A 57671-nucleotide genomic window follows, 5' to 3' on the forward strand; every position below is an offset into this window, starting at 1 on the left:
GGCGGCCGCCGCCACACCCGCGAGCTGCTGGACTTCTGCGCCGACCACGCCATCACGGCCGACGTCGAGGTGCTGCCCTCGGCGCGCGTTCAGGAAGCACTCGACCGTCTCGGCCGCGGCGACGTCCGCTACCGCTTCGTGCTCGACCTGTCCGACCTCGACCAGCCCGTCCACCCGTGAACCGCGGCCGTCGTCGGCTGCGACCGTGGCCGCCGCCTTCCCCTTCGTGGACACTGGGAACGCGGTAAGGAGGAGCGGGCGATGGCGGCGCGGACACGGCGGACGGCGGACGCGGACGAGCGCGACGAGCCGTGCTTCCTGCATCGGCGTCCGGCTCCCGCGCTGTGTCCGCTGATCGCGTGGTACAGCGGCTACCGCGAGGCCGGAGTCCCCCCAGCCACGCACCGCGGTATGCCGTCGCCGTCCCTGACGATGGTCGTCACTCTCGACGACCCGCTCGTCCCGGCCGGCGTTGTAGCGCAGGAGGTATGCCCACCCCGGCTCTCCCCCAGGACTGCGGACTGGCGCCCGGGCCAGCAGCGTCGCGAACCGCATGACGCCGTCGTCGCACAAAACCTCAGCACACAGGCGAATGCTCTCCTGCACCTCGCCCAGGAGCAGAACAGCAGGCGGAAGCGCAGGTCGCGGAATCGGCGGCCGCGGCCCGCTCCCCCACGGCGGGACCTCCCCCAGGGCCTCCCAGATGCTCGGGCAGGTGCACAACCTCGCTATTCATACACCTGTTCTACTACCCCGGAAGTCTGCTCATGGGGGCAGAGGTGGTCGCGTCGACCGCACAGTAAGCAACGTGCCCAAAGCAGCGGCGCCGGTCAGCTCATGGTGGCCATCGGCGCTGCGGCGACTGCCTTCGCAGCTCCACGACCTCCACCAGGTCCGCCAGATCAACGTACCGGGAAACCTCGGTGGCAGCGCGGCACTAGTCGACCAAGTAGCCACGATGCTGTACTCGTAGCAGAGGCCTGCCCTCCAAGACGATCGCGCGTACCTCCCATCCGTCAACGCCCACCCACTTGGACATACGCGCAGGATAAGCGCGTCCTTGTTCTCTGCAGCCCACACCGGCTTGGCTCGAGGTCAGCATGGTCTACCGCCAGTCGCCTGCCTGTCGCGCAGGGGCTGTCGCTATCGGAAGGTGATCATTGCTCCCGGCACTAGTTCTTGCCCGGAGGTGACCGCGTACGCCGATGGGTGGTGCCGGACGGAGCGGTGCGAGGGGTTCACCCAGCCGGACGCCCCGGAGGGGTGGTCGGGGACCGCGAAGCACGGCATCGCGGGCACGGGGGCGCTGGAGGTGTTGCCGCTGGCGTCGGTGCCGCTGGAGCCGCCGGACACTTTCACGATCTCGGTGACCCGGGCGGCGATCCAGCGGTTCCAGTCGGTGCACGGTGGCCGGCCGAACGAGGCGGAGGCGCAGATCCGGTCGCTGCTGGAGGATCTGCTGCTCGGGGTGCCGGGGACGCGGGTGACGCGGTCGCAGAAGGGCGGGTGGTCGCTGCGGTCCACGAGCCCGAAGGGGTATGCGGTGATCGTGTCGTCGGACGCGGAGGCGGTGGTGGCGTACGCGACGGTGCACCGGGAGCGGACGTACGCGCAGGCGCGGGCCGGGGTGGCGTCGCGGACCGAGGGCACGGGGAAGCGGTCAGAAGGTCAGTGATGAGCGACCCCCGTTCTGAGGTACGCGCCGACCTCGCGTGGGTCGCCGAGTACTGGCCCGACCTCCTCGACGCGCGTCTCCCCGGCACCGCCCGGCCGTGGCGGTACGAGCCGCTCACGGCCGAGCAGCGCGCCGCCCGGGACGAGCAGGCCCGTATCGAGCGTCAGGAGCGCTCTCCGCTCGCGCTCGGCGAGTCCCCCACCCCCTCGACGTCGACGTGCTCAGCACCGCATTGGATGTCCTCGTGCGCGCCGATGACGGTGCAGCGGGCGCTGGGGATCCACGCGCACCTGGCACTGCGGGCGGCGCCGCCGGAGTGGGTGCCGTGCTGCCGGTGCCGGCTGGCCATCCCGTTGCGGTGCGGGATGCCCGGGTGTGTGGGGTGTGGGATCGGGGGAGCTGGTGGTGGTGTGGGCGTGTGTGCGGTGCGGGCCGCTGGGCGTGCGGGCCGGGCTGACGTGGATGGAGCCCGCGGGGGCGTGCCCGAAAGGCTGATCGGCATGACCGAGGACGGGCGTGCGGGTGAGCAGGTACAGCGGCTTCGCGCCGAGCTTCCAACCCATCGTTAGGTGGCAGACAAGTCCATCCCAAGAGGGTCGTTCCACCATGGTCCCGGTAGGAAAAAGCAGCCTTTTCCACCTAGGGATCTTCAGGTGAACTCCGGTGTCGTTCCTTTTCGAAGGGAATCGCCGCCGCCGGTGCCCCTCGTGAAAGGAAACGGAATCGACGTGAGCAGTCATGCGTTTGAAGCGTTGTGCCAGGCGGTGGAGGAGACGCACGCAGGCCGAGCCGACACCGCCCGGCGCTGGCTGGACAAGTTACGAGGGCTGATCGACCCGGAGAACGCGCGCGACGACTTCCTCTACCTGCTCTACCACGACGCGTTGACCAAGCGGCTGGGAGCCGATCAGGACGGGGGGGACAACCTCTACCTGCGCCGACTGGGACGGCCGCAGATCGAATTGTTCGATCTGGTGGCTGAACACCTGCCGGTGGTGAAATTCGCCGGCCGTATCGGCGGCGCCCTGCTCGCCCGGCATCTCGCCGGGCGGCACACGGCCACCCTGCTGTCGATCGGCATCGGCTCGGGTGTCCAGGAGGCGGCGCTCCTGACCGCGCTCGCGAATCAGGGCACGGCGCCCGGACGGCTGACTGTCATCGGGGTGGACCCCGCGGTGGCAAGCCTTCAACAGGCCGAACGATCCCTCCGAGACACCGGCGTAACGCTGGATTTCCACGGCGTCGCCCGCTTCGCCGAGCACATGACCGACGATGACTGGGACCTGGTGCGCCGAGCGCCTCGCCCCCTGGTCATGAACGCCGCGTTCGCGCTCCACCACCTGCGCGACACCTCGTCCGGCGCTGACGAAAGGAGCACGTTCTTCGCCAGGCTGCGAGAGGCGGAGCCGGAGGCCGTGGTGCTGTGCGAGCCGGACTCCGATCACCATCGGGTCTCGCTGCCCGAGCGCTTCAACAACTCCTGGCGGCACTTTCACCACGTCTTCCGGCTGATCGACGCGCTGGACGTCTCGGCGGCCGACCGTAACGCGATGAAGCTGTTCTTCCGGCGTGAAGTGGCCGACATCGTCGGCACCGCCGACGACGAGGAGCGCTACGAACGGCACGAGCCGACAGCGCGGTGGCTGGACCGGTTGCGCCAGGCGGGGTTCCGGCCGGCGCCCGCTCCCGCCGGCACGCTGCCTGAAACGGCGCATCCCGCCTTCGTCCGCCGAGATCCCGACAGCGTCCGCATCGGATTCGACGGCGAATCGCTCGTGGCCGTCATCCACGCGACGCCGGCGCAGGCGTAGGCGGTGCCGACCGGCTATCCGGCCTGTTCACCGGCGCGCAGCCCTGTCGACGGTCGGCACGTCCCGCGCAACCGCCGGATCCCGCGAAACCCAGTCTGGAACCTTCCACGGGCGAGTGAGCAGGGCGGTGACCCGCTGGAAAGGCACCGTCAACCCCCTGCCCGTCACCAGCGCCAAGATCTCCCTCGTCCTCGACTTCCTGAACGCCCAGGAGGACCGCGAGGCGGCCGCCCAGTTCGTGGCGGACATGTGCGAGACCGAGGAGCGCTTCGCGGCCTTCCCCGGCGCCCTGGAACAGCAGGCGCGGGCCACAGCCCTCGCCGGACTGGCCACCGGCCTGCGGGCGCTGGCCGAGCGCAAGGCGGCGTAGCCGGCGAGTGAGGGCCGGGCGGTCACCTGCCCGGCCCTCACGCTGTCCGCCGAGAGGAGAGGCCCGATGGGGTGCCGGAATATGGCCGAAGGGGACCGAGGCCCGCGCGCTCGCGGCCGTGCGGGACTGAATCGGCGTGCGAACCGATGTCGGCTCACCGACCCGAGGTGAGGCAGCTTGAGAGACCGGGCGGAACTGCGCATCTGTCCGGTCAGTCTCGTGTGACTTTGTCTCCCAACCGGCTTGGGCTCGGGCGCCGGATATGGTCGACTTTTTCGGTGAACGCTGTCCTTGGAAGCCTGATCGCCGTCCTGGGGACCCTGCTGGGGTCCTTCAGCACCTACCTGTTCCAGCAGCGGACCGCCTTGCGGGCTGAGGCGGTCGCGCGCGAGGAGCGGCTGCGCCAGGAACGTCTGGCTGCCTACAGCGAGTTCGCCGCCGCGGTGACTGAGCTTAAGCGCGCTGTTGTCGCCGTGTGGCTCCGGCAGTCGGATGCTGTCGACGTCAGCCATGCGCTCGCCGAGGCCGACCGCCTGGGCGCCTTGGCCGAGACCGCGCGCTTTCGGCTGCAGCTGGTGTCAGGCCGGCCCGAGCCGCTCGCCGACGCCGCGTTCGCACACATGGAGGCGCTGCGCGGCGCGGCCGACCATGTCGAGCTCAAGATCCGTGAGGCTGAGTTCGAAGCCGCGGTGTCGGCGTTCATCACGGCCGCAGCGGAGCGCCTCGTCGCCACTCGGCGCACCGCGCCGTAGCCCCACCACCGCAGTGAGACACCTGGGCCTGGACTTTTGAGGTGCCACCGAATCCGGCAGAATCGGGCCACGCAGGAGACTGACCGGACATTGGTCCCAGTGATCGCACAGTGGCCCACGGCAGAGACCCGCCTGCCTACTGCCGCAGGCGCGCGTGCGCCCCGGCCCCCTTCGGCCGTATTCCGGCCGCACCCCCCGGTGGGGGATGGAGAGTTGGTCATCGCGGGCCGCGCCCTCGCCGAGGCCGACCCGCTGACGTACCTTGCAACGGCTCGAGGTGCCGGTATTCGGCCACCAGCAATCAGGTATCCCCGCTCGGCTTTCCCTCCGCGCTATCGGGAGCCAGCTGACCCTCGCCTTCGGGGCTCACTTCCAAATGCCATCCGTCCGGCCAGGCATGGTCCCTCGCAAGCGCAGCCGTCGCCCCGCTGAACGTGGTGTCTCCATTGAAGGTCGCCCTGTCGAACATGGCGCTTGCGTTGAAGACTGCCTTGTCGAACCTGGCGGCCTTGGCGAAGGCTGCGTCGGCGAACATGGCGCGCCCGAGGAACATCACGTCCCCGAACACGGCGTCTCGGAGAAGATCGCCCCCATGAACTCGGCGTACCTGTCGAAGGTCGCCCTGTCAAACCTGGCGACCGCGGTGAAGGCCGCCCCGGCGAACTCGGCGCGCCTGTCGAAGGTCGCCCCCCGAAGTGGGCGTACCCGGTGAAGGTCGCATCGCCGAACCTGGCGTCCTCGCAGAAGTGGGCATCGGTGAGGTCGAAATCAACGAGCGTGGCCCCGGTCAGGGTGCTTTGAGCGGCGCGCTGTCCTGCCTGGCCGGGGTCCATCTCGGGTTGTCGTACAGCAGCCGGCCGAGACGTACGGCCGTCTGGTCCAGGTGCTGTTCGCGCACGGATGCCGACAGCGGGCCCGCCGCGACCTGTCCGTGCCAGGCCTGGCGCACCCCCTTCCATTCCGCGTTGGCCCGCTGGACGACGTCGGTCGCCTGCTGCAGCGCCTTGCCGAGCGCCTGCTGCCGATCGGGGTCGAGTTCGTAGCAGCGGCGGGTGAGCTGGGTGAGCGACTTCGCTGCAATGTCGGTGATGACCGACGCGGCCAGCGCCGTACGCTGCCACTGCCGTGGGCTGAACTCCTGGGGGCGATGGCACAACCCGCGCAGTGCGTCGCTGCCTGCGATGATGCCGGCGGACAGCTCGTGCGGGGTCTGGGCCTCCTGCGGGACCGGCTGCGGCGGCCACGGAGGCTCGTTGAGCGGGACCGCGCGCAAGGACGGCGCGTCTCCCGATCGGGAGGCGCAGCGCAGCAGTGAGCAGGCGGTTTGCGTGTCCAGGTCTCGGGTCAGGCCCGAGCGGTCCATGACGGCCACCAGGGCGAGCGTGTGGTCGGCGACCTCGTTCAGCAGGCCATTACGAACCTGCTCGTCGCTGAGGACGGCGGCCCAGTCGGACCGGGGAGCGTCCCCGCGCCGGGTGACGTGCGTGGCCAGCATGTCGCCAGCGGCACCCCAGCTCGTCGACGCCGCGCGCAGGTGCAGTGCGAGCGGATGCGCGGCAGCCACCGCTGAGGTGGGCCCCCCGAGGCGGGTCAGCAGCCGGGACGCCTCATGAAGGGGCTGCGCTATGTCATCCGCGCGGGCGAAGTCCCTGGCGCACCGCGCGAGCCTGGCGGTCAGCGAACGGCGTCCATGGCCGCCGCGGTGATGTCGCCGCCCAACTGCGGGTGGGCGTGCATGGTGGCGCCACCCAGGTGCGTCCAGGCGCCGTCCAGGAGGTCTCCAAAGGTGGCGTTCATCAGGCGAGCAGGTCCCGGATCCGTCCGGCGTGGGCGGCGGCGTTGAGCACGGCGAGCCGCCGGCTCGGGTCGGAGCTGTTTTCCGCCTGCTGCACGAGCACCTCGCACAGCAGGCCGCCGAGCCTGCCGGCTTCGTCCAGGTCGGGTACGGCCGTGGAGGCGTCGGTGTCGCCGAGCTGGGCGCCGAGCGCGGCCATGCCCTCGAGTGCCTCCTGCTCGGCGATCGCGAAGGTGGCGTACAGCTCAAGCGGGCCCTGGTGTTCCCCGGCGCTCATGCCGAGGGCGATCGCGGTGAACGCGTCGACCGCCGCTGCGGTCGACGTGTCGTGGTCGGCGTCGCGCCGCTCGCGCAGGACGCGATAGGCGTCGGTGACGGAGGTCAAAACGCTCCTTCCCTTTTCGAGACGTGATCGATGGTCACCCTGCGCACCGTTGTGGGTGGGACCGAACGGCGTTTTGTGGACAAGGGGGAGACGTCCACATCAGGCGCCGAGGAAGGCGCCGGCCTCGGCCGGGGCTGCGAGTCCGGTCCACCACCAGGACGGCGCCGGTACGGCTCGGGCCTGGTGGGGTTCGAGATGCTCGGTCTCGGTGCACTGGTAGAACGGGCCGCGCGCGCCGAGCAGGATCGGCAGATGGTGGTCGAGGTGGCCGTACCACTCGGCCATCCCAGTGCCGGGCTTGAGCCGCAGCGTCTCCCACAGGTGCCACAGCGTGGTCAGCCGCGAGATCGCCTCCGCGTGGCGCCACCACTCGGCGCACCAGCGGAACTCCCCGCCCAGCGTGCGCCGGTACATCGGGAGGAACCTGCCGCTGACCAGTCCTCCAGCGTGGCGAACACCGGCTGCGGCACCTCGTCGGCCGGCCCTACGCGACGCGGAACGGCTCGGCCGCGCCGGCGCGCAGCGTCAGGCCGTGGCCCGGCGCGTCCGGCGGGCGGACGACGCCGCCCGCCGGGTCGGCCGCGCCGTCGAACAGGTCGCCCTCGATGCGCACGTGGTCGTGGAACCACTCCATGTGGCGCAGGTTCGGGGTCGCCGCGGCGACCGGCGCGTGCAGGTTGGGCGCGCAGTGCGCCGACACCTCCAGCCCGTGCCCGGCCGCGATCGCCGCCGCGCCGGACCAGCCCGTGTAGCCGCCGCAACGGGTCGCGTCGATCTGCAGGCAGTCGACCGCGCCCGCCGCGCACATGCGGGTGAAGTAGGTGAGGTCGCCGCCGTACTCACCGGCCGCGACGTCGGCGTCGGCCCGCTCCCGCACCATACGCAGCCCGGCCAGGTCGTCGGAGGACACCGGCTCCTCGAACCACCGCACGTCGTGGTCGCGCATGCGGCGTTCCATCCGCACGGCCTGCTTCGCGCTGTAGCCGCCGTTGGCGTCCACGTACAGCTCGGCGGCGTCCCCGACGACGCGGCGGGCGAGCGCGACGCGGTGCAGGTCGCGGACGGGCGCGGCGCCCGCCGACTCCCCGATCTTGATCTTGACGCGGGGAATTCCCTGCTCATGGGCCCAGTGCGCGAGCTGCGCCGACGTGACGTCGTCGTCGTACGTGGTGAACCCGCCCGAGCCGTACACGGGCACGGACTGCCTGGCGAGGCCGAACAGGCGGGCGAGCGGCACGCCGAGCAGCCGGGCCTTGAGGTCCCAGAGCGCGACGTCGACCGCGGAGATCGCATACCCCGCGACGCCCGTGCGGCCCGCGTTGCGCACCCGGCGGACCATCGCGGTCCACAGGCCCGGCACGTCCATCGGGTCGCCCCCGCGCACCACGGGCGCGAGCAGTTCCGTGACCACCCCCGCTGCGGCGGCGGGCGCGTAGGTCCAGCCGAGCCCTGTCGCCTCGCCCGCGTCCGCGCCGACCACCACCATCGTGGTCGCGTCCCAGCTCAACGTGCCGTCGGCCTCCGGACGGTCGGTCGGCACGCGGTAGGCCGACACCTGGAGGTCTCTGATCACGGGCGTCCCCCTACCCGGGCGCTCCCCCGCGACTCTGGATCGAAGGAAAGATTTTCCATGCGGTGAGTGTTCGCCTTCCCATTCCAGGGGCAGCGCGGCACGTATGACGGAAATCGCCTCCGAAGTACTCATCAGACGGCTCGCCGACTGGGGTGTCGACACCGTCTTCGGGCTTCCCGGTGACGGCATCAACGGCATCATGGAAGGGCTGCGCCGCCACTCCGATCGTGTCCGGTTCGTGCTGGTGCATCACGAGGAGGCGGCCGCGTTCATGGCGGCCGCGCACGCGAAGGCCACCGGCCGCGTCGGCGTGTGCCTGGCCACCTCGGGCCCCGGCGGGATCCACCTGCTCAACGGCCTGTACGACGCCAAGCTCGACCACCAGCCGGTTCTGGCCATCACGGGCATGCAGGAGACCAGCGTGCTGGGCACCGGCTACCAGCAGGAGGTCCACCTCGACCGGGTGTTCGAGGACGTGGCCGAGTACAACCTCGTGGTCGACAACCCGGCCCAGCTGCCCGGGGTGGTGGACATCGCGATCCGCACGGCGTACGCGCGGCGCGGGGTGGCCCACCTGTGCCTGCCCAACGACGTCCAGGTGGCCCCCGCCGACGCCGACCCCTACCAGCACGTCGCCCCCGCGCGGCCCCCCGCGACCGCCCCCGTCTACCTGTCCCCGCCCGGCGTGCCGCGTCAGGAGGACCTGAGGGCCGCCGCCGAGGTGCTGAACGCGGCCCGGCGCCCCGCGATCCTGGCCGGGGCCGGCGCCCTGCACGCCCGCGCGGAGGTGCTGGCCGTCGCCGAGGCGCTGGGCGCCCCCGTGATCAAGACGCTGCCCGGCAAGGCGGTCATCCCCGACGACTCGCCGTACGCGGTGGGCGGGATCGGCCTGCTCGGCACCAAGCCCGGCGAGGAGCTGGTCGAGGACTGCGACACCCTGCTGATGGTCGGCACCAACTTCCCCTACACCAAGCACCTGCCCGAGCCCGGCAACGTCCGCGTCGTGCAGATCGACGCCGACCCCGCCCGCGCGGGCGTCCGCATGCCGACCGAGGTGCCGATGGTCGGGGACGCCAAGGAGGGGCTGGCCGCGCTGCTGCCGCTGCTGCGCCGCGGCGACGACCGGGCGCACCTGGAGAAGTATCAGAAGGCCATGGCGGGCTGGCGGGAGACCATGGCCGCCCTGGAGAACCCGGAGCGCGCCCCGATCGCCCCGCAGTACCTGATCGGCTGCGTGGACCGGGCGGCCTCCGACGACGCCATCCTCACCTGCGACTCCGGCACGATCGCGACCTGGGCGGCCCGGCACTGGACGATCCGCGGCGACCGGGAGTTCTACCTGTCGGGCAACCTCGCCTCGATGGCCCCCGGCCTGCCGTACGCGATCGCGGCGCAGCTCGCCCATCCCGACCGGCAGGTGATCGCGTTCATCGGCGACGGCGGCTTCGCGATGCTCATGGCCGAGTTCCTCACCGCGGCCCGTCTTGGCCTGCCGATCACGGTGGTGGTGAACAACAACGGCTCGCTCGGCCAGATCCTGTGGGAGCAGATGGTGCTGGGGTTCCCCGAGCACGGGGTCAGGTTCGGCGCGCCGTCCTCCGACTTCTCCGCGTGGGCCCGCTCCTGCGGCGGGTACGGCCGCAAGGTCACCGACCCCGCCGAGGTGGACGAGGCCGTACGGCAGGCCCTCGCCCATCCGGGGCCCGCTCTGGTGGACGTGGACGTCGACCCGAACGAGCCGCCCATGCCGGGCAAGATCGCCCGCGACCAGGCGGTCAAGTTCGCCGAGGCGTTCCTGAAGGGACAGCCGCACAAGGCGGCCATCGCGACGACGCTGTTCAAGGACAAGATCTCTCAACTGGGGCGGTGACGCCATGACGGACCAGGTGCTCGTTCCCCCGCCCGTGACGACCCGGCCGCGACGCCCGTACCTGCGGGTGCGCGACCTGGAGCGGGACCTCGCCGCCCGGGTGGACGGCGAGGTCAGGTTCGACCCGGGCAGCCGGGGCGCGTACTCCACCGACGGATCGAACTACCGGCAGGTGCCGCTCGGGGTGGTGGTGCCGCGCACGGTGGAGGCGGCGGCCGAGGCGATCGCGGTCTGCCGCGAGCACGGCGCGCCCGTCACCTCGCGGGGCGGAGGGACGAGCCTGGCCGGGCAGACCTGCAACACCGCCGTGGTGATCGACTGGTCGAAGTACTGCCACCGGCTGGTGTCGGTGGACGCCGCGGCGCGCACCTGCGTCGTCGAGCCCGGCATCGTGCTCGACGTGCTGAACCGGCTGCTGGCGGGCACCGGCCTGATGTTCGGGCCGCGCCCGTCCACCCACTCCCAGTGCACGCTCGGCGGCATGATCGGCAACAACTCCTGCGGCTCGACCGCCCAGGCGTACGGCAAGACCGCCGACAACATCGCGCGGCTGGAGATCCTCACCTACGACGGCCAGCGGATGTGGGTGGGGCCGACGAGCCAGGAGGAGTTCGACCGCATCGTCGCCGAGGGCGGGCCGAGGGCGCGGATCTACCGCGAGCTGCGCGCGATCGTGGACGAGCACGCCGACGAGATCCGCCGCCGCTTCCCCGACATCCCCCGCCGGGTGTCGGGCTACAACCTCGACCAGCTCCTGCCCGAGGCCGGATTCGACCTGGCCAGGGCGCTGGTCGGGTCGGAGGGCACGCTGGTCACCGTGCTGCGGGCCGAGCTGCGCCTGGTGCCGGCGCCCAAGGCCGAATGCCTCGTCCTGCTCGGTTACCATGACATCGGCGTGGCGGCCGACGCCGTGCCGCGCATCGCCCGCTACGGACCGCTCCAGCTCGAAGGAGTGGACGACAAGCTCGTGGACTTCGAGCGGCGCAAGCACATGCATCCCGACGCGCTCACGCGGCTGCCGGAGGGCGGCGGCTGGCTCATGGTCTCCTTCGGCGCCGGCTCGCAGAAGGAGGCGGACGCCAAGGCCCGCGACATGCTGAAGGAGCTCAAGGGCAGCGAGCACGCACCGCACATCTCCTTCATCGACGACGCGAAGATCGAGAAGGAGCTGTGGGAGGTGCGCGAGTCCGGGCTCGGCGCCACCGCCCGCGTGCCCGGCATGCGCGAGACGTGGGAAGGCTTCGAGGACTCGGCCGTCCCGCCGGACAGCCTCGCCGCCTACCTGCGCGACCTGCGCCGCCTGTTCGAGGAGTTCGGCTACGACGACGCCTCCCTGTACGGGCACTTCGGGCAGGGCTGCGTGCACACCCGCATCCCGTTCGACATGGTGACGGCCGACGGGGTGGCGGCCTTCCGGGCCTTCCTCGAACGGGCCGCCGACCTCGTCGTCTCCTACGGCGGCTCGCTGTCGGGCGAGCACGGCGACGGGCAGGCCAGGGGCGAGCTGCTGCCCAAGATGTTCGGCCCCAGGGTCATGACCGCCTTCGAGCAGGTCAAGGCCGTCTTCGATCCCGGCGACCGGATGAACCCGGGCGAGGTCGTCGCGCCGTACGGGCTGGACGAGAACCTGCGGCTCGGCCCCGAATGGACGCCCGCCGACCCGCCCGTGCACTTCGGCTATCCCGACGACGAGGGCAGCTTCCAGCGCGCCGTCATGCGCTGCGTGGGCGTCGGCCGATGCCGCGAGCACGCCGGCGGGGTGATGTGCCCGTCCTACCGGGCCACGGGTGAGGAGGAGCACTCCACCCGCGGGCGCTCCCGGTTGCTGTTCGAGATGCTGAACGGCCACGCCGACTCCACGGTGAAGGACGGCTGGCGCTCCACCGCCGTGCACGACGCCCTCGACCTGTGCCTGGCCTGCAAGGGCTGCAGGCACGACTGCCCGATGCAGGTCGACATGGCGACGTACAAGGCCGAGTTCCTCGCCCACCACTACGCCCGCAGGGTGAGGCCGATGGACCACTACGCGATGGGGTGGCTGCCGGTGTGGGCCCGCGTGGCCGCGCTCGCCCCGGGCGTGGTCAACGCGCTGGCGCACGCGCCCGTGGTGTCCGGGCTCGCCAAGCGCCTGGCGGGGCTCGAACCGGCCCGGCCGGTGCCGGACTTCGCGCGGGTCCGCTTCAGCGACTGGTATCGGCGGCGCGGGCCGCGCGGCGGGGGCGAACGGGGATCCGTGGTGCTGTGGCCCGACACCTTCACCGACAACTTCCACCCCCACATCGGCCGAGCCGCCGTGGAGGTGCTGGAGTCGGCCGGCTACCGCGTGCTGATCCCGCCGCGCACGCTGTGCTGCGGCCTGACGTGGATCTCGACCGGCCAGTTGGGCGTGGCGCGGCGGGTCCTGCGCCGCACCGTGCGGACCCTCGCCCCGGCGCTGCGCCGCGGCATCCCGATCGTCGGGCTGGAGCCGAGCTGCACGGCGGTGTTCCGCGCCGACGCGCCCGAGATGTTCGCGCACGACCGGGACTTCGCCCGGCTGCGCGAGCAGACCAGGACCCTCGCCGAGCTGTTGACGGCGACCGACGGCTGGGATCCACCCCGGATCGACCGGGACGCCGTCGCCCAGCCGCACTGCCACCACCACTCGGTGCTCGGCTTCGAGACCGACCAGGCCCTGCTGTCCCGGGCCGGCGTGCGGGTGGAGGCGGTGGGCGGCTGCTGCGGCCTGGCCGGGAACTTCGGCTTCACCGCCGGCCATCTGGAGGTGTCGATGACCTGCGCGGAGCACGAGATCCTGCCGGCGATCCGCGCCGCCGACGCCCGCACGGTCGTCCTCGCCGACGGCTTCAGTTGCCGTACGCAGATCGAGCAGGCGGGGGTGGGACGCCAGGCGATCCACCTCGCGGAGTTGCTGGCGGCCGGGGTGCGGGGCACGCCGCTGGGCGACCACCCCGAGTGGCGCGCCTCGCGCAGGCCCGGCCCGGCGCGGGTGCTGGGGACGCGATGAGCGCCGGAGCCCTGGAATTCGAAGCCCTGCGTTCCGGAGAAGCCCTGCGTTCCGGAGAGGCCCTGCGTTCAGGAGCCGAGGAGGAGACGGACCCCGCGCTCGAGGAGGACGCGTGGTCGGTCGAGGACGCCTCGCTGGCCCTGGTGGAGATGACGCTCAACGCGGTGGTCCGCGGCTCCGACCTGTCGGTCACCCAGTTGCGGGTGCTGCTCGCGGTCGACCGGCACGGCCCGCTCAACCTGAGCGGGCTCGCCGCCCAGCTGGGCATGTCGGTCTCGGCCACGGGCCGCCTGGTGGCCCGCCTGCACACCGCCGGGCTGCTGACGCGCCTGCTGTCGCCGCACAGCCGCCGTGAGGTCAGCATCGACGTCACCGAGACCGGCAGGAGGTCGCTCGAACGGATCCGCGCGGCCCGCCGCGTGGACATCGCCGCCGCGTTGCGCCATCTGCCTCCGGACAGTCGCCGTACGCTCGCGCGGACGCTACGCGAGCTCACGGCGGCGGCCGGGGCTGCCGGGGCGGACGCTTCCTAGCGGTCGCGGTCGGCGGCCAGGCGGGCCAGAGCCTCAAGGCCCGCCGCCGGCCCCGGCGCCAGCTCCGCCGACCGCAGCGCCTCCAGCGCCTCGGACAGCAGATCGTCCACCCTGGCGAGACTCCACGCCCGTCCGCCCGCCTCGTCCACCAGCCGCGCCGCACGTGCGAGGTCGGCCTGCGCGAGCGGGCGGCGGTACAGCGCGGCGAGCGCGCCGCCGGCCGGCGTGCCCGACGTCAGCGCGGCGACGACCGGCAGGGACTTCTTCCGGTTGCGCAGGTCGGAGTGGACCGGTTTGCCGGTGACGGCCGGGTCGCCCCAGATGCCCAGCAGGTCATCGACGATCTGGAACGCCAGCCCCACGCGCTCGCCGAACACCCGCAGGAAGGCCACCTGCTCGGTGGTGGCGCCCCCAGGAAGACCGGCAGCCTGCAGGGCGCCGAGGGCGCAGGCGCAGCCGAACAGCGCGCCCGTCTTGCCCTCCGCCATGCGCACGCACTCCCCCAGGCTCACGTCCGCGCGCTCCTCGAAGCCGAGGTCGGCGCTCTGGCCGTCCAGCAGCGACTGGACGCACCGGGCCAGCGTGCGCGCGCTGTCGGCGGGCCGGGCGCCCCCGGCGAGCACGGCGAATGCCAGCGCCAGCAGGGAGTCGCCGGCCAGGATCGCCTCGGAGCGCCCGAAGACGTTCCACACCGTGGGCCGGTGGCGCCGGACCGCGTCGCCGTCCATCACGTCGTCGTGGACGAGGGAGAAGTTGTGCACGAGCTCGACCGCGACGGCGGCCGGCAGCGCCGCCTCCACGTCTCCCCCGGCGCCCTCGGCCGTCAGGAGCGTGAACGCGGGCCGCAGGGCCTTGCCCCCGCCCGCCCGCACCGGCCGCTCCCGCGCGTCCCACCATCCGAAGTGGTATCCCGCCATCCGTCGCGTCGACGCAGGCAGGGTGTCGATCGCGCGGCGCAGGGCGGGCTCCACCAGGTCGCGCGTCAGGGCGAGCACGTCCGCCGAGGTCCGCACTCCCTCTGCAACCGGTTCCGTCACGCTCCCACCACCTCGGGCTCGAGTGGACCCACAGGCCGGCTGGACTTGTCGGCATACCCCGGCCGCCTCCACACGACACGTGCCCCCGCTCACCATCGGGCCGCGGCCCGCGATCCCCGCCCGCTATTGGGTGACGGTGAAGGCGCACCAGGGAGACCACGCGGAGACGAGGCCGCCGTCTTCGGCGCGGACGCGGAACTGGTAGGGGCCGGGAGTGAGCGTCCCCGGCGCGACGCCGGCGCTGAACACCGTGCCGCTGGGCCAGACGGGTGTCGTCTTCCGGATCAACGGCTCCTGTCCCGGGTGGCCGATCTCAAAGGTCGCGCTCAGGTTCGGATAGGTGACGCCGATGATCGCGGGGGTCGGGGAGGCGGCGAAGCTCAGCATGTCAACGGTTCGCGCGACGGGAGCGCCGCTCACGGCGCCGCAGGCCTGGAATCCGGAGTAGGGGCCGGTGGAGATGCGCAGCGAGCCGGGGACGCCCGGGGCGGACACCGTGCCGGAGGTGTCGACGGTGAACGCACACCAGGGCAGCCACTCCGACACCGCCGCCCCGTCCTCGGCCCGCGCCCGCACCCGATAGGCGCCGTCGGTCAGCACTCCGTCCGGCGCTTGGAAGGTCGCGCCCGAGCCGGCGAAGGCCACGCTCTGGGTGAGGACCGTCTCACCGCTCGATCGCGACAGCTCGAAGACCGCCCGCAGGTTCGGCCGATCCGTGTTGTAGGCGGGGGCACCGCTGCTGACGCCGAAGACGGCGCGGGCGCTCCGCACCCGTGGCGTCGTCGTGTCCTGGCAGAACTGCGGGGCCGCCTCAGGAGAGGTCGCCACGTACAGGCCTGTCGGCGGATGCGGCGCCGGCGAAACCGCGGGCGTCGGCGTCGGCGTGGGGGTCGGGGTCGGGGTCGGCGTGGGGGTCGGGGTCGGGGTCCGCGTGGGGGTCGGGGTCCGCGTGGGGGTCGGGGTCCGCGTGGGGGTCGGGGTCCGCGTGGGGGTCGGGGTCGGCGTGCCGGGCCGCTTCTTGCTCTCTCTCCCGGGCGCCTGATACGCCGGGTCCTGGGAGGTCTCCGAGTACGCGTTCGAGGCGGGTGACGTGGCGATCGACGTGTCGGTGCGGCCGGCGGCCTCGACGGACACGGCGGGCGCGAGGACCGCCGCGGTCATCACGGCCAGCAGGACCGCGAGGCGGCGGCGGCCCGCGGGCCGGTGTTCGGGCGGCAGGGCGTGGTGCCTTCGGTTCATGAATGTGTCTCCGTTCGCGAGCGGGAGGGTGGCCCGCGAACGCGATTAGACATTCCCGCGGGACCCGGGTCACGGGGATGACGGGCAACCGTAAGAACTCCTTCATATCTCGGGGCACGGACGGACGGCGCGCGATGCGGGCAGGGCGCGAGCGCTGTCACGACGCGACCGTTCGCACCCGCTCTCGGCGGTGCTCCCGGGCGTCACTAACGTTGTGCCTCATGCAGGAGATGGTCGCGCGGCCCTTGGGCGGCCGCCTTCAGGTCACCCCGATGGGTCTCGGGCTCGCAGCGATCGGCCGCCCCGCGTACATCACGCTCGGCCGGGACGAGGACCTCGGCGGCGATCGCGACGTGGCGGCGATGCGGGCGCGCACCTGGGAGGTGCTGGACGCCGCCCGGGCGGCGGGCGTGCGGTACGTCGACGCGGCCCGGTCCTACGGCCTGGCGGAGGAGTTCCTCGCGGGCTGGCTGGCCGATCGGGGCATCCGGCCCGGTGAGATCGAGGTCGGGTCGAAGTGGGGGTACGAGTACGTCGGCGGCTGGCGCATGGACGCCGGCCGCCACGAGGAGAAGGACCTGTCGGCCGCGCGGCTGCGCCGCCAGCTCGGCGAGACCCGGGAGCTGCTCGGCGATCACCTGTCGCTCTACCAGATCCACTCCGCCACGGTCGAGAGCGGGGTGTTCGACGACGAGGAGGTGCTCGGCGAGCTGCGCGCCCTGCGCGCCGAGGGCGTCGCCGTGGGCCTGTCCACCACCGGCCCCCGCCAGGCCGCGACGATCGAGCGGGCGATCGAGACCGGGCTCTTCGACACCGTCCAGTCGACGTGGAACCTGCTGGAGCGCTCGGCGGGCGAGGCCCTGGCCCGGGCGCACGCCGCCGGTCTCGGGGTGATCGTCAAGGAGGGCGTGGCCAACGGCAGGCTGACCGCCCGCGGGGCGCCGCCGGCCCTGGCACGCGCCGCGCGCGACCGCGGCGTCACCCCCGACGCCCTGGCGCTCGCCGCCGTGCTCGCCCGCCCGTGGGCGGGGATCGTGCTGAGCGGCGCGGCCACGACCACTCAGCTCGCCGAGAACCTGGCGGCGCTCGCCGTCACCTGGGACGACGAGGCCGAGCAGGCGGTCGCGGGGCTGGCGGAGGACGCCGAGACCTACTGGGCCCGCCGCGCCGCCCTCCCCTGGGCCTGACGACGCACAACTGAGGCCTGTGCCGAGCTGAGATCACGCGGGTGCATGCTTGCCTGCGCCGAGCCCGCTGACGCGGGTAGCTCAGCTCGTCGTGGCGCGTGGTGATCTTGCCGATGCACTCGGGCGGTGATTCCCGAGATCTTCCGGCTCACCTTCGACTGACCAATAGAACCCGTTTGGTCAGTTCGTCTTCTAGCATGAGCGGGAATCCCGACGAGAGGAGCTGTCATGTCAGACGTCGGCAAGGCCGGTGGCCGGGCGCTGGTGGTCGGATTGGGGATCGCCGGCATCGCCACCGCGTTGCGGCTGCGCCAGGTCGGATGGGAGCCGGTGGTGGTGGAACGGGCGCCCACGCGCCGCTCCGGCGGCTACTTCATCGTCCTGTTCGGCGCCGGCATCGCCTCGGCCCGGCGGCTGGGCGTGCTGGAGGCCATCGGCGACCGCAGCGGGCCCCACGTCACCAGCTACGAGGTGGACCGCGCGGGGCGCCGCCGTCCCGGCATGAACCCCTTCGCCATGGCCGACGGCCCCCGGCCGCTGTTGCGCGGCGATGTGGAGCAGGGTTTGTTCGCGGCGCTGCCGGACGATGTGGAGATCCGTTACTCCACCGTGCCCACCCGCATCGCACAGGACGACTCCGCGGCGGAGGTGACGCTGCACGACACGGCCGCGGACACCACCGTGACCGAGCGCTTCGACCTGGTGATCGGCACCGACGGCATGCGTTCGACGGTGCGCAGGCTCGTCTTCGGCCCGGAGGAGTACTTGCACCCGCTGAACTACATGGTCGGCGCCACCGTGCTGGACGGTCCGGTCGACGGCTTCGGCCTGCACGAGGGCCTGGTTCTCGCCGAACCCGGCCGCTCGGTGTGGGCCTTCCCGTTCGCCGACCACGCCCCGAGCCTGCTGTTCTCCTACCGCACCGACGACATCGACGCCGAGTTCCGCCGCCCGCCCATCGAGTCCATCCGCGCCGCCTACGGCCCCGAACCGACCGGACCTCTGCTGGAAGGGCTGCTGACGCGCTACGAGCAGGCACCCGATGCGCTGTTCGACTCGGTGCAGCAGGTCAAAATGCCCCGCTGGCACCGCGGCCGGGTCGTCCTGGTAGGCGACTCCGCCTGGTGCGTCACCCTGTACGCGGGCATGGGCGCCTCCAGCGGCATGGCCGGCGGCGAACTGCTGGGCACCATGCTGCACCGCCATCCCGGTGACGTGCGCGGGGCGTTGCGCGCCTGGGAGGCGCGGATGAGGCCGTTCATCCACCTGCAGCAGGAAAGCGCCTTGCCCGGACGGCGTATCTTCACCCCGCATGACCGCAAAGAGCACCTCGTGCGAACTGGGATGATGCGTCTGATGCGGATGCCGGGCGTCGGAAGGGCCGTGGGCAGGAAAATGTTCAACAACAAGGACATGCGAGCCAAGAACATCGACGTCGCGCTCCCCTGACCGGTACCGAATCCGACAGCAGCATCCCCGACAGCACGACCTTGGAGGACAGCACGGTGAGCCAGGTGGTCGGACACCACTCGCACAAGGCCGCCCGCATCCTGGACAGCGCGCGCCGGCTGGTGGCCGATCACGGCGTGCGCAAGGTGACCGTCAGCGAGATCGCCACAGCGGCCGGCGTCGGCAAAGGCACCGTTTACCTGTACTGGCCCACCAAGGAAGGCCTCATCCTCGGACTGTTCGCCCACGAACTGCTGGCCTTCCTGGAGGCGGTCATCGCCCGCATCACCGCCGACCCATCCGCCGTCCTCCCGCGCAACCTTGCCCCGCTGCTGATCCGCACCGGGCTGCGATCCCCGCTGGCGCGCCGCCTCACCACCAAGGACACCGACCTGCTGCGGCTGCTCACCGAGCAGGCAGGCGACCGCGACCTGTTCGACCGCACGCAGCCCAGTGCCATGTGCCAGGCGGTCATGCCTATCCTGCGCCGGCACGGACTACTCCGTCAGGACCGTCCGCTGGCCGACCAGTCCCACGCCATGCACGCGGTACTCGTCGGCTTCGGCCTCGCCATGTCCGACCCTGACTCCGCCCCTCCCAGCGCCGGCGACCCCGGCGACGTCCTCGCCGACACTGTGGCCCTGCTTCTCGAACCCGCGGCCGCACCCGCCGAACAGGCCGTCACCGCGGCCGCCGACGAGACCGTCGCCGTCTTCCGCCAGATCAGGGACGCCGTTCTGGACATCATCGATCGCAGCCAGACCACCCAAATGAACTCGTAAGGCAAGGCCGGCCGTACCGGGGCGCGGCGCTCAGGGAACCGGGCCTAGGTGAGGAACTCGCCGTCCTTGAGCTCCAGCACGCGGTCGGCCAGGCCGACGAGGCCCGCGTCGTGCGTGGCCACCAGCGCGGTGACGCCCTCCCCCCGCACGAGCACCCGGAGCAGCTCCATGATCTGGCGGGCGGTCTGGGAGTCGAGCTGACCGGTCGGCTCGTCGGCGAGCAGCAGGCGGGGGCGGTTGGCCAGGGCCCTGGCGATGGCCACGCGCTGCTGCTGGCCGCCCGACAGCTCGTAGGGCCGCTGCTCGGCCTGATCGGACAGCCCGACCAGGGACAGCAGCACCGCGACCCGCTCGTCCCTGTCCCTTGCGGGAACCCGCGCCAGCCGCAGCGGCACACCCACGTTCTCCGCTGCCGACAGCACCGGGACCAGCCGGAACGACTGGAAGACGAACCCGACGACGTCGCGACGCAGCCGCAGCAGGCCCTCCTCCGGCAGCTCCGGCACCGACTGCCCGGCCACCCGCACCCGCCCCTCGTCGGGCCGGTCCAGGCCGCCGACCAGATTGAGCAGTGTCGTCTTGCCGGCGCCGGAACGCCCGCGGATCGCGACCAGCTCGCCGGGGTGAGCCTCGAAGGAGACGCCTCTCAGCGCGCGCACGCCCTTGGGATAGGTCTTGCGCAGGCCCTCGACGACGACCAGCGGCTCACTCATTCGTCTCTTCCTCTGTGTCGTCGCCGGTGGCCGAGGGCCAGACCCCGATGTGGTCGCGTTCGAGTTCCAGGCGCACCCGGTGCTCCATCGACAGGGCGTTGATGAACTCCCTCGGCAGCTGCAGGCGCCCGGCCCGGTCCAGCACCGCGTACTCCTCGGCGACCACCCTGCCGTCGGAGGAGGTGCGGCGGAACGTCTCACTGGAGGTGCGGCCGTCCCGGATGCCGATGGTCCGGTCCACCTGCTCCGACACCATCGGGTCGTGCGTCACCACGACGGTCGTGACGCCGAGCTCGCGGTTGGCGTGGCGCAGCACGCCGAAGACCGTCTCGGCGCTCTCGCTGTCCAGCTCCCCGGTCGGCTCGTCGGCGAGCACCACCTCGGGCGCGTTGGCCAGGGCGACGGCGACGGCCACCCGCTGCTGCTCCCCGCCGGACATCTCCCCGGGCCGCCGGTCCGCGCGGTCCGCCATCCCCGTCAGCTCCAGCAGCTCGTCCGTACGGGACGACCTGACCCGCCGGGACGTGCCGCCCGCCAGCCGCATCGGGAGCATGACGTTCTCCCGCGCGGTGAGGTACGGCAGCAGGTTGCGGGCGGTCTGCTGCCAGACGAAGCCCACGACCGACCGCCGGTAGCGGAGGCGGTCGCGCGGGGTCATGGACAGCAGGTCGATCCCGGCGACCCTGGCCAGCCCGGCCGTCGGCACGTCGAGGCCCGAGAGGATGTTGAGCAGCGTCGACTTGCCCGATCCCGAGGCCCCGACGATCGCCACCAGCTCGCCGCGGCCGATCAGCAGGTCGAGGCCCTGCAGGGCGACCACCTCGACCGCGGCGGACCCGTCGGTCTTGTAGATCCGCACCAGGTTGTCGCACAGGATGTGGGCGTCCGCGCCGAACGCGGGAGCGCCCCGCGTGGCCCGGGCCTCCAGGTCAGCCAGCGTGTCCACGGCTTCCTCCCAGGTAGGCGCCCGCGAGGGCGACGGCGGCGACCCCGGCGGCCAGAGCACCGGCCAGGGCACAGGGCAGGGTGGGCAGGAGCGCGGCGGTCGTCAGGGCGCCCTGGCGCCCGCCCGCGTACGCCGACAGGTCTATCCCGGGCCCCAGCAGCGCGGGCATGGCCAGACCGGCCGCCAGACCGGCGGCGGCGGTCAGGACGAGCAGCGGGGTCGCCTCCAGGACGGTGACCAGGCCGGCCTGCCTGCGGCTGAGGCCGAGGGCGCGCAGCAGGCCGAGGTCCTCCGCCCGCCGGGCCGCGCCTCCGGTCAGGGCGATCGCGACGGCCGCCAGCGCGTAGGCGGCCAGCGCCGCGGCGGCGACCCGCAGCGCGGCGGTCAGCGCCGCCGTCAGGGGCGTCCCGGTGATCTCGGCGAGCGCGCCCGCCACCGTGGTCATGCGCGCGCCGGACGGCAGCAGCGGCCTGACGGCGGCGGGGTCTCCCGCGATCAGCAGCGTGTTGACGCGCTCGGGAGCCGCGGGGAGGACGATGAGAGCGCCGTCGCCCGCCCGCACTCCCGGCATCGCGTCGACGGTCCCCGCCGGGGTGACCGTCATCTGCGCGGGCCAGCCGATCTCGAAGTTGCGCATGGCGGACAGGTCGGGCGAGACCAGCACCCCGTTCCCCGGCGGAGGCAGGTGGACCGGGCTGCCCGCGACCAGCCGGCGGTAGGCGCCGAGATCGACCGCGATGACCGTGGCCGGCCGCCCGCCGAAGCCCACCTCGGCGACCGTCGTGCCGACCGCGGCCGGGACGACGCCCCTGACACCCGGCGCGTGGACGATCCGCTCCAGCGTCTCCGGGGGGATGCCCTGCGCGCGCTCCACCTTGATCTCTGCGCCGGTCCGCTCCCACGCCGCCTGCCGCTGGGCCTCCTCCAGCCCGCCGGCGGTGACCATGCCGTACGCCGCCAGCGCGACGGCCGGCAGCAGCGTGAGCACCGGCAGCGCGGCCCCCGGCACGGCCCGGGCGGCGGCGAGCCCGAGGAACGGCACGGCGGCGGTGCGCCGGGCGGCGGCCCGGAAGGCCAGGTGGATCACGGCCGGGCCGGCGCGCAGCACCGCCAGCGCGGCGGCCAGCGCCAGCAGCACGGGCGCCAGCGCGAGGAACAGGTCGCCGGCGCCGAGGCCGCGGGTGCGCAGGAGACGGAGGCTCGCCACGGCGACCACGAGCACCAGGATCTCCAGCACGATCCTGCGGACAGCCTTCCCGGACCGTCGTCTGGCGGACTGGCGCAGCGCGACGGCGGCGCAGGCGATGGCGACGGTCCCCGCCGCCAGCGCGGCCGGTCCCAGCCGCGCGACCGCCGTCGGGGCGCCAGGCACGAAGCCCGCGGCCACCTGGCCCGCCGCGGCCGACGGCACCGCCGCGAGCGCGACCGCTCCCCCGCAGACGAGCACGACCCGGGCCAGGGACGCGCCGCGGGCACGCATCAGCAGCAGGTCGCCGTGCACCCGTCCGACGAGCAGCAGCACGGCCAAGGCCGTGGCGCCCAGGCACACGACGGCCAGCCCGCTCAGGAACACCGTGATCAGCGCGCGCGTGACGGCCAGCCGGTCCAGGTACTCCTGCAGGATGCGGTCGAACCCGGTCGACAGGGCCAGTTCGAGGTCCTGCCTGCCCAGGCGGCGGCCGAACTCCTCCGTGGCGGCGAGCACGGCGGCCGCGTTGTCCGCGGTGATGTGGTCCGGCGCCGGGGTGACGAGCCATCGGTAGACCAGCGGCATTTCGGCGCCCGCGAGGCTGTCGCCGTCGGTGAGCGCGGTGACGATCAGGTCGTCCTCCGTGGCGAGCGGCACGCGGTTGTGGATGACGCGGGTGAGTTCCGGTTCGACGGCCCAGAACCGGTCGGCGGGGCGCACCGGTTCGAACAGGCCGGTGACCGTCACCGTCAGCCGGCTGGGGAGACCGAGCGTGGTCAGCGGGCCGAGATCGAGCGTGTCGCCCGTCTTGATCGACATTTCCGCGGCGGCGACGGCGGGAATGGCCACCTCGAAGCGCGTGCCCGAGCCAGGGCCCGGCGGGCGGCCCTCGACGTACCGGACCCGCCTGGCCGCTCCCGACACCCAGTCGAGGGTGAGATAGCGGTGGACCCGTTGGTCGATGAGCCGCGGCAAGGCCGCGAAACCGAAGTGCGGTTCATCCTCCGCGACCTCGCGCAGCGCCGGGGGGAGCAGCGCCCGCCAGGCGGTGTCCGCCCCGGCCGCCTCGGCCGTCGTCCGCATCGGCGTCAGGTCGAAGCTCCGGGTGAACTGGACCGCCAGCGAGGCCGTGGCGGGCGGGGCGGAGCCGACGACCGACCTGGCCGCCGCGTCGAGGGAGGACTCGACCATCCGGGGCAGGGCCGAGACGACCAGGGCGGCGCCGAACACCAGCGCGGCCAGCAGCGCCGCCACCCCTTTGTGCACACGCAGCAGGCGGATCACGACGCCTCCCCCGCACGCAGCACGGCGGCCGGCTCACGGCGGTGCAGCGACCGCGCGAGCCCCGCCACGATCACGAGGAGCACCGTGAGGACCGCGGCGGCCAGCGCCGCCACCTGAAGCCACGGAACGTGGAGCAGCACGGGCAGCCCGCCTCCGGTCGCGTATCCGGCGGTCACCATCGGCGGCACCACTGCGGCGGAGACGGCCACGGCGAGCGCCACTCCGCCGGCCAGCGACAGCCCGATCACGAACGACTGCTCGACGGCCAGCAGGCCGAGCGTCTGCCGGAAGCTCACGCCGAGCGCGCCGAGCACGGCGAACTCGCCCCTGCGCTCGCGCGCCGAGACCGCCGCGTTGACCAGGAATCCCAGCACGGCGAACGCCAGCGCCGCCGCGAAGCCGAGCAGCAGCGCGCCCTGCAGGCCGGCCGCCGTGGGGTCGTCCCTGTAGCCGGCGGTGAGCGCGGCCACGTCGACGACGTCCCTGCCGCGCCCGGAGGCGGCCAGTACGGCGGCTCGTGCGGTGGCGGCCCGCGTGCTGTCGTGCCCGTCGGTGGCCAGCCACCACTCCGTCACCGGCCACTCCGCTCCCTTCGCGCCTGCCGCCCGCAGCGCCGACAGGTCGGCGAGCAGGGCCGGGGTGCCCTCCGGCGTGCCGGGCATCGCCGTGACGACGCCCACGACCCGGATCGGGACCGCCGCCGTGCCGGCCGTGATCCTGGTGGTCTCCGCGAGGCCGGGGGTCACCACGACCGGAAGCGGCTGTCCGGCGGACCCGGCGATCCGCGTGGCCAGCGTGGCCGGCGACAGCTCCGACAGGTCGGGGCGCAGCAGCAGGACGCGCCCCAGGTGCGCCGCGTCCGCGGCGATCAGGGTGGCGTCCGCGCCGTCGGCGACGACCGTGGCGCGGTGCGCGGGCACGGCCGCCGCGATCCCCGGCAGCGCGGCGAAGGTTCGCGCGTCGTCCCCCGGGAGAGCCGGGACGCGCAGGCCGGCGCCGGCGAGATGCCTGGCCCGGTCCTCCTGGGCGCCGCGCCAGGTCGCGGCGGTGGTCAGGGACAGCACGCCGATCGCCGTCGCCATCGTCAGCAACAGCGCCGGCCCCGAATAGCGGGCCGGGCGCCGGCTCACCTGCCGGGCGGCCACCGCCGGCCCGAATCCGGGGCGCCGCCGCGTCGCCCGCTCTGCGACCCTGGCGACGGCGGGCACCAGCCGCAGGGCGGCCATCCCGCCGCAGAGCAGGGCGAGCGCCGGCCCCGCCCCGACGAGAGGGTCGAGCCCGAGCTCGCCGCCGAGGCGCGTCGTCTCCGGCGCGTCCTGGCCGCGCAGGCGCCAGACGGCGAGCGCCGCCAGGACGAGCAGCGCCACGTCGGCCCCGGCCCGCTGGACCAGGCCAGGCCGGTCGGCGCGGCCGCGCGCCGCCTGCTCCTCGACGTACGTGCGGCGGGCGGCGAGCAGGGGCGGGGCCGCCAGCATGGCGGCGCAGGCGAGCGCGACCGCCGCCGCGACCGCGAACGTGGCCCCGTCGGGCGTGCGAGGCGGCTCCACGCCGGTGGCCTCGATCCAGGGGAAGGCGCTCACCAGCCGCAGGAGGACGGGCGCGAGGAACGGCGCCGCAGGCGCGCAGGGCAGCGCGATCAGCAGCGCCTCCCCCGCCGCCATGGCGGCGAGCCGCGGCGACCCGCCGCCCCTCGATCGCAGCAGGGCCGTCTCCATCCGGCGGTGCTCGGCGAGCAGCCGCGCGGTCAGCGCCAGCGCGTACGCGCTCAGCACCAGCAGTTGGAGCACCGGCACCAGCATGGTCGAGCGGGCGACCAGGGCGCCGCGGTCGAGCCGCAGCAGCGTGCCGGACAGCGTCTCGGTGACCGTGCACCGGGGGCAGCCGGCCCGCACGGCGGCGGAGGTCCCGGCGACCGACGCCGAGAACGGCCGCAGCCGGTCGGGGGAAAGCCGGCGCAGGTCGGGTTCGGCGAGCCAGCGGGCCGAGACGCCGGTCGCGAACCGGCCGAGGAACGCGCCGGCCGGCACGACCAGGGGGCCGCGGGAGGTGAAGTCGCCGGTCCGCGTGCCGTAGCGCAGCAGCTCCTCCCCCTTCCAGCGCGGGTCGTCGGGGTCGCGCAACCGGAAGACCCCGGTGACGCGCACGCGGACCGGCTTTCCGTCCAGGCGTCCGACGACGGTGAACTCGTCGCCGGTCGAGACTCCCATCGCCCGCGCGGCCGGCTCGGACAGCGCCGCTTCCACCGTCGCCGTCGTCGTCTCGGCGGGCCGGCGCCCGCTCACCAGGTCCGCCCGGCCGTCCAGTCCCTCGTACGCGGCGAACCGGGTCAGGACGGGCTGATCGCCGCGACTTTGTCCCTTCAGCGCGTAGGAGGCGGACTCGAGGCGCGCGGTGACCCGTACGGGCACCTCTTGGTGGGCGTGGGCGATCCCCGCGCGGACGGCCCGGTCGATTCCGGCGAAGTCCCCGGCCGTGACCGAGGAGGTGACGACGGTGGCGGTGGCGGCGAGCGGCGCCGTCTCCAGGGCTCGCCGCACACCCGCCTGGGTCGCCGACCCCGCGTGTAGCAGCAGAGCCGAGATCGCCGTGGTGGCGAGCAGGATGGAGCCGAACGCGGCGGCCAGCAGCAGGGGCTCGGCCAGCGCGCGCCGGACCACCAGCGGCAGCCGCGCCCGCACCCGCATCACCACGCTCATCCCGGCATCATGACAAGCATGATCCAGAAGCACCACCGTTCCGTTCATCTAAGGTGAGGGGAAAACGGGGCCGAGGAGGGCTGGATGCCTGCGGTGGGACCGTTACTGGCGGGAGATCCGGCCGAGATCGGCGGCTACCGGCTGGAGGGCCGCCTCGGCGCGGGCGGCCAGGGGGTGGTCTACCTCGGCCGTACGGCCGAAGGCGCGCCGGTGGCGGTCAAGCTGATGCATGAGGGCTGGTCGGGGGACGAGGACGCCCGCCGCCGCTTCGCGCGGGAGATCGCCGCCGCGCGGCGGGTCGCGCCGTTCTGCGTGGCCCGGGTGCTCGACTTCGACCTGGACGGCCCGCGGCCCTACGTCGTGAGCGAGTACGTGGAGGGCCCCACGCTGCAGCGGGCGGGACGGCGGTCCGGGCCCGCCCTGCACCGGCTGGCCGTCGCGACCGCGACCGCGCTCGCCGCCGTGCACCAGGCCGGGATCGTGCATCGCGACTTCAAGCCCGCCAACGTGCTGCTGGGGCCCGACGGTCCTAGGGTCGTCGACTTCGGGGTCGCCCGCCGGCTCGGCGCGACCACGGCGACCGGAGGCACCGTCGGCACGCCCGCCTACATGGCGCCCGAGCAGATCGCCGGCGAGCCGCCCGCGCCCGCCTGGGACGTGTTCGCGTGGGGCGGCGTGATGGTGTTCGCCGCCACCGGCAGGCCGCCGTTCGGTGACGACGCGCTGCCCGCCGTGCTGAACCGCGTCCTCACCAAGGAGCCGGACCTCGGCGACCTGGAAGAGCCGTTGCGCTCCATCGTCGCGCTGGCCCTGCGCAAGAACCCCGCGGAGCGCCCGGGCATCCTCGACATCACGATGCGGCTGCTCGCCGCGGTGCCGGAGGGGACCGCCGGGGACGCCCCGGCCGTGCTCACCGCCGCACCGCATCCCGTGTATCCGGAGCCGGACACCGTCCCCTCACGGCGGGGCTCCGGTCGCCGCCGGGGGCTGCTCGCGGGGGCGGCGGTCACCCTCGCGGCCGCGACGACCGGGGCCGTGCTGCTGTCCGTGCTGCCGTCCGAAGGCGCCGACGGGGGTGACGCCCGGCGCACGGCGGCCGCCGTCACGCCGGTTTCCTCACCCACCACGACACTCACACGAACCCCCACGCCGGCGCCCACACCGACACCCACACCGACGGCCGCGGCGCGCGTGCCCCTGCGCTTCACCGCACGCTTCGCGGGCGTGTGGCGCGGCAGGGTGGACTACGAGCCCGGCGCGTACGACACGCTCGTGCTGACCGTGCCGAAGGGCGGCGGCACCGTCACCGAGCGGTTCGTCGACTACCACTGCGTGGGCAGGTCCAGGCTCCAGGTGGTGAGCGGGACGACGGTGCGGCTGAAGCGGGTGTCGATGCGGGGCAACTGCGTGCGCAACGGCACGATCTACCTCACCGTCCACGACAACGGGACGATGACCTTCGACTACAACGGGCACGGCGAGAACGCGGTGACGAAGAACGAGCCGTTCTACATGATCGCCACATTGAGGCGTACGTAGCGTTTCGGCTATATCAGACAGACCAGACTTGCGGGACATCCGATACAAAGGTGTATGTTGACCACCGCAAGCGACGGACGCGGAGGAAGCCGGTGTGAATCCGGCGCGGTCCCGCCACTGTCACCGGGGAGCGACCCTCACCCACGCCACTGCCCAGCACGGGCGGGAAGGCTGAGGCGAGCGCCGATCCGGGAGCCAGGATACTCCGGCCGTCGGACCTTCTACCGGGGGCGCGGACACCCCCAGGGGGGACATGCCATGGCCCGGACAGGCCTGCGCAGACGCGCCTCACTGCCGGTATCGCGCTCCACCTCCTGACGTGGCGCCCGGCGGCGGCCTGCTCGTGGCGGGCACGACCTCCGACGCGGGAAAGAGCGTGCTGGTGGCCGGCCTGTGCCGGTGGCTGGCCCGGCGCGGCGTACGGGTCGCGCCGTTCAAGGCGCAGAACATGGCGCTCAACTCGATGGTCACCGCCGACGGCGGCGAGATCGGACGCGCCCAGGCGATGCAGGCCGCGGCGGCCCGGGTCGAGCCCGAGGCCGCGATGAACCCGGTGCTGATCAAACCCGCCGGGGAGCGGCACTCCCACGTGGTCGTGCTCGGCCGCGCGCACGCCGACGTGGACGCCCTGTCCTACCGCGACCACAAGATGCGCCTGCTCGACGTCGCCCTCGACGCGCTGGACGGCCTGCGGCGCCGCTACGACGTGGTGATCTGCGAGGGCGCGGGCAGCCCCGCCGAGGTCAACCTGCGCGACCGCGACATCGCCAACATGGGCCTCGCCCGAGCGGCCGGCCTGCCCGCGCTCGTCGTCGGCGACATCGACAGGGGCGGCGTGCTCGCGCACTTCGCCGGCACCCTCGCCGTGCTGGACCGGCACGACCAGCGGCACATCGCCGGGTTCGTGGTCAACAAGTTCCGCGGCGACCTCGCGCTGCTGCGGCCGGGGCTCGACTGGCTGACGGAGGCGACCGGGCGGCCGTGCCTCGGCGTGCTGCCGTGGCGCTCGGGCCTTTGGCTCGACGTGGAGGACTCCCTCGACCTCGACAGCCGTCCCGGCCTGCTCACCCCGCCGGTCGGACGTGACGTGCTGCGCGTGGCACTGGTGCGGCTGCCGCGCATGTCCAACGTGACCGACGCCGACGCGCTGGCCGCCGAGCCGGGGGTGAGCGTGCGCCTGGTCACCACCCCCGCCGAACTCGCCGACGCCGACCTCGTCGTGCTGCCCGGCACCCGCGCCACCGTCGGCGACCTCGCCTGGCTGCGTGAGCGGGGCCTGGACGAGGCGCTGCGCCGCCGCGCCGCCGGCGGGCGCCCGGTGCTCGGGATCTGCGGCGGCTACCAGATGCTCGGCACGGTCATCGACGACGACGTGGAGAGCCGCGCGGGCCGGGTGCCGGGTCTCGGGCTGCTGCCGGCCGGCACGGCGTACGCGCCGGACAAGGTGCTCGCGCTCGCGGAGGGCGAGTGGCGCGGCCACGCGGTCGCGGGCTACCAGATCCACCACGGCCGGGTCACCGCCGAGGGCGGCGAGCCCTTCCTCGACGGTTGCCGGGTGGGGCCGGTGTGGGGCACGACCTGGCACGGCCTGTTCGAGCGCGACGGTTTCCGCCGTGCCTTCCTCGCCGAGGTCGCCGCCGTCGCCGGCCGGGCCTGGCTGCCGGGGACCAGCACGTTCGCCGAGCACCGGGAGGCCCGCCTCGACGCCCTGGGCGACCTGGTGGAAGAGCACCTGGACACCGAGGCGGTGTGGCGGCTGATCGAGCGCGGCGCGCCCACCGGCCTGCCCACTGCCGAGATCACGTTGCGGGAGGCGCGCCCATGACGATGCTGCTGCTGTCCACCGCCGACACCGAGCTGCTCGCCGCGACCCGCAGCGGGGCGGGCTGGCGGGTCGCCAACCCCGCGCGTACGGCCGCCGGGGACGTGCCCGCCCTGGTGGACGGCGTGGACGCCGTCGTCGTCCGGCTGCTCGGCGGCAGGCGCTCGTGGCCGGAGGGACTCGACGCCGTGCTGGCGGCCGGGCGGCCCACGGTCGTCCTCGGCGGCGAGCAGGCCCCGGACGCCGCGCTGATGGCCCTGTCCACCGTGCCGTCGGGGGTCGCCGCGCAGGCGCTCGCCTATCTCGCCGAGGGCGGCCCGGACAACCTGGCGGAGCTGCGCCGCTTCCTGTCCGACACGCTCCTGCTGACCGGCGAGGGCTTCGCGCCGCCCCGGCCCACCCCCGAGTTCGGCGTACGGCCCGGCCGGGTCCGCCGGGAGGGCCGCCCCCTGGTCGGGGTGGTCTACTACCGGGCGCACGAGCTGTCGGGCAACACGGCGTTCCTCGACGCGCTGTGCGACGCGGTCGAGACGGCGGGCGCCGACGTGCTGCCGGTCTTCTGCGGGTCGCTGCGCGGGGCCGGTGACGACCTGCTCGAGCTGCTCCGGCCGGTGGACGCTCTCGTCGTCACCGTGCTGGCCGCGGGCGGGGCGGTCGCCGCCGCCGCGAGCGCCGGGGGCGACGAGGACGCCTGGGACGCCGGGGCGCCGGCCTCCCTCGACGTCCCGGTGCTGCAGGCGCTGTGCCTGACCACCTCCCGCGCCGTGTGGGCGGACTCCGACGCCGGGCTGTCCCCGATGGACGCCGCGATGCAGGTCGCGGTGCCCGAGTTCGACGGCCGCCTCGTCACCGTGCCGTTCTCGTTCAAGGAGGACGGGCCCGACGGCGTGCCGGTCTACGTCGCCGACCCCGAGCGCTGCGCCCGCGTGGCCGCGCTCGCGGTCGCGCACGCCCGGCTGCGCCACGTGCCGAACGCCCGCAAGCGCCTGGCGATCGTGCTGTCGTCCTATCCCACCCGGCACTCCCGGGTCGGCAACGCCGTCGGGCTCGACACTCCCGCCTCCGCCGTCGTGTTGCTGCGCGCCCTGCGCGCGGCCGGCTACGACGTGGGCGACGCGCCGGACGACGGCGACGCGCTGATCCACGCCCTGATCGCGGCCGGCGGGCACGACGTGGAGTGGCTCACCGAGGAACAGATCGAGGCCGCCCCGGCCCGCGTGCCGCTGCGCGCCTACCAGGAGTGGTTCGCCGGGCTGCCCGCCGACCTGCGCGAGGCGGTGACCGCGCACTGGGGGCCGCCGCCGGGCGCGCTCTACGTGGACGGGACCGACATCGTGCTGGCCGCGCTGCGGTTCGGCAACGTCATGCTCGCCATCCAGCCGCCTCGGGGGTTCGGCGAGAACCCGGTCGCCATCTATCACGACCCCGACCTGCCGCCGAGCCACCACTACCTCGCGGCGTACTGGTGGCTGGCCCGCGAGTTCGGCGCGCACGCGGTCGTCCACCTCGGCAAGCACGGCACGCTGGAGTGGCTGCCGGGCAAGGGGCTCGGGCTGTCGGCGTCGTGCGCGCCCGACGCCGCGCTCGGCGCGCTGCCGCTGGTCTACCCGTTCATCGTCAACGACCCCGGCGAGGGCACCCAGGCCAAGCGCCGGGCGCACGCGACCGTCGTCGACCACCTGATCCCGCCGATGGCCAGGGCCGACTCCTACGGCGACCTCGCCCGGCTCGAGCAGTTGCTGGACGAGCACGCCACCGTCGCCGCCCTCGACCCGGCCAAGCTGCCGGCCGTACGGGCGCGGATCTGGACGCTCATCCAGGCCGCCCAGCTCCACCACGACCTGCACGTGGACGAGCGGCCGCAGGACGCGGAGTTCGACGACTTCCTGCTGCACGTGGACGGCTACCTCTGCGAGATCAAGGACGCGCAGATCCGCGACGGCCTCCACGTGCTGGGCCAGGTCCACACCGGGGAGGCCCGGGTCAACCTGGTGCTCGCCGTGCTGCGCGCCCGCCAGGTCTGGGCCGGGTCCGCCGGGGCCCTGCCCGGCCTCCGGGAGGCCCTGGGGCTGCCCGACAAGGGCACGACGGCCGAGGTGGACGCGTTCGAGGCCGAGGCGCGGCGGCTGGTCCAGGCCATGGAGGACCACGGCTGGGACCCGGCCGCGGCCGGCACGGTCACGGACGTGCCGGAGGTCGCCCTGGTGCTGCGCTTCGCCGCCGAGGAGGTCGTGCCCCGGCTCGACCGGACCACGGACGAGGTGGCACACGTGCTGCACGCGCTGGGCGGCGGATACGTGCCCGCCGGGCCGTCCGGGTCGCCCACGCGCGGGCTGGTCAACGTGCTGCCGACAGGCCGCAACTTCTACTCGGTCGACCCCAAGGCCATCCCGTCGCGGCTGGCCTGGGAGACCGGCGCGGCGCTCGCCGCCTCCCTGGTCGAGCGCTACCGCGCCGACACCGGCGAGTGGCCGCGCACGGTCGGGCTCACGGTCTGGGGCACCAGCGCGATGCGCACCCAGGGCGACGACATCGCCGAGATCATGGCCCTGCTGGGCGTGCGGCCCGAGTGGGACGACGCCTCCCGCCGGGTGACCGGCTTCGAGGTCGTGCCGGCCGAGGAGCTCGGCCGCCCCCGGGTGGACGTGGTGGTGCGCATCAGCGGCTTCTTCCGTGACGCGTTCCCCCACGTCGTGGCGCTGCTCGACGAGGCCGTCCGCACGGTCGCCGCGCTGGACGAGCCCGCCGAGGTCAACCCGCTGCGCGCGCACGTGCACGCCGACCGCGCCCGGCACGGCGACGAGCGCCGCGCCACCAGCCGCGTCTTCGGCTCCAAGCCCGGCGCGTACGGCGCGGGCCTGCTGCCGCTCATCGACGCCCGCAACTGGCGCGACGACGCCGACCTCGCCGAGGTGTACGCGGTGTGGGGCGGCTACGCGTACGGCAGGGGCCTCGACGGCCGGGAGGCCCGCGCGGACATGGAGGCGGCGTTCCGGCGCATCGACGTGGCGGCCAAGAACCAGGACAACCGCGAGCACGACATCGCCGACTCCGACGACTACTTCCAGTACCACGGCGGGATGGTGGCCATGGTCCGCCACCTGACCGGCAGGTCCCCCGCGGCGTACGTGGGCGACTCGCACGTCCCCGACGCGGTACGCACCCGGACGCTGGGCGAGGAGACGCGGCGGGTGTTCCGGTCGCGGGTGGTCAACCCGCGCTGGATCGCGGCGATGCGGCGGCACGGCTACAAGGGCGCGTTCGAGATGGCGGCCACGGTCGACTACCTGTTCGGGTTCGACGCCACCGCCGGGGTGGTGGACGACTGGATGTACGAGTCGCTCGCCTCCTCCTACGTCTTCGACCCCGAGGTGCGGGAGTTCATGCGCGCGTCCAACCCCTGGGCGCTGCGCGGCATCGCCGAACGGCTGCTGGAGGCGGCCGAGCGGGGACTGTGGGCGAGCCCGCGGCCGCAGACGCTCGACGGGCTGCGCGCGGCCTACCTGGAGACGGAAGGCGACCTGGAGGCGGGCAAGTGATCATCCGGTATCCGTTCAGCGCGGTCGTCGGGCACGACGACCTCAAGCTGGCGCTGCTGCTGAACGCGGTGTCGCCCGCGATCGGCGGCGTGCTCGTGCGGGGCGAGAAGGGCACGGCGAAGTCGACCGTGGTGCGGTCGCTCGCGGCCCTGCTGCCGCAGGTGGCGGTGGTCGCCGGCTGCCGGTTCTCCTGCGACCCCGCCGCGCCCGACCCGTCGTGTCCCGACGGCCCGCACGAGAGCGGGCTTTCCCCGCAGACGCGCCCGGCCCGGCTGGTCGAACTGCCGGTGGGCGCGTCGGAGGACCGCGTGGCCGGGTCGCTCGACCTGGAGCGGGCGCTGACCGAGGGCGTCAAGGCGTTCGAGCCGGGCCTGCTGGCGGCGGCCCATCGGGGCGTGCTGTACGTGGACGAGGTCAACCTGCTCCACGACCACCTGGTGGACCTGCTGCTCGACGCGGCGGCGATGGGCGTGGCCCACGTGGAGCGCGAGGGCGTGTCGGTCCGCCACGCCGCCCGCTTCCTGCTGGTCGGCACGATGAACCCCGAGGAGGGCGAGCTCCGCCCGCAGCTGCTCGACCGCTTCGGCCTGGCCGTCGAGGTGCGCGCGTCCCGAGACCCGGCCGAGCGGGCGGAGGTGGTGCGCCGCCGCCTCGCCTTCGACGCCGGCCCGGCCGGCTTCGCCGCCGCGTACGCCGGCGGCGAGCGCGACCTCGCCGGGCGGATCGCGGCGGCGCGCGAGCGGCTGCCCGGGGTGGCGCTTCCCGACGCCGCGCTGCGGGGGATCACGGCGGTGTGCGCGGCCTTCGACGTCGAGGGGATGCGGGCCGACCTCGTGATGGCGCGTACGGCCGTCGCCCTGGCCGCCTGGGAGGGCAGGGACGAGGTCACCTCCGGCGACGTCCGGACGGCCGCCCGCCTGGCGCTCCCCCACCGGCGCCGCCGCGACCCGTTCGACGATCCCGGCCACGGCCTCGACGAGGAGCGGCTGGAACAGGCGCTGTCGGAAGCTGACGGCGGGCCCAAGGACGGCGGGCCGGATGACGACGGCCCCTATGACGACGGCCCCGATGACGATGGACCGGGTGGTGGGGGCGCCTCCGGCGGGGACCCGGCGGACGCGCCGCCCGGCGCGGGCGGCGCGTCCGGAGGCCGAGCGCCGGTGTCTGCGACAGCCCCCTACCGGACCCGGCTCCTCGCGCCGGAGGCGGCCGGCCGGGGCGGGCCCGCCGGACGGCGCGGGCGCACGACGGGCGAGTCCGGGCGCACCGTCGGCGCCCGCACACCGGACGGGCGGCTGCGCCGCCTCCACCTGGCGGCGACGCTGGCCGCCGCCGCACCGCACCAGCGCGGGCGCGGCCGCTCCGGCTCCGGCCTGGTGCTGCGCCGCGAGGACCTGCGCGAGGCCGTACGCGAGGGGCGCGAGTCGAACCTCGTGCTGTTCTGCGTGGACGCGAGCGGTTCGATGGCCGCGCGGGCGCGGATGCGGGCGGTGAAGGGCGCCGTGCTGTCCCTGCTGCTCGACGCCTACCAGCGCCGCGACAAGGTCGGGCTGGTGACCTTCCGGGGCGAGGACGCGACGGTCGCGCTGCCGCCGACCTCCAGCGTCGAGCTGGCCTCCGACCGGCTGGCCCGGCTCGCCACCGGCGGGCGCACCCCGCTGGCCGCCGGGCTGCGCCGGGCTGAGCGGGTGCTGGCCGCCGAGCGGCTGCGCGACCCCCGCCGCCGCCCGCTGCTCGTGGTCGTCACCGACGGGCGGCACACCTCCGGTCCCGATCCCGTGGGCGCGGCCGCGCGCCTCGCCGGGGTCGCGAGCGTGGTCGTCGACTGCGAGCACGGCCCCGTACGGCTCGGCCTGGCCGGGCGGCTCGCCGCCGCGCTCGGCGGGACCCCGATCCGGCTCGAAGAGCTGGCGGCCGATCACCTGGCCGCGGTCGTGCGTGATGTCAGGAAGGTGGCGTAGATGCCGCAGGGCAGGCCGGCGAGCGTGCCGGACGACGGGCTGACCACGCGCGAGCGGCGCAACCGCCCGCTGGTCATCGTGCACACCGGGGAGATGAAGGGGAAGTCGACGGCCGCCTTCGGCCTGGCGCTGCGCGCTTGGAACCAGGGCTGGCCCGTCGGGGTGTTCCAGTTCGTCAAGAGCGCCAAGTGGCGGGTCGGCGAGGAGGCCGCGCTGCGGGCCCTCGGCAGGCTCCACGAGCAGACCGGCGAGGGCGGCCCGGTGACCTGGCACAAGATGGGCGAGGGCTGGTCGTGGATCCAGCGGCCCGGCACCGAGGCCGACCACGCCGCCGACGCCCGCGAGGGCTGGGCGCAGATCAAGCGCGACCTCGCCGCCGAGGCCTACGGCCTGTACGTCCTGGACGAGTTCACCTATCCCATGAAGTGGGGCTGGGTCGACGTGGACGACGTGGTCGAGACCCTGCGTGCACGGCCCGGCCGCCAGCACGTGGTGATCACCGGCAGGGACGCCGATCCCCGCCTGGTCGAGGCCGCCGACCTCGTCGTGGAGATGACCAAGATCAAGCACCCGATGGACGCGGGGCAGAAGGGCCAGAGGGGCATCGAATGGTGACGCTCGAATGGTGACGATCCCTCGCCTGGTCGTCGCCGCCCCCGCCTCGGGTGCGGGCAAGACCACGGTCGCGACCGGGCTGATGGCGGCGCTGACCGCGCGCGGCCTGGCCGTCTCGCCGCACAAGGCGGGCCCGGACTACATCGACCCCGGCTACCACGCGCTCGCCACCGGACGCCCCGGCCGCAACCTCGACCCGTTCCTCGCCGGGGAGGACCTGATCGCCCCGCTGTTCGCGCACGGCGCCCGCGGCGCGGACGTCGCCGTGGTCGAGGGCGTCATGGGCCTGTTCGACGGGCGCGGTCCCACGTCCGAGGCGTCCACCGCGCACGTCGCCCGGCTGCTGGACGCGCCGGTGCTGCTCGTGGTGGACGCGTCGTCCCAGGCGGCGTCCGTCGCGGCCCTCGTGCACGGCTTCGCCACCTTCGACCGGTCCGTACGGATCGCCGGGGTGGTGCTCAACCGAGTGGGCTCGGCCCGCCACGAGGAGATCCTCCGGGAAGCGCTGCGCCCCTTGGGCATTCCGGTGGCCGGGGCTCTGCCGCGCGACGTGGCCGTCCACGTGCCGTCACGCCACCTCGGCCTGGTGCCCGCCGCCGAGCGCGACCCGCAGGCGCGGCGGGCCGTGGCCGCCCTCGGGACGTTGGTGGAGCGCCACTGCGACCTCGGCCTCGTGCTGCGCCTGGCGTCGGCCGCGCCCCCGCTCCCCGCCACGCCCTGGTCGGCCGCCGACGCCATCGGAGAACCCGTCCCCGGCAGGCCCGTGGTCGCGGTGGCCGCCGGCGCCGCGTTCACCTTCTCCTACGCCGAGACGGCCGAACTCCTGACCGCGGCGGGGGCCGAGGTGGCCCATGTCGATCCGCTGCGCGACGAGGCGCTGCCGTCCGGGACCCGGGGGCTGGTGATCGGCGGCGGTTTTCCCGAGGTCCACGCCGCCGACCTGGCCGCCAACACGCCGCTGCGGGAGCAGGTCGCCGCTCTCGCCGCCCGCGGCCTGCCGATCGCGGCCGAGTGCGCGGGCCTGCTCTACCTGGCCGCCTCGCTCGACGGCGCGCCGATGTGCGGCGTGCTGCCGGTGCAGGCGCGGATGACCGGGACGCTGACGCTCGGCTACCGCGAGGCCGTACGGCCCGACGGCACCGTCGTGCGCGCCCACGAGTTCCACCGCACGGCCTGCTCCCCGCCCGCCGGGGAGTCTCCGGCGTACGTGCTGCCGAGGCGGGAGGGGTTCGTCCGGGGCGGGGTGCACGCCTCCTACCTCCACCCGCACTGGGCGGGAGCGCCGCGCCTGGCCCGCGACCTCGTGAAGGCGGCCGCCGCGTGAGGCCCGTGCTGACCGGGGTGGGCGTCGGCCCCGGCGACCCCGATCTGGTGACGGTGAAGGCCGTGCGCGTGCTGCGCGAGGCCGACGTCGTGGTGGTGCCGGTGGCCGACACCGGCGAGGAGGGCCGCGCCGAGCGCATCGTCCGCGCCCACACCGGCCGCGAGGTGACCCGGCTGGTGTTCGCGCTGAGCGACCCGCCGGGCAGCGGGCCGCGCCGCGACGACGCGTGGGACGCGGCGGGCGCGGCCGTCGCCGCCGCCTACGACGCCGGCGCGCGGACGGTCGCGTTCGCGACCATCGGCGACCCCAACGTCTACAGCACCTTCACCTACCTGGCCGAGACCGTGCGCGGGCTGGTGCCGCAGGTGGAGGTCCGCACGGTTCCGGGCGTCACCGCCATGCAGGCGCTCGCCGCGAGCAGCGGGACCGTCCTGGTCGAGGGGCGCGAGTCGCTCGCGCTGATGCCGTTGACGGCGGGGCTGGACGCCCTGCGCGGGGCGCTCGACGTCCACGACACCGTCGTCGCCTACAAGGGAGGACGCATGCTGCCCCAGGTGCTGGCCGCCGTCCGCGACTCCGGCCGCCTGGCCGGCGCGGTGTACGGGGCGTCGCTCGGGCTGCCGGAGGAGGACGTGCGGCCCGCGGCCGGGCTCGACCCGGCCGAGGCCGGTCCCTACCTGTCCGCGCTGCTGGTGACCCGCGAGCGTACGGGCCGGGGAGGCAGGCTGTGAGCGGCGGCAAGGTGACCTTCGTGGGGGCGGGGCCGGGCGCGCCCGACCTGCTCACGCTGCGCGGCGCGGCGGCCATCGCCGAGGCCGACATCGTGATCTGGGCCTCCAGCCTGGTCCATCCCGGCGTGCTCGACCACGCCCGCGGCGACGCCCGGGTGGTCGACTCCGCCGCGGCGCCCCTGGAGGAGGTCGTCGCCCTGTATGAGGAGGCGGCACGCGACGGCCTGGGCGTGGCGCGCGTGCACTCCGGCGACCCGGCCCTGTGGGGGGCGGTCCAGGAACAGCTCGACCGGTGCGCCGCGCTCGGGCTGGAGACCGAGGTCGTGCCGGGGGTCTCCAGCTTCACGGCCGTCGCCGCCGCCGTACGGCGGGAGCTGACCGTGCCCGAGGTCGCGCAGTCGGTCGTGCTCACCCGGCTGGAGGGCGGCAAGACGCCGATGCCCGAGGGCGAGACCGTGCGGGAGTTCGCGGCGCACGGCACGACGATGGCGCTGTTCCTGTCGGCGGCCCGTGCGGGCCGGTTGCAGGAGGAGCTGCTGGCGGGCGGATACCCGCCCGAGACGCCCTGCGTGGTCGGCTACCGGGTCACGTGGGAGGACGAGCTGGTGCTGCGCTGCCGGCTGGACGAGCTGGCGGCCTCGGTGCGCGCCCACCGGCTGTGGAAGCACACGCTGGTGCTGGTCGGGCCCGCGCTGGAGGCCCACGGGACGCGCTCGCACCTCTACCACCCGGGCCATTTCCACGGGCACCGCCGCTCCGACCCGGCGGCCCGCCGCGAGCTGAAGGGATCACGGTGAGCGAGGGCCCCGAGCTGCGCGAGCCGGACCTGCCGCGCACGATGCGGGTGCGCAAGCGGGCGCTGCGCACCGGATGGACGACGGGCACCTGCGGCGCCGCCGCCGCCAAGGCCGCCAGCATCGCGCTCGCGCACGGCGACACCCCGTCCACGGTGGACACGCCGCTGCCGGGCGGCGGCCGGGTGACGCTGCCGGTCGACTCCTACGAGGTGGCGGACGCCAAGGCCACCGCCGTGGTCGTCAAGGACGCGGGCGACGACCCCGACGTGACCCACGGCGCGCACCTGACCGCGACCGTGTCCTGGCGGCCGGAGGCCGGGATCGAACTGGACGGCGGCGTCGGCGTGGGCGTGGTCACCCGGCCGGGCCTCGGCCTGGAGGTCGGCGGCCCGGCCATCAACCCGGTCCCCCGGGCGCAGATCACCCAGGCCGTCGGCGAGGTCGTGGACCTGGGACGGCGCGGCGTCCGCGTGATCATCAGCGTGCCCGAGGGCGAGCGGATGGCCCGCAAGACCACCAACGCCAGGCTCGGCATCCTCGGCGGCATCTCGATTCTCGGCACGACCGGGATCGTGCGGCCGTTCTCCACCGAGTCGTGGCGCTCCTCCGTCGTCCAGGCGATCGACGTGATGGCGGCGCAGGGCGAGCGCACGCTCGTGCTGTCCACGGGCGGGCGCACCGACAGGGCCGCCATGCGGCTGCGACCCGACCTGCCCGCCGTGTGCTTCGTCGAGGTCGGCGACTTCACCGGGGCCGCGCTGCGCCGGGCCGCCGACGCGGGGCTGACCGACGTGCTGTTCGTCGGCATGGCCGGGAAGCTGACCAAGCTCGCGGCGGGCGTGCTCATGACCCACTACACCCGCTCGAAGATCGACAAGGACCTGCTGGCCCGCGTGACCCGCGAGGCGGGCGGCGGCGAGGCCCTGGCCGGGCGGGTCGCCGAGGCCAACACCGCCCGGCACGCGTACGAGCTGTGGGAGGCCGCCGGGCTGCTCGAACCCGCCGGACGCGTGCTGTGCGCGCGGGTCAAGGACGTGCTGGAGCGGTTCTGCGACGGCGCGCTCACCGCCTCGGTGATCATGGTCGATCCGGACGGCCACGCCCCGGTCGCCTCCAGCGGGGAGGCCGCCGGGTGGTGACGGTCATCGGCGTCGACGGACGCCCACTCGCCCCCTGGGCCGCCGCGCGGCTCGCCGAGTCGACGCTGGTCGTGGGCGCCGCCCGCCACCTGGACACGCTTCCCGTCCCCGAGCGGGCCGAGCGCGTGGTGCTGGGAGACGTGACGGCGGGCGTGCGGGCCGTGAAGGCCCACGACGGCAGCGCCACGGTGCTCGCCTCGGGGGACCCCGGGTTCTTCGGCCTCGTCCGCCTGCTGCGCGAGCACGACCTGGACGTCGAGGTCGCGCCGGCCGTCTCCTCGGTCGCGGCGGCCTTCGGCCTGGCCGGGCTGAACTGGGACGACGCCGTCGTGGTGAGCGCGCACGGGCGCGACCCGCGCCGGGCCGTCAACGCCTGCCGGGCATTGGCGAAGGTCGCCGTGCTCACCGCCCCCGGCGCGGGCCCCGCCGAGATCGGCGCCGCGCTGCGCGGCTGGCCACGGCGGCTTCTGGTCGCGGAACGCCTCGGCGCCGCCGGCCAGCGGGTCACCGAGTGCACGCCCGAGGAGGCCGCCGGGCGGGGGTGGGCCGACCCGAATGTGGTGCTGTCGCTGGTCGACGGCCCGTCTCCGCGCGGCTGGGCCGCGCCGCCCCGGCAGGCCCCGGAGCGGTGGGGCCTGCCCGAGGAGTGCTTCGAGCACCGCGACGGCATGATCACCAAGTCGGAGGTGCGGGCGCTCGCCCTCGCGCACCTCGGTCCCGGACTGGGCGACCTGGTCTGGGACCTCGGCTGCGGCAGCGGCTCCGTGGCGGTCGAGGCGGCCCGGTTCGGCGCCGCCGTCGTCGCCGTCGACCGCGACCCCGGCCAGTGCGACCGCACGCGCCGCAACGCCGCGGCGTACGGCGTCGAGGTCCGCGTGGTGCACGGTGAGGCCCCCGCCTGCCTCGCCGGGCTTCCCGGGCCGGACGCCGTGTTCGTGGGCGGGGGCGGCGCCGGCGTGGTGAGCCACGTCGTCCGTCTCGGCGCGCGGACCGTCGTCGCGGCGCTCGCCGCCGTCGACCGGGTGCCCGCCGTACGCGACGCGCTGCGCGCCGCGGCGTACGACGTGGGCGGGGTTTCCCTGGCGGCGAGCAGGTTCGCAGAGCTGCCCGGCGGCGCCACCCGGCTGGCGGCGGCCAATCCCGTCTTTCTCCTCTGGGGGCATCGATGACAGTGACCGGGCTGGTGACCGCCACGAAGGCGGGCCGGACGGCGGCGGGCCTGCTGGAGCGGGCGTGGCCGCAGACCCGGTGGTATCCGGTGGCCGACCTGGCGCGGGCGTGGCGCGAGTGCGACCGCATCGTGTGCTTCCTCGCGGTCGGCGCGGCCGTACGGCTGCTCGCGCCGCTGCTGGACAACAAGCACGACGACCCCGGGGTGGTCTGCGTGGACGAGGCGGGCCGCTTCGCGGTGGCCCTGACCGGCGGCCACGACGGCGGCGCCAACCTGCTCGCCCACGAGGTCGCCGGCGCGCTCGGCGCGACGCCGGTCGTCACCACCGCGACCGACGTCACCGGGACGGGCGCGCTCGACGCGCTCGGCCTGCCGGTCGAGGGCGACGTGGCGGCCGTGACCCGGGCCATGCTCGACGGCGAGGAGGTGACGCTCACCGCCGACGCCACCTGGCCGCTGTCGCCGCTGCCCGTCACCGCGTCGGACACGCCGCGTCCCCCTTGTGTGGTGGTGACGGACCGGATCGTGGACCCGCCGCGCCCGGCCGCCGTCGTCCGGCCGCCGAGCCTCGTCGTCGGCGTCGGCGCGAGCCGGGGCGCCGCCGCCGAGGAGGTCCTCGCGCTGATCCGCGACGCGCTGGCGGAGGCCGGGCTGTCGCCCCGCTCGGTCGCATGCCTGGCCACCGCCGACGTGAAGGCGGACGAGGCCGGGATCGTGGCGGCCGCCCGCACGCTCGGCGTGCCCCTCGTCACCCACCCCGCCGAACGGCTCGCCCGGGTCGAGGTGCCGCACCCCAGCGAGGTCGTCCGCCGGGCGGTCGGCACTCCCAGTGTGGCCGAGGCCGCCGCGCTCGCGGGCGGCGGCGAGCTGCTCGTGCCCAAGCGCAGGTCGGCGATGGCGACCGCGGCCGTCGCCCGGCTGCGGCCGCGCGGCAGGCTCGCGATCGTGGGCCTCGGCCCCGGCGCCCGCGACCTGATGACCCCGCGCGCCGTCGCCGAGGTGCGCCGCTGCGGCTACCTGGTCGGCCTCGACCAGTACGTCGACCAGATCCGCGACCTGCTGCGCCCCGGCACGCGGGTCGTCGAGTCGGGCCTCGGAGCAGAGGAGGAACGCGCCCGCACCGCCGTACGGCTCGCGAGCGAGGGCCACGCGGTCGCGCTCGTCGGCAGCGGCGACGCGGGCGTCTACGCGATGGCCGCGCCCGCCCTGGAGCTCGCGAGCACGGAGCTCGCGAGCACGGAGTTCGCCGACGGCGCCTTCGACGTCGTCGGCGTGCCGGGGGTGACGGCCATGCTCGCCGCCGGTGCGCTGCTCGGCGCGCCGCTCGGCCACGACCACTGCGCGATCAGCCTGTCCGACCTGCACACCCCGTGGGAGGCGATCGAACGGCGGGTGCGGGCGGCGGCCGACGCCGATCTCGTGGTGGCCTTCTACAACCCCCGCTCGCGCGGCCGCGACTGGCAGCTTCCCCGGGCGCTGGAGATCCTCGCCGGGCGGCGCGGGCCCGGCACCCCGGTCGGCGTGGTGACCGACGCGAGCCGGCCCGGGGAGAGCATCGCGCTGACCACGCTCGGCGGGCTCGACGTGTCCGCCGTGACCATGCGCAGCCTGGTGATCGTCGGCGCCACGTCCAGCAGGGTCGTGGCGGGCCGCTTCGTGACGCCGAGGGGGTACGCGTGGCAGCCCTCGCCCACCTGACCGCCTACGTGGTGACCTCGGCCTGCGCCGGCTGCGGCGCCTGCCTGCTCACCTGTCCCGAGCACGCCATCCGGCCCGGACCCCGGGTCTCGCTCGTCGTGCTCGACCACCGGTGCACGCGCTGCGGCGAGTGCGCCGAGGTGTGCCCCGTCGACGCCGTAGTGGAGGTGCGGGCGTGAGTGCCGACACGTACGGAGCCTGGACGGCCCGTGAACGGGCCAGGATCGGCGGCATCGTCGCCGTCGTCGCCGCCCTGCACATCGCGGGCTGGGCGCTCTACCTGTACTACGCCGACGGCCTGGCCGGGGCCGGGGCGTTCGCGGGCGCCGGGACGCTCGCCTACAGCCTCGGCATCCGCCATGCCTTCGACGCCGACCACATCGCCGCCATCGACGACACGACCCGGCTGATGATGCAGCGGGGCCGCCGCCCGGTCGGCGTCGGGTTCTTCTTCGCCCTCGGTCACTCGACGGTCGTCCTGGTGCTCGCCATGGTCGTCGCGGCCGCCGCGGGAGCGGCGGTCTCCGGGGAGGGCGTCGAGGAGTTCCGGCACGTCGGCGGCGTGGTGTCCCAGGTGGTCGCCATGTCGTTCCTGCTGCTCGTCGCCGTGCTCAACGCCCTCGTCCTGGCCGGGGTGATCGGCCTGTGGCGGCGGATGGCGCGCGGCACGCTCGACCGGGACGAGCTGGAGGTGCTGCTGCTCAATCGCGGCCTGCTCAACCGGGTGCTCGGCCGCAGGGCGCGCGGGCTGATCCGGTCGTCGTGGCACATGTACCCGGTCGGCATCCTGTTCGGGCTCGGCCTGGAGACCGCCAGCGAGGTCACGCTGCTCGCGCTGTCGGCCGGGACGGCGGCGCAGGGCGGACTGCCCGCCCTCGCCGTGCTGACGCTGCCCCTGCTGTTCGCGGCCGGGATGACCGCCTGCGACACCGCCGACAGCCTGCTGATGTCGCGCGCCTACTCCTGGGCGCACCGCAGCCCCGCCCGGCGGCTGTACTACAACGCGGCGACGACCGGGATGACCGTCGTCGTGGCCGCCTTCATCGCGAGCGTCTACCTCGCCGGGCTTGTCGGCGGGCCGCTCGCGGCGTACGGGTCGCTCGCCGAGCACTTCGAGGTGCTCGGCTACGCCATCGTCGGCGCGTTCGCCGCCGTCTGGGCGGGCGCCGCCGTCGTGTGGCGGCTGTCCGGGCTCGACAGGAGGTACGCCGAGTGAGAAGGGCGGTCCATCCCATAGAGGTCCGGTCGTACGAGATCCTGCGCTCCCGGGTGGACACCTCGGGGCTGCCGCCGCTGACCCGGGCCGTGACCGAGCGGGTGATCCACGCGAGCGCCGACCTCGACTACCTGACCGACCTGGTGGTCTCGGCGGAGGAGGACCTGAGACGGGCCGCGGACGCCCTGCGCGCGGGCACCCCCGTGGTCACCGACGTCGAGATGGTCGCGGCGGGCATCACCGCCGTCACACCCGTCTGCCACGTCCGCCGGGCCGTCGGGCGGGACGGCCTGACGCGCAGCGCCGCCGCCGTGCGCCTGGCGTACGACGAGGTGGGCCCGGGGGCGGTGTGGGTCGTGGGCAACGCCCCCACCGCGCTGGAGGAGATCCTGTGCCTCGGCGTCCGTCCCACGCTCGTCGTCGGCCTGCCGGTCGGATTCGTCGGCGCCGCGGAGAGCAAGGCGGCCCTGCGCGCGTCGGGACTGCCCGCGGTCAGCAACCACGGCGAGAAGGGCGGCTCGGCGGTCGCCGCGGCCGCCGTCAACGCGCTGCTCTATCGCGCTCAGGAAAACAGGGAGGCATCATCATGACCGGCTCGCCGGCGCTGCTCCTCGTCGGCCACGGCACGCGGGACGCGGCCGGCGTCCGCGACTTCCACCTTCTGGTCGAGGAAGTGGCCTCCCGGGCCCCCGTCGCGGTCGCCGGCGGGTTCATCGAACTGTCCCGCCCGCCCCTGCGTGAGGCGGTGGCGACGCTGACCGGGGCCGGGCACACCAGACTCGGCGTGGTCCCGCTCGTGCTGGTCGCGGCCGGGCACGCCAAGGGCGACGTGCCGGCGGCGCTGCACCGGGAGGCGCTGCGCCACCCCGGCCTCGGCTACGCGTACGGCAGGCCGCTCGGACCGCACCCCACCCTGATCCAGCTGCTCGACGAGCGGCTGGACGCGGTGCTCGACCCGTCCGAGCGCCCGGAGACGACCGTCGTGCTCGTCGGCCGCGGCTCCTCCGACCCCGACGCGAACGCCGAGCACGTCAAGGTGGCCCGGCTGCTGTGGGAGGGACGCGGCCTGGCCGGCGTCGAGCCCGCGTTCATCAGCCTGGCCGCCCCCGGCGTGCCGGCCGCGCTGGACCGGGCCCGGCTGCTCGGCGCCCGCAGGGTCGTCGTCCTGCCCTACTTCCTGTTCAGCGGCGTGCTGCCGGACCGTACGGCAGAGCAGGCGCGTGAGTGGGCCGCGGCGCATCCGGAGGTCGAGGTGCGCTGCGCCGACGTCATCGGACCCGCGCCCGCCCTGGCCGGCCTGGTGCTGGAGCGCTACCACGAGGCGCTGCGCGGCGACATCCGGATGAACTGCGACACCTGCCTCTACCGGGTGCCGCTGCCGGGCCACGAGCACCGGGTGGGCGCCGCCCAGCACCCGCACCACCATCCGGACGACCCGGCGCACGTGCACGTTTAGGGGATGCTGTCCAGAAGCGCGGTGAGGCTCGCGCCGAGCGGGGCGTCGAAGGTCATCAGCGCCTCGCCGTCGCCCCGGGTCGGCCCCTGGTTGATGATCGCGACGGGGATCGAGCGGGCGGCGGCGCGGCGGACGAACCGGTAGCCGGACATGACGGTCAGCGAGGACCCCAGCACAAGCAGCAGACCGGCCCGCTCGGTCAGCGCGTAGCACTCCTCGACCCGTGACGGCGGCACGTTCTCGCCGAAGAACACCACGTCGGGCTTGAGCACGCCGCCGCAGCCCGCGCAGTCCACCGTGCGGAACGTCTCGATCTCGTCCACGCCCAGGACGGCGTCACCGTCCGGGTTGATCATCTCGGAGCGGGCCTGCCAGCCGGGATTGGCCGCGCGCAGGCGCCGGTCGAGCGCGTGCCGCGAGGTGCGGTGGCCGCAGGCCAGGCAGCGCACTCTGTGCAGGCTGCCGTGCAGTTCGACGACGCCGTGCGCGCCCGCCGCCTGGTGCAGGCCGTCCACGTTCTGGGTGATGATCCCGGCGACCAGACCGCGACGCTGCAGTTCGGCGACCGCGCGGTGCCCGGCGTTGGGCGCGGCGTCCACGATGTGACGCCACCCCAGGTGGCTGCGCGCCCAGTAGCGCCTGCGGGCGGCGGCGCTGCTCACGAAGGTCTGGTAGGTCATCGGCTCGGCCCTGCGCCTGCGGCCGGTCTCCCCCCGGTAGTCCGGGATCCCGGACTCGGTCGACAGGCCGGCCCCGCTGAGGACCACCACCTCGCCGTCGGCCACGAGATCGGCCAGCATGCCCCACCGCTCGGCAATCCCCGCGTCGCGCACCACAGTCACGCATCCATGGTGCCCGAAGCACCGCACATGTCAGCCCCGCCCCTCCCCCAGCCGTACGTCGAAGATGACCTCGACCTCGTCACGCAGCTTGAGCGCCCCGAAGAACGCGGAGTAGGGACGGATGCCCCACTGGGACTGCGCGACGGTCACCCGGCCGCGCGCCCGCCCGGCCGACAGCGCGCCGTCCACCGCGGCCGGCCTCGTGACGCCCGCGATCGTCAGGTCGCCCTCGACGCGGAACGCCTCGGGATCGCCCTCGACCCGGGTGGACCGGAACGTGACCAGAGGGTGCTGGTCCGCCTTGAGGACCTTGTCGCGCATGTTCTTCTCGATCTCGACGCGGTCGGAGTCGGTGAGCGGCTTGACCCCGCCCGTGCCCTCCCTGACCCGCATCGAGGCCACCTCGGCCTCCACCGTCACCCGGCAGCCCGCCGGGTCGTCCGGTGTCACCACCGCCTCGCCCCGCCACCGGGTGACCTCGATCGTCAGATCGTGCCCGGCCTTGGCGCCCAGCCCGGCGCGGCCGGTGAGGACCAGGAGCCGGCCGGACCTCGGCCCCAACGCGTACGTGCCCGCCTCGACGTCCATTTCGTGGGCATTCCCGCGGAACGGACCGGAGATGTCGGCACCAGATGACATCGTGGTGATCCAATTCCCTCGGAAGGAGAAGGATCATGAGTGAGCCCACCACGTTCACCGTGCGGCCCGTCGGCGTCGTACGGTCCGTGCTGACCGATCGCACCGAGGCGCCCCGGCAGGGACGCGAGGGCGCGCCGGACGCCTGGCTGGAGGTCGACCCGGCCGTCGCGGAGGCCCTCGACGGCATGACGGCGGGTGACGAGGTGCTCGTCCTCACCTGGTTCCATCAGGCCGACCGCGAAACCCTGCGGGTCCACCCGCGCGGGGAGACGAGCAACCCGTTGACCGGCGTGTTCGCGACCCGCTCCCCGGACCGCCCCAACCCGATCGGCCTGCACCGGGTCACGGTCCTGGAGGCCGATCCGGCCCGTGGCCTGCGCGTACACCCCTTGGAGGCCATCGACGGCACTCCTGTCCTCGATATCAAGCCTGTGCTGGACGCGGTCGAGCGCTGACGACTTCCCGGGCGCCTTTACGATGTAGATTTCGATGCTCCGAGCCCCCGTGTCACGGGGGCCGCCCCAGAGATCGTCGATCGGCGACGAGAAAGGTCTCTTCGCCGTGCGAAGGATCCAGGACCGGCACGCTCTGATCGTCAATCCCAGGGCGCCTGCGACAATCGAGCGCATGCGCGATGAGATCTCCCGACCCCTCCCGCACGCCGGCGGGTGGCCGCGAAAGATCGGCTGGGGAGCGCTCGCGTTCTTCCTGGCCGCGTTCGCGATCTTCGAGAGCGTCAAGTACGGCGTGCCGACCACCGTCGCCACGCTCATGTTCTTCGCGCTGGTCGATCTGGCCCGGCTTGTCGGGGTCCGTCCGCCTGGCGTGCTCTACCAGGCTGTGCACCGCGTATGGATCCCGCTCGTGGTGCTGGTCGCCTACACCTTCGGGCCGATCGTGTGGCCGCCGCTGTTCACCGCCGCCCTCGGTTGGCTCACCCGCATCGCCCTCGAACGAGCGTGCGGGCGCGGTTTTCCGTTGACCGGCGACCGACACTAGGCCTGTGGTCGCCGGACTCGGATGTGGGCCGGGTGACAGGTGAAGGCCCGGCGGTCGGTGCCGATCCTGCGGTGGGCGTAGCGGTCGGGGGGCTACATCCGCATCTCGAGCCCTTTCCTTTACATTGTAGATCAGGAAATAACCCCTCCCGTCGCCGTTGCAGCCGATGAATACGATCGGCGGTCGCCAAAAAGGCGGGTGCGCGGCGAAACGCGAAGCTCGCAGGCGATCGAATCCCACAGAATTCGACGACGCGGGATTTCGTTCCGGCGGCAAAGACCAGGCGCGTGAGCCGGCGAACGCGCCGAAACAACCCCACGATCGTCCGCCGCCCGGCTTCACCCACCCTGGCCGGCACGTGAACTATTACCGGTAATCGATCAGAAACTTTCGGACTCGGACTGATATTTCGGGCCGGATTTTAGGCCCGCCGCTAACCTCCGTCAAGAAGGTCTGTGCAGCCGCCGGGACCGCGCGCCCCGAGAGGGGTCTTCATGGCGACAGAGCGTTTACCCAGGCAGATCCGTATCTACTCCGGCTCTCACATAGCCGGAGCACGCCGATGCGAGCGGCGCCCCCACGAAAGCGTTCGTCGCCGGGCCGACGGGGCGCAGCGCGCGACCCTGCGGCTGGCGAGCGAGTTCCCACCCCTCAGACCGGAGGAGCGGCCTGAAATTTTCGCCGATCCGGCCCGACGTATTGAGCCGGACTATCCGGCGTGCTATCACTATGGGTGTTCACATTCAGTGCGATGTCCGGGACCCGCCGAACTTCAGGGTCTGCCGGCAATCTCAAGTCTGCACACAATTCCTCCCGCAATTATCAGCCAAAATTGTTAGCGCTATCACGAATTGGCCGCACCGAGAGCTCCCCGACAACCCAACACCGGAGTAGCCATGCGTAGACATCTGATCTTGCCATCACTGCTCGTCGTTCCCCTGATCTGGCAGGCACAGCCGGCGGCCGCGTCGACGGTCGCCATCGACATCGACAACAGCGCCAAGTACCAGAAGATCGACGGGTTCGGCGTCTCCACTGCGTTCCGTCGCAACGAGCTGATCAAGGCTCTGCCGGAGGACAAGCAGCGGGAGATCCTCGACCTGTGGTTCAGCCGCGAGAAGGGCGCCGGGCTCAGCGTCCTCCGGCTCGGCATCGGAGCGAGGCCGGCGGGCGTCCCGTACGACCAGATGGTCTCGATCCAGCCGGAAGACCCGGGAGGCCCGGCCGCGCCGCCCAAGTACGTCTGGGACGGCGACGACAACAGCCAGGTCTGGATGGCGAAGGCGGCCCGGAGATACGGGGTCGAGCGCTTCTTCGCCGACGCATGGAGCGCCCCCGGCTACATGAAGGACAACGGCGACGCGAGGAACGGCGGCACGCTGCTGCCGGAGTGGCAGCACGCCTACGCGAACTACCTCGTGCAGTACGCGAAGTTCTACGAGCAGGAAGGAATCAAGATCACCGACTTGGGCTTCACGAACGAGCCCGACTGGACGGCCCCCTACGAGTCCATGCGCTTCACTCCTGAGCAGGCGGCCCAGTTCGTCAAGGTGCTCGGCCCGGTGGCCTCGGCCGCGCACGTGAATCTGGTGTGCTGCGACTCGTTCGGCTGGAACCAGGCCAAGGCGTACACGGAGGCGATCGAGGCCGACCCCGAGGCGAAGCGCTGGGTGAAGGTCCACACCGGGCACTCCTACGCCAGCCCCCCGACCTCTCCGCTGCCGACGGACCGGAACACCTGGATGTCGGAGTGGGGCCCCAGCGGCACCACCTGGAACGAGAACTGGGACGACGGAAGCGGCCAGGACGGCATGACGATCGCGCAGGCCGTCAACGACGCGCTCACGCTCGGCAACGCCTCCGCCTACATCTATTGGCTGGGGGTCTCGAGCGGCGCCACCAGGGCGTTCATCAGCGTCGACACCACGAACAAGACCTACCGGGTGTCGAAGCGGCTGTGGGCGATGGCCGCCTACAGCCGGTTCATCAGGCCTGGCGCGGTGCGGATCGGGGCGACGGCCTCGGACCCCGCGCTGAAGGTCTCCGCGTTCCGCAACGCCGACGGCTCCCGCGTCATCGAGATCCTCAACACGGGCACGGGCCCCGTCACCTGGGACACGATCAAGGGGCATGGCCGGGCGAGGGCGTATGTGACCGACGAGAACAACGCGGTGGCCCCCATCGCCCTGCACGGCAGGAGCGTGACGATCGCGCCGCGCGCCCTGACCACGATCGTCTTGGGCTGACTTCTCCCGCATCGCTGAACGAGGGCCACTCCTGCGCTCCGGCGCCGGTGGGGCCCTTCGGCCGGTCCGCGCCTTCAGCGCTCGCCGTCGCGGGGCCGTACGACCGCGACGGGGCAGTGCGCGCGGTGCAGTACGGCATGGCTGACCGAGCCGATCAGCGCGCCGCGCACGCCGCCCAGGCCCCGGGACCCGACGACCACGAGGTCGGCGACGAGCGAGGCGTCGGCCAGCGCCGGGACCGGATGGCCGCAGACCACCGTCTCGACGAGCGGGACGTCCGGATGCTTGTCACGCCACGGCGCGAGCCGCAGCCGCGCCGCCCGCGACTGGTTCTCGAAGATCTCCTCCAGTGCCGTCCCGTAGCCGACGGCGAAGGGCGAGAACATCGGCATCTCCCAGGCGTACACCGCGTGCACCCGCCCACGCCGCGCCCGGGCCTCCTCGAAGGCGAACTCCAGGGCCGCCTCCGAATGAGGTGATCCGTCGAAGCCGACGACGACCTCGTGGTACTCGTCCCGATGCGGTTTGCGCACCACCACGACAGGGACCTCCGCGTGACCGGCGAGGCCGAGGCCGACGGACCCGAGGATCAGGCCGGAGAAGCCGCCCATCCCCCGGCTGCCGACCACGAGACCATCGGAACCGGCCGACCCGGCGCGCAGGGTCTCGACGACCGTTCCCTCGGCGAGCTCCGTGGTCGCCTCCAGGCCGGGGGCGATCTGGCGGGCACGGGCGGCGGCCGCCGCGAGCACGCCCTCGCAGAACTCGCCGTAGGACTGGGCGAAGCCCTCGACGGCGTGGAACGGGTACTCGTGCGCCCACGGCTCTCGCACGTGGACGATCCTCAGGACGGCCCCCCGGCGCCGCGCGTCGTCCGCCGCCCACTCCAGCGCCGCCGTCGCTGGCTCTGACCCGTCGACGGCGACGACGATCTGTCCGGCCATGTACTTCTCCTCCTGTGCTCAAGCGGTACGCGGGCGCGCGGGGGTCGATGCGCCCGGCCACCATCGCACCGTGTCCGCTGCCCACGGCACAGCAGACGAAAGTCCTCAAGCGGAGGGACTTCCGCCCGCCCTGCGAGCCCGGGCCCGGCGCGGAACGCCGGAACGGCGGCGGGACCTTCGGCCCTGCCCGTGGGCCCCGGCCCGGGATGGGATGGAAGTCTCGGCCGCTCCCCCGAAAGGAAACCGCGACCGGAAGGAGGCCGCCATGCACATGAAGGTGCAGGACGTCATGACCACGGACGTCGCGTCCGTCCACACCGGCACGCCGTTCAAGGACATCGCCGAAGTGCTGATCGCCCGCGCCGTGGGCGCCGTTCCTGTCGTGGACGGGGACGGCCGTGTGATCGGCGTCGTGTCCGAGGCCGACCTGCTGCGCAAGGAGGAGTTCAGGGAGCAGTACTACCGCGAGGGCTACCGGCCGCCGCTGCGCGCGCGGCTGCGCGCCCGCCTCGGCCAGGAGGGCGGGGCGCGGACCAAGGCGGCCGGTGAGACGGCCGCCGAGCTGATGACCTCCCCCGCCGTCACGGTCACCGCCGCCACGACCACGGTCGAGGCCGCCCGCCGGATGGACGAGCACGGGGTCAAGCGACTGCCCGTCGTGGACGCCGAGGGCCGGTTGCGGGGGATCGTCAGCCGCCACGACCTGCTCAAGACGTTCGTACGCGCCGACGGCGAGATCGAACGCGAGGTGCGCGTGGAGATCCTCGGCCGGAGCCTGTGGGCCGACACCTCCAGGGTGGGCGTCCACGTCCATCACGGCGTGGTGACGCTCACCGGCGAGATGGACCGGCACAGCGCCGCACGGATCGCCGTACGCATGACGCGCCGGGTCAGCGGCGTCGTCGACGTCGTGGACCGACTGCGATGGAAGGAGGACGACGCCCCCACGCGGAGCGGCAGGTGAACGCGGAGGCTACTCCCGCGGCGCGACCCGGCAGGCCGCCAGGCCGCGCACCTCGACGGGGCCGAGAACCCGGAACCGCACCACTGCCCCCACCCGTAGACGCTCGCAGGACAGCCAACGAGTGTAGGGCGGTCGCGGTCAGGCCCTCGACAGCCTGATCACGTTCCAGGAGACCGGCGGGAGCACGATCCGGAGCGGATCGCTCTGATGGCTCGTGTTGGGGCGGGGCGCCACCCGGTCGGGGTCGTCGGCCGTGTTGCGGGCGTACACGTCCTCGTGGGTGAGCGTCGTCGCCTCGGCGATCCGCACGGCGCCTCCGCCCCCGCCCAGCGGCCCGGCGTCGAGCTCCAGCTCCAGCGGCTCGGTCGTCGACCTGTTCACCACGAACAGCGTCGTGTCCGCCCCGTCGTGGGTGGCGACCGCGTGGAGCACGGGCACCTCGCCGAACTCGGCCGTCTCGTACGCCGGGCAGACGGGCTCGACCCGAAGGACGTCGCCCCTGGCGAGCCGCGCCGCCTGCGCGAACGGGTGGAAGGTCGTCTGCCGCCAGGCCCGGCCGCCCGGCTCGGTCATGATGGGCGCGATCACGTTCACGAGCTGGGCCAGGCACGCCGCCGCGACCCGGTCGCTGTGCCGCAGCAGCGTGATGAGCAGGCTGCCGAAGGCCACGGCGTCGGCGAGGTGGTAGTGGTCCTCCAGAAGTGGCGGCGCGACCGGCCAGTCCTGCCGGGGCGCCGCCGCCTGGACGCGGCTCATGTACCAGACGTTCCACTCGTCGAAGGACAGGGAGATCTTCTTCCGGGAGCCGAGCCTGGCCCCCACCTGGTCGGCCGTGGCGACGACCTTGGTGATGAAGTGCTCCATGTCGGTGGCGCAGGCCAGGAAACCGGCGAGGTCGCCGTCCTTCTCCTCGTAGTAGGCGTGGCAGGAGATGTGGTCGACCAGGTCGTAGGTCTCCTCCAGGACGGTCGCCTCCCAGGTGCCGAAGGTCGGCATGGAGGAGCCGGAGCTGCCGCAGGCCACCAGCTCGAGACCGGGGTCGACCATGCGCATGGCCCGGGCGGTCTCGGCGGCGAGCCTGCCGTACTCGTGTGCGGTCTTGTGCCCGATCTGCCAGGGGCCGTCCATCTCGTTGCCCAGGCACCACATGCGGATGTCGTGCGGCTCCTTGGCGCCGTTGGCGATCCGCAGGTCCGACAGCGCGGTGCCGGACGGGATGTTGCAGTATTCGAGCAGGTCGACGGCCTCCTGCACGCCGCGGGTGCCGAGGTTGACGGCCATCATCGGCTCCAGGCCGGCCACGCGGGTCCACCGGACGAACTCGTCGAGCCCGATCTCGTTGGTCTCCGTGCTGTGCCAGGCGAGGTCGAGCCGCCGGGGGCGCCGCTCGCGCGGGCCGACGCCGTCCTCCCATCGGTAGCCGGAGACGAAGTTGCCGCCGGGGTAGCGCACGGTGGTCACGCCGAGCTCGCGGGTGAGCGCGAGCACGTCGCCGCGGAACCCCTCCTCGTCTGCCGTGGGGTGGCCCGGCTCGTAGATGCCGGTGTAGACGCAGCGGCCGAGGTGCTCGACGAACGTGCCGAACGTGCGGCGCCGTACGGGGGCCACCCGGTGGGCGGGATCGATGGTCAGCTGTGCCTGGAGCACGAGGGATCTCCTTCAGCGGGCAGAGGGCTCGCGGGCGATTGTTAGCGTTCGCATAGTGTCCGGTCAAGGTCTCGGTCCAGAAAAGCTCCGGCTTTCGGCCCGCTTGCTGTTATCGCTAACAGCGTTTCTTGATCTCCAGATGACCGTGCCAATACGATGCCGCGCTGACGACACAGGCGATCTCGGGGGTTGGCGATGAGGATCACGACTGCTTTGTGCGCGGCGGCGGCCGTCCTCGCGACGGGCGCGACCGGCGTGACGGTGGGCGCCGCACCGGCCACGGCGTCCGAGGTGAGCGCGCTGCCGCGCTGCCCTCTGGTGTTCGGGCACGGGGGCTACCCCGAGGGTGCGAACGGCTGGGCGAAGGACCAGATACGCCAGCCCAACGGCATGCGGGGGCTCGACGACCAGAAGTCCTGGGGAGCCGACGGCGTCGAGGCCGACGTCCAGCTCACCAAGGAGGGCACCAAGGCCGTGATGTGGCACAACAGCACCACTCACGGGCTGACCGGCAAGCAGCAGAGACTCACCGACATCTGGTGGACGTACGGCGCGGGGAACCTGGCCGGCCGCCGCATCGTCCGGGGCCCCTACCAGGGCGAGCGGATCTACTCGCTGCGGCAGTGGCTCGACCGCGCGCGCTCCCTGGGCCTGGTCGCGCTCCTGGAGATCAAGCCCGAGACCAAGCCCGTCCTCACCGATCCCGCGTTCGCGGCGCAGGGCTGGAAGGAGATCTCCGACCCGATCAGGGAACGCCAGGGGAAGCAGCGGATCATGGTCTACTCCGACGACCCCTGGATCCAGAGCGAGCTGGCCAGGCGTCATCCCGCGCTGCTGAAGGGGTCCGCCGCCCGGTGGACCGACAGCGTCCACTGGACCGAGCCGGCTCCCTCGTGGAAGGGCAACGTGTCCCGGTGGCAGGCCGTGCTCGACCAGTCCCCGGGCAGCGTCATGACGAACTACCCCAAGGAATACCGCGCCTGGCTGCGGGGCAAGTGCCGCTAGGGAATGCCCGGCATCCCTCCGGGCATGCTCTGAGTCAAGGAACCTCTCGGGGCGGGAGCGCGCATCGTGACTGGCGGCGTGACGAACGGCCGGCGGGGCCGGGCCCGGCGGGCGTCCGCCGTGCTGGCCGCGCTCGGCCTGCTGGCGGGCGCCTGCGGATCCGGCCCGGGGCCCGCCCGGCAGAGCGGCACAGGGACCGGCTCAGGGACCGGCACAGCGACCGGCATAGGGACCGGCACGGCGACCGTCCGGCCGAGCAGCCCGGCGGCCACCCCCGCCTCTTCCGCGGGCTCTCTCGTGGCGGGCCGCTACCAGCCGCTGTGGCCGTTCGCCGACGAGGGACAGGTGCGGGACTGGCAGGAGAGCTACCGCTCCGGCGGCCACCAGCCCTGGCACCTGGACGCCGAACGGACCGCGCTCTCCTTCACGCAGGGCTTCCTGGGCTTCACAGGTGTCGACCAGGTGGTCAAGCGCACGGTGACCGGTGCGGACGCCCGCGTCTCCGTCGGCATCCGCGGTGAGGGCGGCGGACGGCCCGGCATCGCCGCCGTCCTCCACCTGGTCAGGTTCGGCAGCGGGCCGGACGCGCCGTGGGAGGTGGTGGGCACCGACGACACCACCTTCTCCCTCACCGCCCCCGGGTATGGCGCCCTCGTGTCCTCGCCGGTCACGGTGGGCGGCAGGATCACCGGAGTGGACGAGAGCATCCGGGTGCAGGTGCGCGCGACCGGCAGCGCCCGTCCGCTCGGCGAGCGCTGCTGCGTCTCGGCCGGAGGGGACGACGCCCCCTGGTCCGCCACCACGACCTTCCGCGCGGCCCCGGGCCGCACGCTCACCCTCGTCGCCAGCACCGGCGGCCACGTGGCGGAGGTCGAGCGCTTCACCGTCACCGGCGTCCGGGTGGCGCGATAAGCCGCGCTACTTCGCGTGGACGACGACGCTGCCGTGGGCCGTGTCGCCGGCTCCGTTCTGGTAGATCACGTCGCCGGTCTTCTCGTCCCAGATCCGTACGGCGAAGCGGTCCACGCCGTCCCCGTCGCTTGTGTCGCCGTCGCGGGCGACGACCTCGAAGCCGTAGCGCCCGGCGCCGCCGACCGTCCCGAAGCCGCGATACCGGACCTCCCCGCCCGAGACCACGAGCCAGTCGTACGCCGTGGACTGGAAGTTCAGGCGCCCGGCCTGGAACGAGAACGTCGTGTTCCCGATCGGGACCGCGTGGTCCTTCCCGGCCGCGTTCTTCACGTACCTGGCCACGAACCCGAAGGCGGCCTGACCGGTCAGCGCGGGATTGGCGCGGTAGGCGCCGGAGGACGAGTCGATCCAGCCGCCGCCGGTGGCGAAGCCGGCGTCCCGGTCGTACACGATCACCGGACGGCCGCTCGCGGTGGTGGTCGCGCCGTCGTCGTCGGCGACGGTGACGACGGGCTCGTGGACGCCCGGCTTCGGATAGGTGCGCCGAGCCGTGCACGTCCCGCCGGCGACCGCGCCTGAGGAGGTGGTCCCGTCCTTCCAGTCCACGGTGCAGGTGAGTTCGTCGTTGGCGCCCCGGTCGGCGACCGGGACCGAGAGGGTCACGCGCGTGCCTGCCTCCACCGGGCCGGCGGGCGTGACGACGTCCCCGGCCTCGGGGGCGGCGTTGGCGACGGTCACCTTCGCGGTGTCGCGGCTGCGGCCGGAGGTCAGCGTGACCGTGTAGGTCCCGTCGTCGCTGCAGGTGACGGCGGTCTCGGCGGCGCCGGGATCCGAGAAGGAGCAGGTCGCGCCGGAGTCGGCGCCCTCGCCGGGCTCGTAGCTCCATTTGGCCGCGCCGGTGGCCGACCCGGCCAGCCGGATCGGGGACCCCTCGGTGCCCTTGGCGTCCGGCCCGGCGTTCGCCACCGACACCGGGTCGACGCTCTCCAGCGTCGGCACGACCTTCTTGATCAGGCCGTCCTCGTCGAACTCCATCCGGTCGACGGTGGTCTCCCGGTGGGTGCCGTCGCCGCCGGGGATGGCGAAGCGGTGATAGGCGATGTACCAGTCGTCGGTGCCGGGCACCCGTACGACGGAGTGGTGGCCGGTGCCCCTGATCCCGAGGGACGGGTCCTTCTGGAGGATCACGCCCCGCTTGGTCCACGGGCCGAGCGGCGAGGCGCCGGTGGCGTAGGCGACCTGGTAGTTCTCGTCGCGCGTGTCGTTCTCCGACCACATGAAGTAGTAGATCCCGCCGCGCCTGAAGACGAACGAGCCCTCGTTGTAGCCGCTCGGCCTGTACGTCCTCACCTTGGCGGGGTCGAACGACACCATGTCGTCGTTCAGCGGCACCTGGTAGGAGCTTCCGTTGCCCCAGTAGAGGTAGGCCTGGCCGTCGTCGTCGACGAACACGTCGGAGTCGATCATCTGGCCGCTGTAGGTCCCGGCCGCCACCAGCGGCTTGCCCAAAGCGTCCCTGAACGGCCCGGCCGGCGAGTCGGACACGGCGACGCCGAGGTGCTTGGCGGTGTTGCCGGTGGCCATGCCGCCGCTGAAGTAGAAGTAGTACGTGCCGTTGCGCTCGGCGATCGTCGGCGCCCAGGCGCTGTTGTCGGCCCAGGTGACGTCGGGCCCGAGGTCGAGGACGACGCCGTGGTCGGTCCAGTGGACCAGGTCCTTGGACGAGAACGCGTGGAACTGCGTGCCGCTCCAGCCGGCGAAGCCGTCGGTGGTCGGATACATGTAGAACGTGTCGCCGAACACGGCGATGTTCGGGTCGGCGTACAGGCCCGGGATCACCGGGCTCCTCATCACCCGCGCCTCGACCGTCCACGTCCGCCGGGCGCCGTCGGAGCCGGTGACGGTGTAGGAGACCGGCTTCGACAGGTCGCGCACGGTGCCGGAGGCCGGGCTGATGCTCGCCCCCGGCACCAGGGTGAACTCGGGCGCGAGCCGGGTGAGGTCGGTGCCCTCCTTCACCGGCAGGACGATCCTGCCGTTCGCGCCGTCCACGATCGCCGGGACCTTGAGCTCGGGCAGCGTGGCCGCGCCGACGGCCGCGGTGGCGCCGGAGACCTGGAGCACCTCGGTCGCCGACAGCGCGTGGTCGTAGATCCGGAAGTCGTCCACCTC

Annotated in this window: 50 protein-coding genes, 1 pseudogene and 1 riboswitch (1 of these 52 running past the window's edge); of the genes and pseudogenes, 32 read left to right on the plus strand and 19 right to left on the minus strand. The window is 73.6% G+C overall.

Annotated elements, in window-relative coordinates; all coding sequences use genetic code 11:
* Positions 1-180, plus strand: a pseudogene (locus ABZ860_RS33060) (NAD(P)-dependent alcohol dehydrogenase); the annotation flags it as partial.
* 1009 nt (positions 181-1189) lie between these two features.
* Entirely contained in the window at positions 1190-1675 is a 486-nt protein-coding gene (locus ABZ860_RS33065; protein ID WP_357227762.1) for a hypothetical protein, read from the plus strand.
* A gap of 163 nt (positions 1676-1838) precedes the next feature.
* Here ABZ860_RS33065 and ABZ860_RS33070 read toward each other — a convergent pair whose 3' ends face one another.
* Positions 1839-2024, minus strand: a complete 186-nt coding sequence (locus ABZ860_RS33070; protein ID WP_357227764.1) for a hypothetical protein — start codon at positions 2022-2024, stop codon at positions 1839-1841.
* Between the two features lie 304 nt (positions 2025-2328).
* On the opposite strand from ABZ860_RS33070, the gene ABZ860_RS33075 reads away from it, so the two are divergent.
* The 3 genes from ABZ860_RS33075 (at position 2329) to ABZ860_RS33085 (ending at position 4608) form a co-directional block, all read left to right on the plus strand.
* On the plus strand, positions 2329-3486 hold the full coding sequence (locus ABZ860_RS33075) for a GRAS family protein (RefSeq protein WP_357227767.1): 1158 nt from the start codon (positions 2329-2331) through the stop codon (positions 3484-3486).
* A 127-nt stretch (positions 3487-3613) separates the two neighbouring features.
* The gene (locus tag ABZ860_RS33080; protein WP_357227770.1) at positions 3614-3856 is read left to right on the plus strand and encodes a hypothetical protein; all 243 of its coding nucleotides are present in this window, start codon (positions 3614-3616) and stop codon (positions 3854-3856) included.
* Between the two features lie 278 nt (positions 3857-4134).
* Positions 4135-4608 carry a hypothetical protein gene (locus ABZ860_RS33085; RefSeq protein WP_357227773.1) on the plus strand — a complete coding sequence of 158 codons (474 nt, stop codon included), beginning with the start codon at positions 4135-4137 and terminating at the stop codon, positions 4606-4608.
* A 301-nt stretch (positions 4609-4909) separates the two neighbouring features.
* On the opposite strand, the gene ABZ860_RS33090 is transcribed toward ABZ860_RS33085, so the two are convergent.
* The 7 genes from ABZ860_RS33090 to ABZ860_RS33120 form a co-directional block, all read right to left on the minus strand.
* A complete protein-coding gene (locus tag ABZ860_RS33090; protein ID WP_357227776.1) occupies positions 4910-5176 on the minus strand; it encodes a pentapeptide repeat-containing protein in 267 nt (88 codons plus the stop codon).
* The gene (locus ABZ860_RS33095; RefSeq protein ID WP_357228018.1) at positions 5161-5352 is read right to left on the minus strand and encodes a pentapeptide repeat-containing protein; all 192 of its coding nucleotides are present in this window, start codon (positions 5350-5352) and stop codon (positions 5161-5163) included. Before ABZ860_RS33095 ends, ABZ860_RS33090 begins: the two co-directional genes overlap by 16 nt.
* 43 nt (positions 5353-5395) lie before the next feature.
* A complete protein-coding gene (locus tag ABZ860_RS33100) occupies positions 5396-6103 on the minus strand; it encodes a hypothetical protein (protein ID WP_357227779.1) in 708 nt (235 codons plus the stop codon).
* 179 nt (positions 6104-6282) lie between these two features.
* Positions 6283-6405 carry a hypothetical protein gene (locus ABZ860_RS33105; protein WP_357227782.1) on the minus strand — a complete coding sequence of 41 codons (123 nt, stop codon included), beginning with the start codon at positions 6403-6405 and terminating at the stop codon, positions 6283-6285.
* Entirely contained in the window at positions 6405-6788 is a 384-nt protein-coding gene (locus ABZ860_RS33110; protein ID WP_357227785.1) for a hypothetical protein, read from the minus strand. Before ABZ860_RS33110 ends, ABZ860_RS33105 begins: the two co-directional genes overlap by 1 nt.
* A gap of 99 nt (positions 6789-6887) precedes the next feature.
* Positions 6888-7202 (minus strand): DUF4913 domain-containing protein, encoded by a 315-nt coding sequence (locus ABZ860_RS33115; RefSeq protein WP_357227787.1) that lies wholly within the window; start codon positions 7200-7202, stop codon positions 6888-6890.
* A gap of 70 nt (positions 7203-7272) precedes the next feature.
* Positions 7273-8361, minus strand: a complete 1089-nt coding sequence (locus ABZ860_RS33120) for an enolase C-terminal domain-like protein (protein ID WP_357227789.1) — start codon at positions 8359-8361, stop codon at positions 7273-7275.
* A gap of 103 nt (positions 8362-8464) precedes the next feature.
* On the opposite strand from ABZ860_RS33120, the gene ABZ860_RS33125 reads away from it, so the two are divergent.
* The 3 genes from ABZ860_RS33125 to ABZ860_RS33135 are packed head-to-tail and all read left to right on the plus strand — an operon-like array spanning position 8465 to position 13771.
* Entirely contained in the window at positions 8465-10231 is a 1767-nt protein-coding gene (locus ABZ860_RS33125; protein WP_357227791.1) for a thiamine pyrophosphate-dependent enzyme, read from the plus strand.
* 4 nt (positions 10232-10235) lie between these two features.
* Positions 10236-13238, plus strand: coding sequence for an FAD-binding and (Fe-S)-binding domain-containing protein (locus tag ABZ860_RS33130; RefSeq protein ID WP_357227794.1), 3003 nt, complete (start codon positions 10236-10238; stop codon positions 13236-13238).
* Positions 13235-13771 carry a MarR family transcriptional regulator gene (locus ABZ860_RS33135; RefSeq protein ID WP_357227796.1) on the plus strand — a complete coding sequence of 179 codons (537 nt, stop codon included), beginning with the start codon at positions 13235-13237 and terminating at the stop codon, positions 13769-13771. Before ABZ860_RS33130 ends, ABZ860_RS33135 begins: the two co-directional genes overlap by 4 nt.
* Here the strand turns inward: ABZ860_RS33135 and ABZ860_RS33140 are convergent.
* Positions 13768-14808: a family 2 encapsulin nanocompartment cargo protein polyprenyl transferase gene (locus ABZ860_RS33140; protein WP_357227799.1), complete on the minus strand. Its 1041-nt coding sequence runs from the start codon at positions 14806-14808 to the stop codon at positions 13768-13770. The genes ABZ860_RS33135 and ABZ860_RS33140 overlap by 4 nt on opposite strands.
* A 123-nt stretch (positions 14809-14931) precedes the next feature.
* A complete protein-coding gene (locus ABZ860_RS33145) occupies positions 14932-16047 on the minus strand; it encodes a hypothetical protein (RefSeq protein ID WP_357227801.1) in 1116 nt (371 codons plus the stop codon).
* Between the two features lie 221 nt (positions 16048-16268).
* Between ABZ860_RS33145 and ABZ860_RS33150 the strand changes: the two genes are divergently transcribed.
* The 3 genes from ABZ860_RS33150 (at position 16269) to ABZ860_RS33160 (ending at position 19465) form a co-directional block, all read left to right on the plus strand.
* The gene (locus tag ABZ860_RS33150) at positions 16269-17234 is read left to right on the plus strand and encodes an aldo/keto reductase (protein ID WP_357227803.1); all 966 of its coding nucleotides are present in this window, start codon (positions 16269-16271) and stop codon (positions 17232-17234) included.
* A 228-nt stretch (positions 17235-17462) separates the two neighbouring features.
* The gene (locus tag ABZ860_RS33155) at positions 17463-18683 is read left to right on the plus strand and encodes an FAD-dependent monooxygenase (RefSeq protein ID WP_357227806.1); all 1221 of its coding nucleotides are present in this window, start codon (positions 17463-17465) and stop codon (positions 18681-18683) included.
* Positions 18684-18739: 56 nt separating this feature from the next.
* On the plus strand, positions 18740-19465 hold the full coding sequence (locus ABZ860_RS33160) for a helix-turn-helix domain-containing protein (protein WP_357227809.1): 726 nt from the start codon (positions 18740-18742) through the stop codon (positions 19463-19465).
* Positions 19466-19509: 44 nt separating this feature from the next.
* Here the strand turns inward: ABZ860_RS33160 and ABZ860_RS33165 are convergent, their stop codons facing one another.
* The 4 genes from ABZ860_RS33165 to ABZ860_RS33180 are packed head-to-tail and all read right to left on the minus strand — an operon-like array spanning position 19510 to position 26293.
* Entirely contained in the window at positions 19510-20178 is a 669-nt protein-coding gene (locus ABZ860_RS33165; protein WP_357227812.1) for an ABC transporter ATP-binding protein, read from the minus strand.
* Positions 20171-21124 carry an ABC transporter ATP-binding protein gene (locus tag ABZ860_RS33170; RefSeq protein ID WP_357227814.1) on the minus strand — a complete coding sequence of 318 codons (954 nt, stop codon included), beginning with the start codon at positions 21122-21124 and terminating at the stop codon, positions 20171-20173. The genes ABZ860_RS33165 and ABZ860_RS33170 overlap by 8 nt, the downstream gene beginning before the upstream one ends.
* Positions 21108-23597: an FtsX-like permease family protein gene (locus tag ABZ860_RS33175; RefSeq protein WP_357227817.1), complete on the minus strand. Its 2490-nt coding sequence runs from the start codon at positions 23595-23597 to the stop codon at positions 21108-21110. Before ABZ860_RS33175 ends, ABZ860_RS33170 begins: the two co-directional genes overlap by 17 nt.
* Complete coding sequence (locus ABZ860_RS33180) at positions 23594-26293, minus strand: FtsX-like permease family protein (protein WP_357227818.1); 2700 nt, start codon at positions 26291-26293, stop codon at positions 23594-23596. Before ABZ860_RS33180 ends, ABZ860_RS33175 begins: the two co-directional genes overlap by 4 nt.
* An 84-nt stretch (positions 26294-26377) precedes the next feature.
* Between ABZ860_RS33180 and ABZ860_RS33185 the strand changes: the two genes are divergently transcribed.
* The 15 genes from ABZ860_RS33185 (at position 26378) to ABZ860_RS33255 (ending at position 45301) form a co-directional block, all read left to right on the plus strand.
* Positions 26378-27832, plus strand: coding sequence for a serine/threonine-protein kinase (locus ABZ860_RS33185; RefSeq protein ID WP_357227820.1), 1455 nt, complete (start codon positions 26378-26380; stop codon positions 27830-27832).
* 43 nt (positions 27833-27875) lie between these two features.
* Positions 27876-28059: riboswitch (cobalamin riboswitch) on the plus strand.
* A 92-nt stretch (positions 28060-28151) separates the two neighbouring features.
* Positions 28152-29657, plus strand: a complete 1506-nt coding sequence (locus tag ABZ860_RS33190) for a cobyric acid synthase (RefSeq protein WP_357227823.1) — start codon at positions 28152-28154, stop codon at positions 29655-29657.
* A complete protein-coding gene (cobN, locus tag ABZ860_RS33195) occupies positions 29654-33193 on the plus strand; it encodes a cobaltochelatase subunit CobN (RefSeq protein WP_357227825.1) in 3540 nt (1179 codons plus the stop codon). The genes ABZ860_RS33190 and cobN overlap by 4 nt, the downstream gene beginning before the upstream one ends.
* A complete protein-coding gene (locus tag ABZ860_RS33200; protein WP_357227827.1) occupies positions 33190-35154 on the plus strand; it encodes a putative cobaltochelatase in 1965 nt (654 codons plus the stop codon). The genes cobN and ABZ860_RS33200 overlap by 4 nt, the downstream gene beginning before the upstream one ends.
* On the plus strand, positions 35155-35769 hold the full coding sequence (gene cobO / locus ABZ860_RS33205) for a cob(I)yrinic acid a,c-diamide adenosyltransferase (protein ID WP_193205064.1): 615 nt from the start codon (positions 35155-35157) through the stop codon (positions 35767-35769). It abuts the gene before it with no gap.
* Positions 35770-35776: 7 nt separating this feature from the next.
* Positions 35777-37093 (plus strand): cobyrinate a,c-diamide synthase, encoded by a 1317-nt coding sequence (locus ABZ860_RS33210; RefSeq protein WP_357227830.1) that lies wholly within the window; start codon positions 35777-35779, stop codon positions 37091-37093.
* The gene (cobI, locus tag ABZ860_RS33215; RefSeq protein WP_357227833.1) at positions 37090-37824 is read left to right on the plus strand and encodes a precorrin-2 C(20)-methyltransferase; all 735 of its coding nucleotides are present in this window, start codon (positions 37090-37092) and stop codon (positions 37822-37824) included. Before ABZ860_RS33210 ends, cobI begins: the two co-directional genes overlap by 4 nt.
* On the plus strand, positions 37821-38621 hold the full coding sequence (cobM, locus tag ABZ860_RS33220) for a precorrin-4 C(11)-methyltransferase (protein WP_357227835.1): 801 nt from the start codon (positions 37821-37823) through the stop codon (positions 38619-38621). Before cobI ends, cobM begins: the two co-directional genes overlap by 4 nt.
* A complete protein-coding gene (locus ABZ860_RS33225; protein WP_357227838.1) occupies positions 38618-39760 on the plus strand; it encodes a cobalt-precorrin-5B (C(1))-methyltransferase in 1143 nt (380 codons plus the stop codon). The genes cobM and ABZ860_RS33225 overlap by 4 nt, the downstream gene beginning before the upstream one ends.
* Entirely contained in the window at positions 39754-40929 is a 1176-nt protein-coding gene (gene cbiE, locus ABZ860_RS33230; protein ID WP_357227841.1) for a precorrin-6y C5,15-methyltransferase (decarboxylating) subunit CbiE, read from the plus strand. Before ABZ860_RS33225 ends, cbiE begins: the two co-directional genes overlap by 7 nt.
* Positions 40926-42629, plus strand: a complete 1704-nt coding sequence (cobJ, locus tag ABZ860_RS33235; RefSeq protein WP_357227843.1) for a precorrin-3B C(17)-methyltransferase — start codon at positions 40926-40928, stop codon at positions 42627-42629. The genes cbiE and cobJ overlap by 4 nt, the downstream gene beginning before the upstream one ends.
* On the plus strand, positions 42608-42808 hold the full coding sequence (locus ABZ860_RS33240; RefSeq protein WP_357227846.1) for a 4Fe-4S binding protein: 201 nt from the start codon (positions 42608-42610) through the stop codon (positions 42806-42808). Before cobJ ends, ABZ860_RS33240 begins: the two co-directional genes overlap by 22 nt.
* Positions 42805-43845 (plus strand): hypothetical protein, encoded by a 1041-nt coding sequence (locus ABZ860_RS33245; protein ID WP_357227847.1) that lies wholly within the window; start codon positions 42805-42807, stop codon positions 43843-43845. Before ABZ860_RS33240 ends, ABZ860_RS33245 begins: the two co-directional genes overlap by 4 nt.
* Positions 43842-44435 carry a precorrin-8X methylmutase gene (locus ABZ860_RS33250; protein ID WP_357227850.1) on the plus strand — a complete coding sequence of 198 codons (594 nt, stop codon included), beginning with the start codon at positions 43842-43844 and terminating at the stop codon, positions 44433-44435. Before ABZ860_RS33245 ends, ABZ860_RS33250 begins: the two co-directional genes overlap by 4 nt.
* Positions 44432-45301: a sirohydrochlorin chelatase gene (locus tag ABZ860_RS33255; RefSeq protein WP_357227853.1), complete on the plus strand. Its 870-nt coding sequence runs from the start codon at positions 44432-44434 to the stop codon at positions 45299-45301. The genes ABZ860_RS33250 and ABZ860_RS33255 overlap by 4 nt, the downstream gene beginning before the upstream one ends.
* On the opposite strand, the gene ABZ860_RS33260 is transcribed toward ABZ860_RS33255, so the two are convergent.
* On the minus strand, positions 45298-46101 hold the full coding sequence (locus tag ABZ860_RS33260) for an NAD-dependent protein deacetylase (protein WP_357228021.1): 804 nt from the start codon (positions 46099-46101) through the stop codon (positions 45298-45300). The genes ABZ860_RS33255 and ABZ860_RS33260 overlap by 4 nt on opposite strands.
* A 72-nt stretch (positions 46102-46173) precedes the next feature.
* Entirely contained in the window at positions 46174-46731 is a 558-nt protein-coding gene (locus ABZ860_RS33265; RefSeq protein ID WP_357227855.1) for a YceI family protein, read from the minus strand.
* Positions 46732-46817: 86 nt separating this feature from the next.
* On the opposite strand from ABZ860_RS33265, the gene tsaA reads away from it, so the two are divergent.
* From tsaA to ABZ860_RS33280, 3 genes are all read left to right on the plus strand, one after another.
* A complete protein-coding gene (gene tsaA / locus ABZ860_RS33270; RefSeq protein WP_357227857.1) occupies positions 46818-47237 on the plus strand; it encodes a tRNA (N6-threonylcarbamoyladenosine(37)-N6)-methyltransferase TrmO in 420 nt (139 codons plus the stop codon).
* A gap of 172 nt (positions 47238-47409) precedes the next feature.
* Positions 47410-47781: a hypothetical protein gene (locus ABZ860_RS33275; protein ID WP_357227860.1), complete on the plus strand. Its 372-nt coding sequence runs from the start codon at positions 47410-47412 to the stop codon at positions 47779-47781.
* 896 nt (positions 47782-48677) lie between these two features.
* Positions 48678-50027: a glycoside hydrolase gene (locus ABZ860_RS33280; RefSeq protein ID WP_357227863.1), complete on the plus strand. Its 1350-nt coding sequence runs from the start codon at positions 48678-48680 to the stop codon at positions 50025-50027.
* A gap of 74 nt (positions 50028-50101) precedes the next feature.
* On the opposite strand, the gene ABZ860_RS33285 is transcribed toward ABZ860_RS33280, so the two are convergent.
* The gene (locus ABZ860_RS33285; protein WP_357227866.1) at positions 50102-50971 is read right to left on the minus strand and encodes a universal stress protein; all 870 of its coding nucleotides are present in this window, start codon (positions 50969-50971) and stop codon (positions 50102-50104) included.
* 265 nt (positions 50972-51236) lie between these two features.
* Here ABZ860_RS33285 and ABZ860_RS33290 point away from each other — a divergent pair, with 265 nt between their 5' ends.
* On the plus strand, positions 51237-51935 hold the full coding sequence (locus tag ABZ860_RS33290) for a CBS domain-containing protein (RefSeq protein ID WP_357227870.1): 699 nt from the start codon (positions 51237-51239) through the stop codon (positions 51933-51935).
* Between the two features lie 138 nt (positions 51936-52073).
* Here ABZ860_RS33290 and ABZ860_RS33295 read toward each other — a convergent pair whose 3' ends face one another.
* The gene (locus ABZ860_RS33295) at positions 52074-53582 is read right to left on the minus strand and encodes an alpha-N-arabinofuranosidase (RefSeq protein ID WP_357227873.1); all 1509 of its coding nucleotides are present in this window, start codon (positions 53580-53582) and stop codon (positions 52074-52076) included.
* Positions 53583-53777: 195 nt separating this feature from the next.
* Here ABZ860_RS33295 and ABZ860_RS33300 point away from each other — a divergent pair, with 195 nt between their 5' ends.
* Positions 53778-54587 carry a glycerophosphodiester phosphodiesterase family protein gene (locus ABZ860_RS33300; RefSeq protein WP_357227875.1) on the plus strand — a complete coding sequence of 270 codons (810 nt, stop codon included), beginning with the start codon at positions 53778-53780 and terminating at the stop codon, positions 54585-54587.
* Positions 54588-54653: 66 nt separating this feature from the next.
* Positions 54654-55499: a hypothetical protein gene (locus ABZ860_RS33305; protein WP_357227877.1), complete on the plus strand. Its 846-nt coding sequence runs from the start codon at positions 54654-54656 to the stop codon at positions 55497-55499.
* Between the two features lie 6 nt (positions 55500-55505).
* Here ABZ860_RS33305 and ABZ860_RS33310 read toward each other — a convergent pair whose 3' ends face one another.
* Positions 55506-57671: the 3' portion of a family 43 glycosylhydrolase gene (locus tag ABZ860_RS33310; RefSeq protein ID WP_357227880.1), read on the minus strand. 717 nt of this gene lie beyond the right edge of the window; only the last 2166 of its 2883 coding nucleotides appear in the window; its start codon lies beyond the right edge, outside the window — the gene reads right to left on this strand; its stop codon occupies positions 55506-55508.

The organism is Microbispora sp. NPDC046973 (assembly GCF_040644495.1).
GTDB lineage: Bacteria > Actinomycetota > Actinomycetes > Streptosporangiales > Streptosporangiaceae > Microbispora.

Bases quoted from the DNA above. Each gene is read 5' to 3' on its own strand.
- ABZ860_RS33145 (WP_357227801.1), bottom strand. From the start codon at position 16,047: ATGAACCGAAGGCACCACGCCCTGCCGCCCGAACACCGGCCCGCGGGC.
- ABZ860_RS33285 (WP_357227866.1), bottom strand. From the start codon at position 50,971: ATGGCCGGACAGATCGTCGTCGCCGTCGACGGGTCAGAGCCAGCGACG.
- ABZ860_RS33210 (WP_357227830.1), top strand. From the start codon at position 35,777: ATGGTGACGATCCCTCGCCTGGTCGTCGCCGCCCCCGCCTCGGGTGCG.
- ABZ860_RS33135 (WP_357227796.1), top strand. From the start codon at position 13,235: ATGAGCGCCGGAGCCCTGGAATTCGAAGCCCTGCGTTCCGGAGAAGCC.
- ABZ860_RS33185 (WP_357227820.1), top strand. From the start codon at position 26,378: ATGCCTGCGGTGGGACCGTTACTGGCGGGAGATCCGGCCGAGATCGGC.
- ABZ860_RS33255 (WP_357227853.1), top strand. From the start codon at position 44,432: ATGACCGGCTCGCCGGCGCTGCTCCTCGTCGGCCACGGCACGCGGGAC.
- ABZ860_RS33180 (WP_357227818.1), bottom strand. From the start codon at position 26,293: ATGAGCGTGGTGATGCGGGTGCGGGCGCGGCTGCCGCTGGTGGTCCGG.
- ABZ860_RS33265 (WP_357227855.1), bottom strand. From the start codon at position 46,731: ATGGACGTCGAGGCGGGCACGTACGCGTTGGGGCCGAGGTCCGGCCGG.
- ABZ860_RS33165 (WP_357227812.1), bottom strand. From the start codon at position 20,178: ATGAGTGAGCCGCTGGTCGTCGTCGAGGGCCTGCGCAAGACCTATCCC.
- ABZ860_RS33260 (WP_357228021.1), bottom strand. From the start codon at position 46,101: ATGCTGGCCGATCTCGTGGCCGACGGCGAGGTGGTGGTCCTCAGCGGG.
- ABZ860_RS33290 (WP_357227870.1), top strand. From the start codon at position 51,237: ATGCACATGAAGGTGCAGGACGTCATGACCACGGACGTCGCGTCCGTC.
- ABZ860_RS33150 (WP_357227803.1), top strand. From the start codon at position 16,269: ATGCAGGAGATGGTCGCGCGGCCCTTGGGCGGCCGCCTTCAGGTCACC.
- ABZ860_RS33300 (WP_357227875.1), top strand. From the start codon at position 53,778: ATGAGGATCACGACTGCTTTGTGCGCGGCGGCGGCCGTCCTCGCGACG.
- ABZ860_RS33280 (WP_357227863.1), top strand. From the start codon at position 48,678: ATGCGTAGACATCTGATCTTGCCATCACTGCTCGTCGTTCCCCTGATC.
- cobJ (WP_357227843.1), top strand. From the start codon at position 40,926: ATGACAGTGACCGGGCTGGTGACCGCCACGAAGGCGGGCCGGACGGCG.
- ABZ860_RS33115 (WP_357227787.1), bottom strand. From the start codon at position 7,202: ATGTACCGGCGCACGCTGGGCGGGGAGTTCCGCTGGTGCGCCGAGTGG.
- cobN (WP_357227825.1), top strand. From the start codon at position 29,654: ATGACGATGCTGCTGCTGTCCACCGCCGACACCGAGCTGCTCGCCGCG.
- ABZ860_RS33275 (WP_357227860.1), top strand. From the start codon at position 47,410: ATGCGCGATGAGATCTCCCGACCCCTCCCGCACGCCGGCGGGTGGCCG.
- tsaA (WP_357227857.1), top strand. From the start codon at position 46,818: ATGAGTGAGCCCACCACGTTCACCGTGCGGCCCGTCGGCGTCGTACGG.
- ABZ860_RS33070 (WP_357227764.1), bottom strand. From the start codon at position 2,024: ATGGCCAGCCGGCACCGGCAGCACGGCACCCACTCCGGCGGCGCCGCC.
- ABZ860_RS33155 (WP_357227806.1), top strand. From the start codon at position 17,463: ATGTCAGACGTCGGCAAGGCCGGTGGCCGGGCGCTGGTGGTCGGATTG.
- ABZ860_RS33105 (WP_357227782.1), bottom strand. From the start codon at position 6,405: ATGAACGCCACCTTTGGAGACCTCCTGGACGGCGCCTGGACGCACCTG.
- ABZ860_RS33125 (WP_357227791.1), top strand. From the start codon at position 8,465: ATGACGGAAATCGCCTCCGAAGTACTCATCAGACGGCTCGCCGACTGG.
- cobO (WP_193205064.1), top strand. From the start codon at position 35,155: ATGCCGCAGGGCAGGCCGGCGAGCGTGCCGGACGACGGGCTGACCACG.
- ABZ860_RS33130 (WP_357227794.1), top strand. From the start codon at position 10,236: ATGACGGACCAGGTGCTCGTTCCCCCGCCCGTGACGACCCGGCCGCGA.
- ABZ860_RS33100 (WP_357227779.1), bottom strand. From the start codon at position 6,103: ATGCTGGCCACGCACGTCACCCGGCGCGGGGACGCTCCCCGGTCCGAC.